Below are 56,387 nucleotides of genomic sequence, written 5' to 3'. Positions count from 1 at the left end.
GCATTTGTTCTTCTGTCAGTTCTGATGCTACCACCCACTGCGCGGGACTGGCCGTCCAGGCAGTTGCGCGCAGTGCGCGCCATTCTTGCTGGAAGCAACAGCATAGTCCTTTTTGTGGCGGGTTGTGCGTGGGATTGCGCTTGCTTGTTAGAATCGGCGGGCTATGAAAATTCGGTTTGGCTGGAAGGCGATTCTTCCTGCGCTGCTGATGTGTGCGGTGGCGCGTGCGCAGAAACAGCCCTGCACTACAGCGGGGACTGACAATGCATTTCTTGGGATACGGACGATTCGGCTATGGGCGGGCGATGCTCCGGAAGCTAAGGGCAAGGCCTGCGAGGATACGCCTACGCTGACGATTCTTTCGCCGCGGCCCGGGACGGAAAATGGCTCGGCGGTGGTGATTCTGCCAGGCGGCTCACACATGGCCCTGGCTGCGGATCTTGAAGGGCGCGAGGTTGCGGATTGGTTCTCCGCGCATGGAATTACGGCGTTCATTCTGCAATACCGGCTGGGGTCGAATGGGTATATCTTCCCGGTTCCGCTTTATGATGCGCGGCGGGCAATTCAACTGGTGCGGGCGCGGGCGGCGGATTATCATGTAGATCCGAAGCGCATTGGGATCATTGGTTTTTCTGCCGGCGGACATCTTGCGGCGCTGGCGGGAACGAAGTTTGTTCCCGGCGATGCGAATGTCGATGATCCGATCGACCGCGTTTCCAGCAGGCCGGATTTTCTGGTGCTGGGGTATCCGTGGATTGAGGCGATTTCGCTGGACTACTCGCACCTGAACTACTGCAAGCTGATGAAGGTGGAATCGCGCTGTGCGGAGCTGGAGAAGCAGTTCAACCCGGTTCACTTTGTAAGCCGCGATACGCCGCCGACCTTCTGGTATCACACCTTCGATGACAATACGGTTCCGGTGGAGCAGGGGCTGCACTTCTACGAGGCGGAAGTTAAGGCCGGCGTGCCTGCCGAGGCGCATATCTTTGCGCATGGGTCGCATGGGTCGGGGCTAGGTAAAGGGATTCCAACGCTTGACCAGTGGCCGGGGCTGCTGGAGAACTGGCTGAGGGCGCAAGGGGTTATCCCGGCGCGATAGGCTAAGCGTTATCTGTGTGAGGGATAGGGAAGCAGGGGCATAGAGCACCCGGCGGCGCCGATTTCTGGCCGGGATAAATTCCTGTGTCTGCGCTGTTACGCCCGAATATTTTCGGCGATGCGTCTTTCATTCGGTCTTCATCGTCCGTATATCATCCATTCATTTCATTTCTCGGCGGGCATCCCCCTCGCCCGCCTCACTTCAGTTGCATTGAGCATTCTTCCATGGAGGCTTTTGAACGATGAAAGCAGTGCGATGGCTTAGTGTGTGCATGTGCGGGGCAGGATTATCCCTCGCTTTTTCCGGCGCGGCGTTTGCGCAACAACCTAACCCGGAGGCCCGGCAGGGGCGTCAACAGGCAGAAGAGGGCGGGGAGCGTCCGGCTCCGATTCCTCCCGAAAAAAGCTCGGTTACCCACCATACGATAACCTTGGGCGGCAGGACGCTGAACTACACGGCTACTGCGGGCACGCTGCTGATTCGTGACCAGGATGACAAGCCCTACGGCAGCATTTTCTACGTTGCCTATACGCTGGATGGCGCGGAAGCGAAGTCGCGTCCGGTGAGTTTTCTTTACAACGGCGGGCCGGGATCGGCATCGCTGTGGCTACACATGGGGTCGTTTGGTCCGATGAGGATTCAAACCGATAGCCCCAAGGCGACAGCGGGGCCTCCGTTCAATCTTGCGGAGAACCAGGACACGCTGCTGAACAAGACCGACCTTGTGTTTATTGACGCGCCGCTGACGGGCTATTCGCGGGCTGTGGGTAAGGGCACGGTAAAGGATTTTGCGGGCGTGGACCAGGATCTGCGCGCCTTTGACCGCTTTATTACGCGCTACATTTCGGTGAACGACCGGTGGAACTCGCCGAAGTTTCTAATTGGCGAATCGTATGGAACCACGCGTTCGGCGGGGTTGTCGGACATGCTGGCGAGTGACGGCATCCAGTTGAATGGCGTGGTGCTGATTTCGTCGATTCTGAACTTTGCTATCAGCAGTCCCGGTTACGACCTGAGCTACATTGGCAACTTCCCGAGCTACGCGGCGGCTGCGTGGTACTACAACAAGGTCCAGAACAAGCCGGCGAAGCTTTCCGACTGGGTGCAGCAGGCGCGGGAGTTTGCGGCGGGGCCGTATGCCGATGCGCTGTTCAAGGGGCACAACCTGCCGGATGCGGAGCTGGACTCGATTGCCAAGCAGGTAAGCCACTTTACCGGCTTGAGCGTGGAGTATGTGAAGGAAGCAAACCTGCGCATCAGCCCGACGCGGTTCCGGAAGGAGATTTTGCGAGACCAGCGGCTGACGCTGGGGCGCTATGACATGCGCTTCGAGGGGGAAGACGCGGACGCAGCGGGTGAAAATCCGGGCTATGACGCTTCTGACACAGGCATCAGCGGGGCATTTATTGCCGCGCTGAATGAATATCTGAAGCGTGACCTGAAGTACGAGACGACGGAGACCTACCATCCCACGATTTATGGTTCCATCGGCGAGTGGGACATGCATCATCGCCCGGCGGGTGGTGGCTTTGGCAGGCCCGGCGGCGGTCCGGCGGTAACGTATGTGGCAGGGGACCTGGCGGATGCGATGCGCAAGAATCCGCATCTGAAGGTGTTTTCCGCCAACGGGTACTTTGACCTGGCAACGCCGTTTTTTGCTACTGAGTACGACCTGAACCACATGCAGTTGCCGCCGGAGCTTCGCGGAAATGTGCAGTTCGGGTATTACCCTTCCGGCCACATGATTTACCTGAATCTGGAGGCGTTGCATAAGCTTCGCGAGGACCTGGAAGGATTTATCGGGAGTGCGGTGAAGTAAAGAGAGTTTTTAGCTGTCAGCTATTAGCTTTTAGCTTGGCGGTGGGAGAACGGGCAGGAGTGCTGTCCCACGTCCCTAAATGCAGGGACGTGGAACACCCTGGTTTTTGGGGACAAATAAGAAGCGGGCAAACGGTAGCGGGAGTGGAAGGTTTCCCGGAATCGTTTGCCCGCTGGACCCTGAACCGGGTCTAGGTGGTGATTTAAGTGTAGGCCGGTTCCGGCTAAAAGCAAGGGAAAAATTCGGTTAATTACACGGCCCTGTGATAAGGTCAAAATTCGAGGTTTGGCGGGCTCGGAAACGGCTTCCGGCGAACCCTTGGAGTGCGTCTCGCCATGTGCTCTTCGTCATTGACCATAAAGGCGCTTGCCTGATACAAAAAGATGTTGTTCCATCCATCCCCGGCTGAACCTTCTGGCCGACCTGATCGAACACCAAATTACCAGTATGGACGCAATCCTTCAACAAGTCGGGACACTTCTGCTCGGAGCCGTGCCTACGGTCATCCTTTTCATCGTTTTAGTCCTGGCGTACCAGTTTCTGATTCAGGGCCCTCTTTCGCGCACTTTGGCAGAGCGCCGGGCGCGCACCACGGGCGCAGTGGAAGATGCGCACAAAGCGATTGCCCGTGCGGAGCAGCGCGCGGCGGAGTATGCCAACAAGCTTCGTCAGGCCCGGGCCGAAATTTTCAAGGCGCGTGAGCAGCGCATCCAGCAGTGGAACGCGGAGAAAGATTCCGCACTCAACGAGGCGCGGCAGTCTGCCGGCGTGAAGGTGGCGCAGGCCAGGACGGCGATTGATGGCGAGACGGCTACGGCGCGTGAGACCATTCAGGCTTCGGCTGGCGAGCTGGCTAATCAGGTTGTGCGCGCGGTTCTTCCCGTTGCCGCCGGAGGGACGCGTTGAAACTCAAGTTGAAATTCCTTGTCACTCCGGTTGTATTTTTTGTAATGCTGCTTGCCGGGACTTCGGTTGTACCGATGCGCGCTTTTCCGCAGGCTGCGGCTGAATCGACCACCCCTCCGGCGGCAGATGCCGGGAAGCCGGTGAAGTACCAGAAGGAAGAGGGCGAGGATGCTTTCCGCCACACCAAGCTGGTGCAGTCGATTGGCAAGGCTCTGAATCTGGACGTGGAAACCACGGCGCGGATTTTTGAGTGGATTAACTTCGGAATTATCTTCCTGGCGATTGTTCTGCCGCTGGTGAAGTTTCTGCCCAAGGCGCTGAAGAAGCGCAATGAGACGCTGAACGCCAGCCTGGCAGAAGCTCGTAAGACGACGGCGGATGCAAATTCGCGGTTGAGCGCGGTGGAAGCCCAGCTCTCAAAGCTGGATGACGAGATTGCGAAGATTCGCGCGCAGGTTGAGGACGAGATTAAACAGGACGAGGCCCGCATCAAGGCTTCGATTGGCGAAGAGACGGCGCGAATTGTAGCCTCTGCAGAGCAGGAGATTGCGGTTGCTGCGGCCCAGGCGCAGCGCGGATTGAAGGCCTTTGCGGCGAACCTGGCGATTGATCAGGCAGTGAAGAACCTGACTCTGACCGCCGAGCATGACAAGGCGCTGATTGAAGAGTTTATGACTGATGCGGTTAAGGGAGGGAAGAACTAATGTCCGTACTTGCTTCCCGCTATGCTCGCGCCTTTGCCGATGTAGTGATTGCGGCGCATCTGGATACGACAGCGATTGACCAACAGTTGAGCGACTTTCTCGGCACATGGGATGGTAGCCCGGAGCTCCGTTCCACCTTTGAGAATCCCTCGATTGCCGCGAAGCAAAAGATTGCGATTCTGGACAAGCTGAACGCGAAGATGGGTTTGCAGAAGGAAACGCGCAACCTCATTGCAGTGCTGATTCATAATGACCGCATTGCTCATGTGAAGGAAGTGGCTGAGGCCTACCGCACAGAGCTGGAAGAGCGGCAGGGAATTCGCCAGGCGGAGATTACGACGGCCCGCGAGCTGGGCGAGGACGAGAAATCCGCTCTGCTGGATGGCGTCGGCAAGCTTGCCGGGGCAAAGATTCATCCCACGTTTAAGCTGGACAAGAGCATTCTGGGCGGAACGGTGGTACGCATCGGTTCCACGGTGTACGATGGCTCGGTCCGCGGACGGCTGGAGAGATTGAAGGAAGTATTAGTCGCGGGCTAACGGCTCGCCAAGGAACTTAAGATGGCTCAAATCAAGGCAGACGAGATTACACAGCTTCTTCGCGAGCAGATCGCGAACTACGATTCGACGGTGCAGGTCGATGAGGTCGGCACGATTACCTCGCTTGGCGACGGCATTGCGCGTATTCACGGACTCGATAAGGTGATGTCCGGCGAGCTGCTCAGCTTTCCGCATGGCATTGCGGGCCTTGCGCTTTCGCTTGAAGAGGACCAGGTGGGCGCCGTCATCATGGGCGACTACACCGAGCTCAGCGAAGGCCAGGAGGTGAGGCGCACGGGTAAGATTCTCTCGGTGCCCGTGGGTGAGGCCATGATTGGCCGCGTGGTGAACTCGCTCGGCCAGCCGATTGACGACAAGGGACCGATTGCTGCGAGCGGCACGCTGCCGGTGGAGCGCCTTGCGCCTGGCATCATTGATCGCCAGTCGGTGAAGGAACCCATGGCGACGGGTCTCAAGGCGATTGACGCCATGATTCCGATTGGCCGCGGCCAGCGCGAACTCATCATTGGCGACCGCCAAACCGGCAAGACCGCCGTACTGCTCGACACCATTATCAACAGCGCGAAGAACGACCTTATCTGCATTTATTGCGCGATTGGTCAGAAGCGCTCGTCGATTGCGCAGGTTGTGCAGACGCTGACGGAAGCCGGCGCCATGGGGCACACGATTATCGTTGCTGCCTCGGCCTCCGAGCCGGCGCCGATGCTTTATCTTGCGCCTTACGCCGCAACGGCTATCGGCGAATACTTCCGCGACAACGGCAAGCACGCGCTCGTCATGTATGACGATCTCTCGAAGCACGCGATGGCGTACCGCGAGATTTCGCTGCTGCTGCGCCGTCCGCCGGGCCGCGAAGCGTATCCCGGCGATGTGTTTTATCTCCACTCGCGTCTGTTGGAGCGTTCGGCCAAGCTGAGCAAGGAGCGCGGTGGTGGTTCGCTGACGGCTCTGCCGGTTATCGAAACGCAGGCGGGTGACGTTTCAGCGTACATTCCAACGAACGTGATTTCGATTACGGATGGACAGGTCTTCCTTGAAACCGACCTCTTCAACTCCGGCATTCGTCCGGCTGTGAACGTAGGCCTTTCGGTCTCGCGTGTAGGCTTCTCGGCTGCGGTGAAAGCCGTCAAGCAGGTTGGTTCCACGCTGAAGCTGGATCTTGCGCAGTACCGCGAGCTTGCGGCCTTTGCGCAGTTCGGTTCGGACCTCGATCCGCTGACGCAGAAGCAGCTCAACCGTGGCCAGCGCCTGACGGAATTGCTGAAGCAGTCGCAGTTCCACCCGCTCACCTGGCAGCAAATGGCGATTGTGCTCTTTGCCGGTACGCAGGGCTATCTGGACGACCTGAAGATTGACGAGATTCGCTCCTTTGAAGACGGCCTGCACAAGTACTTTGAGACAGCGCAGACGGCGCTGGTGGAAGAACTGACACAGAAGCGCGAAATCAGCAATGATATTCGCGAAAAACTGCATGCCGCTCTCAAGGAATACAAGGAAAACTTCAAGGCGGCGCAGACGGAAGCCGTAACGGCGTAAGAACAGCTTTTAGCCGTTAGCTCTTAGCTTTTAGCAGGAGTTGGCGGCATCAGCATCGAGCTAAAAGCTAGGAGCTAACAGCTAAGAAAAATGGCGAACGTACTCGATTTACGGCGGCGCATTCGCAGTGTGAAGAACACACGCCAGATCACCAAGGCCATGAAGATGGTCTCGGCGGCCAAGCTGCGCCGTGCGCAAGAGCGCGCGATGTCGGCGCGTCCTTACGCCAGGATGATCGCCAGTGTTCTGGAATCGCTGACGCGCCGCATTGATATCTTTGACGCGGAGACCGGCAGTCTGGCACATCCGCTCTTTGCTGCCCGCGAAGAAAAGCGCGTCTTACTCGTCGTCATCAGCGGCGACAAAGGCTTCGCAGGCGCGTTCAACTCGAACATCCTCAAGGCTGCTTTTAACTTCATTGAAGAGAATGAAGCGGGCAAGGAGATTGACGTGGAAGCCGTGGGCCGCAAGGCTCGCGATCTTTTCCGCCGTCACTTTCCGGTCGCGGAATACTCGGATGCAACGGAAGAGACTCCGGCTGCGCGTCAGTCGCGCAAGAGCCGTGTTGAGCTGACGGGCGACCATCCCGGCATGCTGCTCAAGCTGGAAGTGCAGCGCGTTTTCGAGCTGGCGAAGAACATCATCGACCGCTACGTGCATGAAGAGATTGACGCGGCCTACATCGTTTACAACGAGTTCAAGTCCGTTATCCAACAGCGTGTGGTGGTGGAAAAGCTGCTTCCGCTGGTGAAGATTGGCGAGCAGGAGCTTACGGTAGCTACGGAGCGGAGCAAGGAAGAGCAGTCGCGTGCAGGACAAGCGGCTGTGACTTCTGGCGTCACACTGGAAGAAGCCGACTCGCAGGAAGCCGACGAGGAAGCAAAGAAGTTCGGTACGGCCAACGTGGATTACATTTACGAGCAGTCGCCGACGGAGCTTTTTGAAGCACTGCTCCCGCGCTATGTTGCGGCCATGCTCTATCACTCCATGACGGAGAGCGTAGCTGCTGAGCATGCGGCCCGTATGACGGCGATGGATTCGGCAACCAACAATGCCTCGGATATGATCGATTCGCTCACGCTGACCATGAACCGCGTGCGCCAGGCAGCAATCACAAAGGAAATTATTGAAATCGTCAGCGGCGCATCCGCTGTCTAGGATTCTCGGAAGGCAGAAACATGGCAGAGAACATTGGCAAAGTAATCCAGATTTCCGGCCCTGCGGTGGACGTGCAGTTTGAAGAAGCAACCATGCCGCCCATCTATCAGGCGCTGCGCGTCACCAGCGAGGGCTTTGACGTGCCCATGAAGATTAACGTCATCCTCGAAGTGCAGCAGCACCTCGGCGAAGGCCGCGTGCGCACCGTCGCCATGGAAGCCACGGACGGAATGGTTCGCGGCATGAAGGCCATCGACCTCGGTGGACCCATCTCCGTGCCCGTAGGCAAGGAGACGCTGGGCCGCGTACTCAACGTCATTGGAGAACCGGTAGACGAGCTTGGCCCCATCGGCGAAAAGCAGCGTGCTCCGATTCATCGCCCCGCGCCCGCGTTTGACGAGCAGTCCACGCGCGAGGAGATGTTCGAGACCGGCATCAAGGTTATCGACCTCATCCAGCCCTTCTTGAAGGGCGGCAAGATCGGCCTCTTCGGTGGCGCCGGCGTCGGCAAGACCGTCGTCATCATGGAACTCATCAACAACGTCGCCAAGAACCACGGCGGCTACTCGGTATTTGCCGGCGTGGGCGAACGTACCCGCGAGGGCAACGACCTGTGGGTCGAAATGACCGAGTCTGGCGTCATTACGCCGGGTGACCCTGAGAAATCGAAAGCCGCACTGGTCTATGGCCAGATGACCGAGCCGCCTGGAGCACGTCTCCGTGTGGCTCTCACCGGCCTCACCGTCGCCGAGCACTTCCGTGACTCCGAAGGTGCAGATACGCTGCTCTTTGTGGACAACATCTTCCGCTTTACGCAGGCCGGTTCGGAAGTTTCCACGCTGCTTGGCCGTATGCCCAGCGCCGTGGGTTATCAGCCGAACCTTGCCACGGAAATGGGTGAACTGCAGGAGCGTATCACTTCGACCAGCAAGGGTTCCGTTACCTCGGTGCAGGCCGTTTACGTGCCTGCTGACGACTTGACTGACCCCGCGCCGGCGACGACCTTTGCTCACCTTGATGCGACTACCGTATTGAGCCGTCCGCTTTCAGAACTCGGCATCTACCCGGCTGTCGATCCGTTGGCCTCCACTTCGCGCATCCTTTCGGCGCGTGTTGTGGGCGACGAGCACTACGATGTGGCGCAGGGCGTGAAGCGCATTCTGCAGCGCTACAAGGACCTGCAGGACATCATTGCGATTCTCGGCATCGACGAGCTTTCGGAAGAGGACAAGCTCACCGTGGCGCGCGCGCGCAAGGTGCAGAAGTTCCTTTCGCAGCCCTTCCACGTGGCGGAGCAGTTCACCGGCATTCCCGGCAAGTATGTGAAGATTGTCGACACGGTGCGCAGCTTCAAGGGCATCATTGAAGGCAAGTACGACGATCTGCCAGAGCAGGCGTTCTACATGCAGGGCTCGATTGAAGACGTGATTGCCAAGGCGGAATCGCTGAAGGCAACGGCGTAAAAGCAGCTTTTAGCTAGGGGCTGGAAGCTAGTAGCGAGAAGCTGGAAAGAACAATGGCAGATTCTTCAAATCAAATTCGCGTTCGTCTTGTAACGCCGGAGCGGGTGCTCTTCGAGTCTACGGCGGCTTCTGTGGAGCTGCCGGGCCGCAGCGGCTCGCTGGAAGTGCTCTACGGCCATGCGCCGCTGCTTACGGAGCTTGGCGCTGGTGACGTGCGTCTGCATGGAACGACTGAGGGCGATGCAATTTATAACGTGAGCTGGGGCTTTGCGGAAGTGCTGCCCGAGCGCGTGACGATTCTGGCTAATGATGCGCTGAAGCCTGGTGAGATTGATGTAGACCGCGCCAGGGAGCAGCTTGACCGCGGTAACAAGCTTTGGAACCAGGCAGGCGACAGCGAAAAGGCCTATGACAAGGCGCTGAGCGTGATTGCCGAAGCTGAGGCCAAACTGGCCACAGCGGTGGAAAAACACTAAGCATCGCAACTTCAACTATTCAAAAGCCCTGCTCCACGAGCAGGGCTTTTGCTTTACGAGATCCTCTGTCTGTGCAGGCGGCCCTCTCAGCGCCTACAATCTACTTGCGATGGCTGGTGCAAAGAACAAGACGCTGGAAGTAGCGTGCCCGGATTGCGGCGCGCTGATGAAGATTGATGCGGCAACGGGTGCCGTAGTGAGCCACACGCCGGCTCCGCGCAAGCGCACCTTTGAGGATTTTGAAACGGCTGCAAAAGCTATGCGCGAGCAGGAGGAGCGGAAGGAATCCATCTTCCAGCAGAGCCTGAATGCAGAGCGCAATAAGGCGGATTTGCTCGAAAAGAAGTTTGCCGAGGCGCTCAAGAAGGCCAAGGATGCGCCGGAAGGCAAGCCGCTGCGTGAATTTGATTTGGATTGAGAGCAACTTTGTGCGCCGGCGTGAGTCTGACTCGAAAAGGTGTTGGTCTGCCGCGGTGTAAAATCGCCGCATAAGGAGAGTTTCCATGAGCGTTATTCCGCTTCCCAGGCAGTCCGAGCAGGTTCCCGCTCAGGACGAAGCTTCGCCCACATTGCGCCTTGCTGCGGGAGGAACGCTGCTTGCTGGTGCGCTTCTGCTGCTGGCGGGCAAGCGTAAGGCTGGCCTTGCCGCTACGGCTGCAGGAACAGCGCTGACGCTGCTGCATGAGAAGGAAACGACGCTGCGCTGGTGGGCAACGCTGCCGATTCTGCTTAGCAACGCGCAGCGTTTTGTTGGTCATGCGCAGAATGTGGTGGATGAAGTGAATGTCCGCAAGCAGAAATTTCAGGGGATTTTTAGAAAACAGGGAGTAGAAAACAGGGAGTAGAAAACAACAGCCCGGCATTTGCCGGGCTGTTGTTTTCTACTCCCTGTTTTTAGATTCCTAGCTGCTTGCGGCCTGCTTCGCTGATGCGGTACGGCGACCATTTCGGCTCCCAGACCAGATTTACATCTACTTTTGAGATATCGGGGAAGGCCAGCAGGCGGTTGTGCACCTGTTCAAAGATGAGTCCGCTGGCGGGGCAGGCCTGTGTGGTTAGCGTCATGGTTATGCGCACGGTCTGGCGCGGCCACTTGGGCGTGGATTTTGGGTCGGGTGCGGTTTCGATGCCGTAGATGAGGCCCAGGTCTACGAGGTTCAGCTTTACTTCCGGGTCGAAGCAATCACGCAATGCCGTTAGGATTTCCGATTCTGACAGCATGGCTAGTTTTTGCGTTCCACGAGGTAGCGGGCTACGGACTTCAGGCCGTCTGCGCGGGTGCCGTAGGGGGCAAGTGCGGCGAAGGCTTCGTCGATAAGTGTGGCGGCATCGTGCTCGCTCTGTTCGAGACCGTAGACGGCGGGCCAGGTAGCCTTCTCAACGGCCAGGTCTTTGCCGGCGGTCTTGCCGAGTTGGGTGGAGTCGACCGTCATGTCGAGCACGTCATCGACAATCTGAAAAGCCAGGCCAGCCTTCCGCCCAAAGATATCCAACGCTGCTACATCAGTCGCAGTTGCTCCGGCATAGACGCCGCCGGCGACTACGCTTACGCGAATCAAAGCTCCGGTCTTGGCGCGGTGAATGGCTTCAACAAGTTCCGGCGTGGGCTTCTTGTGTTCGCTTTCAATGTCGAGAACCTGGCCGCCAATCATGCCGTCCACGGTGCCGATGGCGTTGGAGACGAGGCGGAGGATTTGTACGGTGGCTTCGGAGGGAATAGGCAGATTCGCCAGCACCTCAAAGGCGTAGGTCTGCAGCGCGTCTCCAGCGAGGATCGCAATCGCTTCTCCGTAAACAACGTGAGCCGTAGGCTTGCCGCGACGGAGGGCATCGTTGTCGAGCGCGGGCAGGTCGTCGTGGATGAGTGAGTAAGTGTGAATCATTTCCAGCGCTGCACCTAACTGCTCGATACCGGCAGGAATTTTGCCCGCGATTGTCGCAGCAGCCTGCATGGCCAGCACGGGCCGCAGGCGCTTGCCGCCCGCAAAGGTGGAGTGGCGCATGGCGCTGTGAATGGACGAAGGGATGGTCTCCGCGCTGGGCAAAAGAGCCTCTAGCGCCTTGTCGGTAAGGTCTGCGCCTTCCTGGATTAGCGATTTCACGTCTGCGGGCATCGTATCTATTTTAAATGACGTGTAAATCGAAAACTCGATGCAGAAAACTTATTGCGAATGTTTGCGCTGGTAGAAGAAGAAAATTCCCACAGCCAGCAACGCGGCCAGGGAGATGGCACGGCCAATCCAGATGTCGGTGCTTGTCTTCCAATCGGCGGTTACGGTGATAGCGCCGGCAGGAACGGGAACAACGAAGAGGCCGTCTTCGCGGAAGGGGAAGTTCTGGATGAGCTTGCCGTTAACGTGGACTTCCCAGCCGGGGAAGCGGCGGAGGCGCAGAATCAGCCAGCCTGCATGCGGCGCGGTGGCCTGCACGCGCCGGTGTTCGATTATCTGCACGGAAAAGGGATAGGCGGCATCGCAGCTTTTCTGCTCTTCGGCCCATGCGGGCGGCGGGTTGTCGGGGTTGCCTTCGCCTAGCTCGGTTGTTGGGTCGGTGACGAGGCAGCCGCCGGGAAGGTTGGTTGCGACAAGCGTGTTGTCAGCGCTGGGGGGAGCGTACTCGTCGGTGCCGACAAAGCCGGTATGCGCGTTCCATGTGGCGGCCATGCTGGGGATGGCGTCCTCATCGTCGCAGATTTGATGGAAGCGGGTTCCGGCGAAGGCTGCGACGGACAGAAAGACAACGGCGCTAAGGATGGCTGTTGCTAATTTAGGCCAGCGGGTGCGCGGCCATACTGCGGCGGCCACAAAGATGCCGAGGGGAGCTTCCAGCGCTACGAGCCAGCGCCACGGAAACTGCAGAAAGCGCAGCTTGGGCAGCAGGTCCCACACGGGGAGCGAGATGGGGAATTGCAGGAAGAGAATGACGAGCGGGATGAGCGCGAGCGGAAGCCAGAGCTTGCGTTCTCCAGGCAAACGCTTGCGCATCCAGCAGAGGAAAATTGCCGCTGCTGTGATTGCGAGCATGATGGCCGCAATCATCGAGGTTTTTTGCAGCTCGATGTCGTGGTCACGCAGAAGGGGGCTGGCATGGTGCGCGAAGAGGAAGCTGTTTTCGATTGCGAGGCCGGGGTCGTTGATGGCTTCCTTGATATCAACGAATTTTTGTTCGAGTGCTGCGGGGACCAGATAAACAGCGGCGAGTGCAAGGCCGAGAGCTACTCCGATGGCAGCGCGTGCTGCTGGAAGCCACGAGCGCTGCTGAATGGCAAGCACCAGCACGAAAGCGGCAAGCAGATAACAGGTCATTACGCCGACAGGCGCATTGGAGAGCCAGCTTGCGGCAATGGTGAAAGACAGGGAATAGGGAATAGGGAGTAGGGAGTAGAAAGACGTGCGCTTTGCGTCTGTTGTTGGTTGCGCGGGCGGTTGCTTGATTGCGAAGAGTAGTGCGAGAGGGATGGTGCAGCCGCCTGCCAGTTCTCCGTATGCGGCGCGCTCGTAGACGCAGTAAAGTGCATAGCCGGAGAAGATGGCGAGGCATCCAGCGAGTGCGGATGCGCCTTCCGAAAGAAATTGCTTTGCTAGTGCGCGCGTGGCGAGGCCTGTTGCAGCCAGCAACACGAATGTCAGCGCGAGCGGCGCGGCCTGCCATCCGAAGAGGCCGCCGAAGGCTGCGCCGAGCATCCATGTAATTGGCGGATAGAAGATGAAGCGCGGCTCGCCTGCGCCGTAGTTTGCGTTGGTTGTCCAGAGCGGATAGAAGACGCCGTGCTTCCAGACGTTCAGCGTGTCCATCCATGAGACGAGATGAAAATCGAAATCATGCCCACAGGAAAAGCCTTGCGTGATAAGTGGAGCTGTAGCAACTGCGGCTGCGAGAAGAATCAGAACAATGCTGAAGATAGCGATATTGTTGTTTTTCCCTGATCCCTGATCCCTATTCCCTGAACCCTGCATCACGGTACCAGCCGTAATGTGTGATGTGTGTTGGACTGAACAGCCGCATCGGTAAATGGCAGCGCAAAGGTTCTGCCGCTGTAGTAGTCGCTCCACTGGTCGCGGAAGTAGGTGCTGTATGGATTGCCGCTTTCGCCTAACGAGATGTTTTCCGTGGAGCCATCCACGTTGCTCCAGTCCACAGTCAGACGCTGCGAAGGGCCAAAGGCGCGGCCTACCTGCTTGACTGTTGTGCCGTCGCCGCTGAGTGGCTGCTCGCCCGTGCCGGCGTTGCGCGTGAGCCATGGCAGCAGGCTGTGCAGCGGGTGCTCAATATCTACAACATGCCACGAGCCATATGTCCACTTGCTCAGATCGCCCGGTGCGTGGCCTTCAGAGAGTCCGCGGCGCACGGCTTCGGTCAGCAGGTCGTCCCAGTTTTTGTAATAGGGCGGAAGCCAGTTGGGCTCGGCGTTCATGACGATTTCTTCGAGCGCAAAAGTCTTTTCGCCCCAGCCGTAATCGCGCGCAAGCTTGCCTAGTTTCGGCTCCAGAATCAGGGGCCAGAGCGCTTCCCGTGCCTTGCTGACGATGGATGCAGCTGCGGAGTCGGTGGTCAGCTTGCCATCCCATTTGCGCAGCAGGTCCGCTGCTTGATGCAAACGTGCATCCTTTGGCGCGGAGTGGTCAAGCGCATAGGCAAAGCGATGGCCTAGTTCCTGATCCACTTCGGAGTAGATGTCGGTCTGCGTTGCAAGCATGTCGGCGGGCGTCAGCTTATCGCGGCCTTGCAGAAGCTTGTAGATGCGCTCAGCGCGATATGGGTCAGACCATTCGAGAGTGATGGGCGTTGGGAATTTCTCGCTCGTTACGCGTGCGTTGGCTGTTGCAAGGAAGCCGCTTGGCGGGTCCACGGAATTCGGAAGTTGCTCGAAGGGAATGTAGGTGGACCACTCGTGCTGTGTATCCCCCCGCGCAAATTGGACTGGCTTACCTGCAAGGCCATTGGCGCGCGCGGGGATTTTACCAATTGCGTGATAGGCGATGTGTCCCGCATCGTCGGCGTAGACAAGATTCTGTGTAGGCCAACTCCACTGCTGCAATGCGGAAGAAAACTCTGTCCAGTTGGATGCGGTGTTCATTGCATAGACGGGCAGCGTGTTGAGCGAGTTGTCGTAGAGTGACCACTTCAATGCAATGGGCCGTGATTCCCCATGCAGAATCGGCGTGAGGATGGGGCCGTGCGTGGTGGATTGAACAGGCAGCGTCACATCCGACTTGCCGCGAACGTGAATGATTTCGCTGTCGATGTGCAGCGGCTTCCATGCGCCATCGAGCGCCTGATAATTCCCTTTGCCGTCGAGCTTTTCGACATACAAATCCTGCACGTCGGCATAGAGCGCGGTGAAGCCCCATGCGGTGTGCTCGTTGTGGCCTTCAATGACGAATGGCATGCCGGGCAGTGTGACTCCAGCGGCGTGATAGCCGGGGGCTGCGAGGTCTGCCATGTACCAGATGTTCGGCACGGTGATGCCGAGGTGCATGTCATTCGAGAGTATCGGCTTTCCGCTTGCCGTGTGCGCTCCGGAGACAACCCAGTTGTTTGAGCCCGCAGCGCAGCCGTCGCAATCCGGCAGGCCGAGCGTCTGCTTCAGCGCGTGGATGTCGAGGGATGCTGTTGTGTCGTCATCATCATTGTCTTTGTTTGCGGGGTTGGGCTGCGGCTTGGTCAGGTCGAGAATTTCGCCGGTAGGTGGACGGTCGCGCCATGAGCCGGTGGGATAAAGCTGTGCTTCAAGCTTGGAGTTGTTGAGCTTGGCGCCAATGCGCTCGCGGGCCAGCTTGTTGTACCAGTGCGTGTCTAGCGAGTCCACCATCATCATGCCAATGAGCAGGGAATCCACGCCAGTCCACTGCGCGGGCTTGTAATGCAACAGGCCGAACTCCGCAGGCAACGCGCTGCCATGCTGCGCGAGGAAGAGATTCACCCCACGCGCATAAGCGTCGAGGCGCGCACGGTCATCGGCAGGCATGTTGGCATACACGCGGCTGGCTACGCGGCGGAAGCCAACGATGCGCTGCGCTTTGTCGTGGTCGAGCGCCTGCGGGCCGAAGATTTCCGCGAGGTCACCTGCGGAGTTGCGGCGGTAGAGGTCCATTTGCCACAGGCGATCCTGCGCGGTGATGTAGCCCTGCGCAATCCACAGGTCCGCTTGCGTTGCCGCAGAGATGTGCGGGATGCCATGTGCATCGCGGCGAACGGTCACAGGCGCGCTTACCGCACCTGCAAGCGAGATATCGCCATCCAACTGCGGCAGCGAGGACTTTGCCGCACTGTGCAGCCACAGAACAGCGGCGACGGCGGCAATTACAAGCAGCAGAACCAGCGCGGCCAGTGCAAGCAGAATCAAACGCAGCCAGCGGAAGTTGCGGCGCGCGGCGGGCGCGGTTACGGTCGCGGAGGCGGCAGAATCTGTACGGGCCATAAGCTAAAGACAGGATACCGCGTGGCTCGTTTACGGGCCTTGAAAAGCGTCCCGTAGTTTTGGGCTAAGCTCTCTGGCTAAGCGGTAGGATTTTCCGCAACAGGAGCCGGAAGAAGCTCCGTCCGCTTGCGGCCATAGAGAGCAAGAATCGCAACCAGCAGAAGCAGAATCACGGGAATCACCAGCAGGCTTCCTTCGGGGCCGTCGGTGCCACCGCTCCACAGGACTGAGCCTGTTGGCGTGGTGGTTAGCAGGTGGCCTTTGGATACCATTCCGCTGTCGGCAGTGCCGTAGAAGTAGGTTTCCGCCCAGTCCCATGCGGCGTGGCAGCCAAAGGCCCACCATGCCGATCCAGTGGCCCAGACACTGACGCAGAAGACAAAGCCGATGAGCGCAGCGGCGAAGATGCCGATCCAGTTTTCTCCGTTGTTGCCGGTGTGCACAAAGCCAAAAAAGGTAGAGGTAGCCCATGCCGCCTGCCAGAAACCGCTGCCTGGCGACTTGCGCAGATGCAGCCACAGGCACGGCAGCAGCCCGAGCAACGCAAAGCCATAGACGCCCCACACGGCCTCGCCCTTGAGGCGCAGCAGGGAAGCGCACATAACGGCAATCACCCCAAGCGCCCACCAGAAGTTGATGCCGCGCGTCAGCGTGAACTGCAGATAGCAGCGGCAGATACCCTCTTCTGCAAACCCGACGAGCATGAAGGCGACGGCCCACAGCGCGGCGTAGTAGACGATTTGCCCACCGCTCAGGGCCACAGGACCAAAATGCATCCAGCCGCCGAAGTTCATGCTTTCAATGAGTACGGAGAGCGCAACAAAGCCCGCAACAAGCCCGCTGAGAAAGCGCGAAAGGCGGCGCGGTCCGGTGAGGTTGTAATCCCATATGTGGCGCTTTTCAATCTTCGCCATGATGGAGGCGGCGAGGAAAGCGGAGCCAAGCAGGATGGCTTCTCCCACCATGGCTCGCAGCGGCGTTGAGCCTGCGCCAACTGTTGAGGTTTTGTGCAGGAGTGCATCCGTCACGAGCCCGACGAGAACGCTCATAGTGAACAAGGCGATAGCCAGCAGAACGAAAAAGAGAGCCACGGACCAGCCGGCGCGCAGTCCCTGTGTGCCAACGAAGACCGAGCGCGTGTTGCCGTCTGGTGCTGGAGCAGGAGGCGGTGTACTGGTTGTTTCAATAGCGATGTCTGGCGCTTCTGCCCCTGCGCCCTGAATCTCAGAATCCATTCATGCCCCCCAAAAAAATACAAAACCCCAATTGCGTAACGGAACGTGTCATCGAATCTTCGTCAGAATACGCTTTCCCTGTTGGAGTCGTTCAAGGTGGAAATAAGTTGTATGAGGCTGAACGTATTGTCCGCTGTGCGCATGCACCTTGACAGCCTCATCTCAGCCTTTATCCTTAACAGTTCTGGCAGTTTTTGATTCTTCCCCGCCGGTTGAGGTGTTGGTTTGCAGGTTCGCGTTTTTTATCACGACAAATGCTTTGATGGAGCCTGCTCGGCCTCTCTCTTTACCCGTTTTCATCGCGAGTGTATCGCCAAGGACGCCAGCTATCAGTACCACGGCCTCGTTCACCGCGCCGGCGCGCTTTTTGACGAGGCCCAGTTCACCGGCGACGAGAATGCCATTGTCGATTTCAAATACTCCGCCTCCCCGAAGATTACCTGGTGGTTCGACCATCACCTCTCGGCTTTTCTCACGCCAGAGGACCAGAAGCACTTCCAGGCATGCCAGCAGGATCCGGAGTGCGCGCGGCGCAAGTTCTTTGACCCGGACTACACCTCCTGCACCGGCTTTATGGCTTACATTGCGGAGACGGTCTTCGGCTTCGACACCAAGCCTGTCGCGGACCTCATCTACTGGGCCAATATTGTGGACGGCGCGCTTTATGAAAGCCCCGAATCTGCCGTAGAAATGGCCGCGCCTGCAATGAAGCTCACGCTCATCATCGAGTCTATGCAGGACCCTGAATTTATCCCGAAGCTGATTCCGCTGCTGACGGAAATGCCGCTGAAAGACGTGCTGGCACAGCCGTTCGTAGCAGAGCTGCTGCCGCCGCTGCTGGAGCGCCATGACTTTGCGCTGAACCTCATCCGCAGCCGCAGCGAGGAAAAGGACGGGACGATCTTCTTCGATATCACGGACCATCCGCTCGAAGGCTTCAACAAGTTCATTCCGTACTATCTGCATCCGCAGGCTACCTACTCCATTGGCCTTTCCAAGTCGAGCTTCCGCACCAAGGTAGCCGTTGGCACCAATCCATGGACCAAGGTTCCGACAGCCAATCTCGTCAATCTGGCGGAGATTTGCGAGCGCTACGGCGGCGGCGGCCATGCCCGCGTGGGAGCCATCAGCTTTCCGCCGGACAGGGAAGACGAGGCACGCGCGGCGGCGGCGGAGATTGTGGCCGAACTGCGGGCGAAAAACCCGCAGGCCTGAGTTTGCCTCGCCTGCCGTATCGTTTTGGTGCTACCATTTTTGGCAAAACCTGCTCTGGCTGAAACCTCGCACGGAGCTGGAGCGTCATTACCAACGGTTCGTATGATTTACCGGAAGGAGCGGGTTATGGCTACATTCTCCGCATCCGTCGCGACTACCGGACTTTCTCTTCTGCTGATAGCCGCCGCAGTTCCCGCGCAAACCCCAAGCCCGAGTCCTGCCCAGGACACCGCTCCGACCGCAGTCCAGGAAGAACCAGCTCCGGCACAGACAGCCACTGTCTCCAAAGTACGCATCGTGCGCATCAGCGAGGTGCGTGGTGCCGTTCAGCTTGACCGTTCCAACGGTCACGGCTATGAAGCCGCCATTCCCAACCTGCCCGTGGTGGAGCAGAACCTCCTCAAAACCGGCGTAGGCGTTGCCGAGGTCGAGTTTGAAGACAACAGCACGCTCCGCCTCGGTCCCAACTCCGAGGTTTATTTTGCTGAGCTTGGCCGCTCCAGCACCGGAGCAACAGTCTCTGTTGTGCGCGTGCTGAAGGGCATTGCCTACGTAAGTCTGCTGAAGCAGGAGGGCAAGGCCCCCGCAAATCAGTTTGACCTTGCTTTTGGCGACCGCAAAATCCCGCTACAGCCCGGCACGCATGTACGCCTTGATATGAGCGAGCAGAACGCTCAGCTTTCCGTGCTGGACGGTGCAATTCACGCGGATTCTGCTACCGGCGCGCTCGATGTGCCTCATAAAAAGACGGCCATCTTTGCTCTGAACGACCAGGCGGAGCCCACTGTCGGCAAGCTTGTGCAGGACAGCGAGCTCGATGGCTGGGATAAGCAGTCAATGCAGTACCACCAGCGCGTCGCGTCCTATAGCAACAACTTCGGCAGCTCGCCTTACTCCTACGGGCTGTCCGACATGATGTATTACGGCGCATTCAGCAATTTCGGCGGTTGCGGCAGCATGTGGCGCCCCTACTTTGCCAGCGCGGCCTGGGACCCATATTCGAGCGGCGTCTGGGCATACTACGCCAACTCAGGCTATAGCTGGGTGTCGCCGTATCCGTGGGGCTGGACGCCCTACCATTACGGCTCGTGGTCTTTCTGCCCCGGCACGGGTTGGGGATGGATGCCCGGCGGCATGTGGAACGGCCTCAATAACGTGACGGCCCTCAACCGCCTCAACTCCACCTCTCCAAAGTCTCCAAACAAGCCCAGGCTTGGCGGCGGCCCTAAGCTGCCAACTGCGCCAGCACCGCCAAAGGCGGGCACGCCCTCTCTGGTGGGGCATAACCTCACGGCGTTGGTTCACTCCGGAGCAGTGGTAGGCAGCTCGGATGGAGAAGGCGCATTCGTCTTCCGCAAAGATTCGGCAGGCATGGGGGTACCGCGCAATGAGCTTGGCAACCTGCATGGCTTCTCGCAGCGCGCCGTGCAAAGAGGAACTGCGGCAACCCCTGTCTACGCAAGCATAGGCAGCCATAGCGGCATGGAGGGGCCTGCGCGGGGCGTGGTGCATGGAGGCGCGAGCAGCGGCTATGCTCCCGTTGCCATTCACCGTGGAAGCACAATGTCTTCCTTCAGCGGTCCGTCGTCCGGCGCCACCTCTGTAGGCGGTCACATCAGCGGTGGCAGCTCCGGCAGCAGCTTCAGCAGCGCGCATGTGTCGTCCACAATGAGCGCACCATCTTCTGCGCCGGTTTCCGTATCCTCAGGCGGTGGCGCGCACCACTAGGAATAAGAGCAAGCTCTTCTTTGCTTAACCGAAAAACAAATCGGGCCGGGTTTACGAATCTCGTAAACCCGGCCCGATTCTTTTGTTCAGGAGATGAGGCTAGTCCAGCAGAAGTTAAACCTTCGCGTGCAGGCTCGGCCACTCCGGCCGCCGGTGCTGCAGAAACGCCTCAATGCCTTCGCGGAAGTCCTCTGCGGAGCGATGATTGGCATTCACTTCGATGGCCTCTTCCAGCTCCGCGTCGAGATAGCGCTTGGCATGCAGCGTGAGCAGCCGTTTTACTTCGTGCATGGCCTGCGGGCTGTTCTGTAGCAGCCCTTGCGCGGTGGCGTAGGCAGTCTGCATCAGCTCTTCCGCTGGAACAATCTGCGTTACCAGCCCATATTGCAGAGCTTCCTGCGCCTTGAGCAGCCGCCCGGAGAGCAGCAGGTCGCGCGTACGGCGTTCTCCCACCTGCCGCAGCAGGAAGGAAAGAACAATCGCCGGCACAAAACCTACCTTCACTTCCGTGTAGCCGAACTTCGCCTCCGGCACGGTCAGCGTAAAGTCGCAAAGTGTGGCCAGCGCCATGCCTCCGGCAATGGCCGGGCCGTTGACTGCGGCAATGATGGGCTTGGGAAACTCAAAGATTGTGCGCAGCATGCGGGACATGTTTTCCGCGTCGTGGCAGCCCTCATCATGCGAGTTGGCGGAATGCGGGGTTGCCAGGTGTTCCATGTCCAGTCCCGCGCAAAAGGCGGGGCCGGCTCCCGTCAGAATCACCACGCTGCTGTCGTCCTGCGCAGCCGCGTCCAGCGCCTGCGCAATCTCATTCATCAGCTGTGGGGAAAGAGCATTGCGTTTCTCGGGGCGATTGAGAGTGATGGTGGTAATTCCGTTGTCGGTATCAACAAGCAGATTGCGGTAGCTGGCCATGACGACCCCTTTTCTTGAAGCGAATCCAGCAACAAAAGGAAGAATAACGCGAAACTGTACCCGCAAAAAGGATGCGCGTCACATGCGGCAGGACTCATCCTTTGCGGATAGCAGAATTCTGGAGCAGCAGAATTGTACTCGTTTTTCTTTGGGTTTTCCCGTCGCCTACAACCCCAGCTCCGCCGCCCGCTTCTTCATCGCATCAAGACAGAACGCAATATGCGCATCCAACTCTACGCCCAGCTCTTCCGCGCCCTGAATCACATCCTGCCGATTCACACCCTTCGCAAACGCCTTGTCCTTTAGCTTTTTCTTCACGCCTGCTACTTCCACATCGGCAATTGCCTTCGTCGGCTTCACCAGAGCGCAGGCCGTCAGGAAGCCCGATAGCTCATCGCACGCAAACAGCACTTTGTCCAGATGCGTAACCCGCGGCACGCCGGAATACTGTGCGTGTCCCAGGATCGCCGTCCGCGTTTCCGCAGGCCAGCCAAGCCGCTCCAGCTCCCGAACACCCACAAACGGATGTTCGTCAAGTGAAGGATGTTTTTCATAATCGAAATCATGGAGCAGGGCAGTGGTCGAATACAGCGTTATCAGACGCTCGCGTTCTTCCCCGGCCAGTCCCTGCCGGTCGGCCTCCGCCTCGCCGTAAGCGGCTACACAGGTCTCCACGCCCAGCGCGTGTTTGCGCAGGCTTTCGCCCTGCGTCCACTCGTGGAGCAGATCCAGAGCCTGCTGCCGCCCGAATTGATGCACATCTGTCCCAGTTTCCGCCATATCTCCGCCTGTTTACTAGTTAGTTTCGTTGTTACTCGATTTGGTTCGTGTTTTTCCGGGTTTTTCGGGGTATTATAGGGGCAACTTAGGCTTGACCCTAAGTCTGTACTTGACAATTATGGTTCACTCCCCCCAATCTAGCAACAGTCGTGGTGCAGAGATGCACCGCGGAGACCATGCTCTGGAACTCCGCACACAATCTATGGCCACAGCGACTGTAATTCCGGCGCCCGCAAGCACCACTGGTGCGGTCGTCCAGATGCCACCCCGCGAGGTCATCCGCTGCGAGCATTGCCTGCTGGTGCAGTACCGTACCAGCAACTCAATGTGCCGGCGGTGCCACAAGTCCCTGGACATGCCAGAACCTACGCCCGTGCTCGGCCCTGTGCCGGTTGTGGGCGGCAAGCCTGCGCCTCCCGAGGCTGAGGCTGGACTGCAGGTAGCGACGCAGGTGAAGGAAATTCGCCGCGCACGCCACCTGAGCCAGCGCCAGCTAGCCGGCCGCATGCAGGTTCCACGCACTTACATCTCTAAAATTGAAAACGGCAAGGCAATTCCCACGCTCGGCTCGCTCGAAAGGCTCGCCGACGCGTTGGAAGTCAATGTCTGCCAGCTTGTTCGTGACAGCCGCAGCCGCCGCGAGGAAGAGGTAACGGCTATCTTTGCCGATACGTTCCTGGCGGAGGTGGCGCAACTGCTGCCTAAGCTCGACTCGCTCCAGAAGACACTCTTTCTTGGTGCGGTTCGGGATAAGTCAACAGGCCAGCGCCGCACGGCATAAATTAGTTTTCCGCGTCCCTTTCGCACACTGCGCCGGTAACAGGCGCAGTGTGCGCTCCGTTTGCATTGCAGCACCCGCTTCGGCTGTGCTAGCGTCGATGTATCCCGCCGAGACCGATTCGCGGTGGCATGTGCGGGTTTCCATTCTCCAGCGCGGCGGGAGTGGTTAAAATATATTCACGCGAATTTCCGCGCATCGCTTATCCGGCATCCGTTTTTTCTCACTCAGATGCTTTCACGCAGAGGCACTTCCATTGCAATCAGCAGGCACGTTGCGCATTCATGAGCTCACGCCGGAAGAGCGCGCGGTCTACGACACGCTGAAGCCGGAGAGTCTTCCGGAACACGTCGCCATCATTATGGATGGCAATGGCCGCTGGGCTGGTTCACGCTCTCTGAAGCGCTTCCTGGGCCATCAGCAGGGCGCAAAAAGCGTGCAGCTTGTTACAGAGACCTCTTCGCGCATTGGCCTGCCCTGGCTTACCCTCTACGCCTTCTCGCTGGAAAACAACCTGCGCCGCCCCAAGGTGGAAGTCAACTTCCTCATGCGCCTGCTCAAGAGCTATCTCGAAGGCAACGTACAGCGCATGATGGACAACAATGTGCGCATCCGCTACATTGGCCGCACACATGAGCTGCCCAGTGAAGTGCAGGAGACCATGCAGTGGGCCTCGGAAACCACCGCGCGCAACACCGGCACCACGCTTACGCTTGCGCTCAACTACGGCAGCCGCTCTGAGCTGGTGGACGCCTTCCGCGCGCTCTCCGCCGAGCTCAAGCACAAGCACATCTCCGCGGACCGCATCACGGAAGAGGACATCCACCGCCATCTTTACACCGCGCACATGCCGGACCCCGACCTGCTCATCCGCACCTCCGGCGAGATGCGCATCTCGAATTACCTGCTCTGGCAGATCGCCTACTCGGAGATATTTATCACCGACCGCCTCTGGCCGGACTTCCGCGGCGTCAACCTCCTTGAAGCCATCGCTGCCTTCCAGCGCCGCGAGCGCCGCTTCGGCGGCCTCAGCGAAAACGTCGGCGTCACCGACGAAGAAGCCGAGCGGGTAAAAATCGCGGTCAGCTAAGCACCTTAGAATCTGCTGAAATCCCATTCCACCTGATTTCCTGGGTGTATTCTCAACCCTGGGCAATCAGGACAAAAAATAAATGAAAAGAATTCTCACGGCTGTAGTACTTATCCCCATAGTTCTGCTTCTTGTTTTTTTGCCCGCAACTGCCTGGGCGCAAATCCTCTTCACTTCCGTAACCGCGCTGGTAGCCTGTCTCGCTGCGTGGGAGTTCCTGACCCTCGCCCGTCAGACCGGAGCCAAGCCCCCCCGTATCGCCACGCTCGTCTCCATCGTGGCTCTCTTCGCGGCCAGCTATCAGTGGCCTGACCAGATCGTCACCGCCACCGGCATTCTCGGCATCGCCCTGCTGGTCTACTGCACCTTTTCGAGCCCCGTTTCGCGCATGCTCGCCGACGTAACCTGCTCCGGCTTCTGCCTCGGCTACACCGGTTTCACGCTCATTACGCTGCCCATGCTGCGGGAGCAGTCCAACGGTCCTTCACTCGTCGTATTTCTAATGTGCGCCGTCTGGGCCGGGGACATCTTCGCCCTCTACGCGGGCCGCGCCTTCGGAAAGCACAAGCTCGCTCCCAGCATCAGCCCCGGCAAAACATGGGAAGGTTCCATCGCCTCGATTCTCGGCAGCCTCGCCGTAACCGGCGGCCTTCTGGCGCTCTCGGAGCAGCTCATCACCCACTGGAACATCGCCAAGCTCTCCTACGCAGACGAGCCTGTGTGGTACTGGCTCGTCCTCGCAGCCATCATCAACATCGTCGCGCAGGTAGGCGATCTCGCCGAATCCGCCCTCAAGCGTTCCGCTGGCGTCAAGGACTCGGGGACGCTGCTTCCCGGCCATGGAGGCGTGCTCGACCGCATCGACGCGCTGCTGCTGGCTGCGCCCGTACTGTGGTACGCTCAAATCATCCATCAGAGGTTTTAAGGAGGCCGCAAGCCGGCCTCCGAGGTCTCATAAAGCATTGAAAAGACTGGCAATTCTCGGCTCCACAGGCTCCATCGGCCAAAGCACCCTTTCCATCGTAGAGCAGTTCCCCGAGCGCTACTCCGTAGCCACGCTGGCTGCTGGCCGCAACATAGACGAAGCCTTCGCACAGACCGTCCGCTGGCGTCCCAAGCTCATCTCCCTCGCAACAGAAGAGCTCGCTGCACAGCTACAGACGCGCCTCAAGCAAGAGGGCATCACCGGCACAGAAGTCGTCCACGGCACAGAAGGCACGGTCGCCGCCTCCACGCACCCGGAAGCCGATTTCGTAGTCTCGGCCATCGTAGGCGTCTCCGGACTGGAAGCAACGCACGCAGCTATCCTCGCAGGCAAGCCCATCGGTCTCGCCAACAAGGAAGCGATGGTTGCCGCCGGCGAAATCCTCACAGCCGCCGCCCGCGAGCGCAACGTGCCCATCCTTCCCATCGACAGCGAACACAACGCCGTCCACCAGTGCATGCGCGTTGGCACGCACAACGAAGTCAAATTCATCTGGCTCACGGCCTCGGGCGGACCTTTCCGCACCACACCGCTCGACCAGTTCGCAGGCATCACGCCGGAACAGGCACTCAAGCACCCAACATGGGTGATGGGCCGCCGCATCACCATTGACTCGGCCACCATGCTCAACAAGGGCCTCGAAATTATCGAAGCCTGCCGCCTCTTCGACGTGCCACCCTCGCAGGTGCGCGTGACGATTCACCCGCAGTCCACCGTGCACTCGCTCGTCGAGTACGTAGACGGCTCCATTCTTGCGCAAATCTCCGTCACGGACATGCGCCTGCCTATCCTCTACGCGTTGGCCTATCCCGAGCGCCCAGCCTCGTCGCTCAACTTCGACCTCGCCGCTCTCAAGCATCTCGACTTCGAGCAGCCCGACTTCGCCCGCTTTCCTTGTCTCCGCCTTGCCTATGAAGCGGCAGAGAAGGGAGGCGCGCACTGCATCGCGCTCAACGCTGCCGACGAAGTTGCCGTGGACGCCTTCCTCAACCGCCGCGTCCCATTTACCGGAATCGCAGATACAATAGAGAAAGTGCTTGCCGAGACCCCGGAGTCGCATCCGGCCACCATCTCGGAGGTTCTGGAAGCCGACCGCGAAGCGCGCAGACGGGCAACGGGAAAAGTGGCATAAGACCACAGAAAACGGGCCCTCAAAAAGAATTGCGCTAAAGGAATCTTGTTGTTTCTATGCAAAATCTCTACGACGTAGCCGTCGCAATCGGCGCTTTCATCGTTCTCATCGGCCTCATGGTCACCGTCCACGAGTTCGGCCACTTCATCGTGGCCAAGTGGTTCCGCGTGCGCGTGGAGTCCTTCTCTCTCGGCTTTGGCCCGCGCCTCTTCGGCTTCAAATACGGCGAAACGGATTACAAGGTATGCCTCCTGCCCCTTGGCGGCTATGTCGCCATGACGGGCGAATCCATGCCCGGCGAAAACATGAAGCTCAGCGCCGACGGCAAAGAGGAAATCGAAGCCTATCAGCAGGACCCCGGTGCGCTCACCTCGCACCCGCGCTGGCAGCGCATGCTCATCGGCGTCGCTGGCCCCGTTGCCAACTTCATCCTCGCCTTCGTCCTCATGCTCGTCTACTACAACTTCATCAATGAAGTGCCAAAGGGCGTAGTCAAGGACACGCTGGTCGAGTGGGTTGTTCCCAACTCTGCTGCCGCACAGGCCGGCATCCAGGCGGGCGACAAGATTGTCAGCTTTGACAACGTGCAGAACCCAAGCTGGGCGCAGGTAGACGCGCGCGTCGCCGTCAACCCCAGCTCAACGGTAGCGCTCACGGTATCGCGCAACGGCCAGTCGCAGCAGCTCTCGCTCCATGTGCCGGCCTACACGCGCAAAAACGACACCGACCTGACTGTAGCCGGAATGCTGGCCGAAACCTACTCTGGCCCCATCGGCGTCTTCAAAATCGATCCCAACACGCCAGCCGAGCGCGCCGGGCTTCACAATGGTGACGAAATCCAGACCGTGGACGGCCTCCAGTTCCACTCCGTAGCCACGCTGCTCGCCTACATGCAGGCTAACCCCGGCAAGCAACTCTCGCTCTCGGTCCTGCGCAACGGCCAGCAGATTGCGCTCACGGCGCAGCCCGCGAACTCTGACGGCGGCTACAAGCTCGGCTTCTGGCCCGCCAACCCGTCCTTCGTCACCAAGCCTCTGCCCTTCGCACAGGCCGTCGCACAGTCCGCAGTCTTCTGGAAAGAGAACTCTCTGCTGATTGTCGATGTGCTGGGCCGCCTCTTCACGCACAAGGTCGCCGTCTCGCAGCTCTCGGGACCCGTAGGCATTGCTCGCATGGCAGGCCAGGCCGCGCAGATGGACGGCTGGCTGCCCAAGTTCGGGCTCGCCGCCGCCATCAGCCTCAACCTCGGCATCCTGAACCTGCTACCGTTCCCCATCCTCGACGGCGGCATGATTCTGCTGCTCCTGATTGAAGGCGCGCTCCGCCACGACATCAGCCTTGCGGTCAAGGAAAAAATCTATCAGGCAGCCTTCGTAGTATTGGTAGTCTTCTTCGCCTTCATCATCTTTAACGATGTAACCAAGCTGCCCATCTTCACGCATTTCAAACCGTAAAAACAGGGGACAGGGTATAGAGTACCGGGTTCAGGCGCACAACAACGCTGAGCCGCCAACCGTACCCTGCACCCTGTACCCCGCACCCTGTCTATGCCAGTAACATCAAAAATCCGCGTTCGCTACGCCGAAACCGATCAGATGGGCGTCGTCTACTACGCCAACTACTTTGTCTGGTTTGAAATTGGCCGCGTAGAAGTGCTGCGCTCCGTAGGCCTGTCCTACGACAACATGGAAAAAGAGCACAAGCTCATTCTTCCCGTCGTAGACGCTTCCTGCCGCTACCGCTCGCCCGCAAAGTACGACGACGAAATCCTTATCGAAGCGCGTCCCTCCATGCTTCGCGGCTCCGTGCTCAAGTTCGCATACAGAATCCTGCGTAACGGTAGGGAGGCCACAGAACCCGAGCTATTAGCCGAAGGAGAAACCGTCCACGTAGTCTGCGACGAGCACTTCAACCGCCAGCCCCTGCCCGACGTTTACGCCGAAGCCCTCCGCAACCTGATGGATTAAATCAAAAGGCCGAGGCGTAAGCCCCGGCCTTTTTCTGATTCCTGAAAACCTGATCTCTGCTTTACTTATCCCGCGCTACCACAAAATCCGGCAGCCACAACAGCGCCCGCTTGAACTCCGATTCCGGGAATCCCGCCAGTGCCGCACGAGCCTGTTCCGCATACCGCTCGGCCACTTCCATGGCGTACGCCACCGAGTCATGCCGCTTCAAAATATCGTGGATCTCCTGCCGAGAAACATGCTCAAAGCTGCGGTCGTCCAGAACACGCTGAATCAGCTTGCGCTCGGCGTTCGTCCCGTGGTCCCACGCATGAATGACGGCCAGTGTAGTCTTGCCCTCGCGCAGGTCGCTGGCAACCGGCTTGCCCAGCGTCTCTTCGGTAGCCGTCAAATCCAGTACATCATCCACAATCTGAAAAGCAAGCCCCACCGCGCGCCCATAGGTAGCAACATTGGCTTCTTCCGCCTCCGTCGCACCAGCCAGCACCGCACCCAACTGCATCGAAGTTGAGAACAAGCAGGCAGTCTTGCGGAAGATAAGGTCGTAGTATTCCGACTCGGAAACAGCCTTGCCCAGCTTCTGAATCTGCAGCAATTCGCCTTCCACCATCTGCTGTGTCAGGCCGATGAGCAAATCCAAAATCCGCAGGCTCTTTTCTTCCAGGGCTACGCGAAAGGCCTGCATATACAACCAGTCGCCGGCCAGCACGCACTTCTCATTGCCCCACATGGTGTTGGCGCTGGGCCGCCCGCGGCGCATATCCGCGTCGTCAATAATGTCGTCGTGCACCAGCGTAGCCGTATGCACCATCTCCACCACGGTGCCAAGCTTAATTGCGCCCGGCCCAAAAAAGCCCATCATGTGCGCCGAAAGCAGCAGTACCGAAGGCCGGATGCGTTTCCCGCCGCCCTCGCGCAGATATTCGGCAATCTCCGTAATGGTGCTAACGCTGGAAGCGGCGTCGCGGCCCAGCTCCTGCTCAATGGCCACAAGGTCATCCCGCAGAAGTTCAAAGACCTCTCGTGCCGTCGCTATCGCCAATGTACTCAAATTGTTTTTCCTGTATGGACTGGCAACTTAGCCAGAAAACCTAGTTGGTCCGGTAATTCGTAAACTGCAACTCAACGCCGAGGTCTTTGCCCTTCAGAAGCGCAATCATCGCCTGCAGATCGTCGCGGTCTTTGCCGCTTATTCTCACAGTATCGCCTTGAATGCTCGCCTGCACCTTCTTTTTTGAGTCCTTGACGATCTTGACGATCTCTTTCGCCTTCTCGCCCGGAATCCCCTGCTGCAGCGTAATCTTCTGCCTTACGCTTTGCCCGGCAGCCGGTTCCAGCTTGCCATAGGTTAGATTCTTCAGCGAGACACCGCGTTTCACCAGCTTTTGCCCAAGAATCTCCTTCACAGCCTCAAGCTTGTACTCGCCGGCAGACGCAAGCTGAATCTCCTTGTCGCCCTGCAGCAGCTCAATCTCCGAGTGCGAATCCTTCAGGTCAAAGCGCTGCTTCACTTCCTTGACCGCCTGGTCAATCGCGTTGCGGACTTCCTGGATGTCTACCTTGCTTACCACGTCAAACGAATTATCCTGCGCCATAAAATCCCCAACTTCCGGCAATGGTTCACCTGAATTCTGCTTTGTAACAGGGCACGACTTCAGTCGTGCCGCAAAACCAGCCTCAGGCGTTCCGGGCTTTAGCCCCTGAGGTACTCTTATCAGTTTCCCACGAATGGCTGCAGCTTAAACAGCCTCTCGAAGTTTTTTGTCGTTGCAACACCTAATCCATCCACAGTCACGCCTAACAGTCCGGCCAGCGTTTCGGCGGTATGCAGCATATACGCCGACTCATTCCGCTGCCCGCGATACGGTGCCGGAGCCAGCCATGGAGCATCCGTCTCCACCAGCACCCCGTCCAGCGGCAGCTTCGCGGCAACATCCCGCAGCTCCTGCGCTTTGGGATAAGTCAACTGCCCGGCAAACGAGCAAAGAAAGCCCATATCCAGCGACCGCTTCGCCTGCTCCTCGGTCCCCGCAAAGCAGTGCATCACGCCGCCCAGCCCGGTCTTCGCCCAGTGCTCATCCAGCACCACGAACAAATCATCCCAGGCCGCCGTAGTGCCTTCCTTCGGCCTGCAGTGAATCAAAATAGGCCGTTTCCGCGCCGCCGCAATCTCAAGCTGGCGAATCAGCCCCGCATGCTGCACCTCACGCGAAGCGCCCTCGTGGTAGTAGTCCAGCCCAATCTCGCCGCAGGCAATCACCTCAGGCTCAGCGAGAAGGGAATCAAGCTTCTGGTAAGCCGCCTCATCCGCATCCGCCGTCGAGTGCGGATAAATCCCCGCGCTCGCAAACAGCTTCGGCACGCCCGGCTTCCCGTTGTACTCCCGGCAAACCGCCAGCGCCTGGTCCATCTCCAGCGGATTCTCGCCAATGCCAATCGCCAGCATCGCGCCAACGCCCGCATCAAACGCGCGCTTCAGCACCTCGGCGCGGTCCTCCGCATAGCGCGGATTATCGATATGCACATGCGAATCAATCAGCATTACTTCAGCCGTGCTCCCAGCGGCACATCTTCCAGAAATCCAGCCAAAACCGGCGTGCTGTTTGGATCATCCGGCAACGAAGCCGCCAGCAGCATCCCATTCGACTCCAGCCCGCGCATCTTGCGCGGAGCCAGATTCGCGACGATAACAATCTTCCGCCCAACCAGCTTTTCCGGCTCATAGTACGCGGCAATACCGGCGAGAATCTGCCGCTTCTCGTAGCCCAAATCAACTTCAAGCCGCAGCAACTTGTCCGCCTTGGGAATGCGCTCTGCAACCAGCACCTGCGCCACGCGCAAATCCACCTTCACAAAGTCGTCAATCGAGATGTACTGCTTTTCTTCCGCAACAGGAGCGGCCTCAACCGGAGCGGTGCTCAGCCGCGCACTTGCAACCTCTGTCGCAGTCGTATCCACCTTGGCCGTAGCCACCGGCTTGCCCTCGCTCGACGCCACTGTCGTCTGCGTCAGCGCGTCATTTGCCCGAGCCGTGGCAATATCCGTGGCTGTAGTCGGTGCAACCGAAGGCGAAGCCGGAGCCTGCACCGGGTCTACCGTCTTGCCTGCCGCCGCATCCACCACACTCGCATTATTCTGCTTCTCAAGATTTTCCATACGTTCCACCACGTCCTTTTCTGCGCGGGGGAAGAGCGGCGCAGGCTCACCAAACTTCGTGCCGGCCTTCAACCCACCCCACTGCAAATCCATTAAAAACTTTTGCTTCGAAGCATCCTGAATCTCGCCCAGCCCCAACTGCTGCCAAACCTTCGCAGCCGATGCGGGCAGAATCGGATACACCAGAGCAGTTGTGATGCGAATAGCTTCCGCCGCTGTTGCCAGCACTCGCGCCTGCAATGCCGCATGCTCTTCGTCGCTGCGTTCCGCGGGCTTCTTCCACGGCGCATTCGCCGTCAGGTAGCCATCCGTATCCGCAACCAGTGTCCAGATACTCTTCAACGCATCGGAAAATTCAAACGCATCAAAGCCCGGCCCAAACTCCGCAATCGCCCGCTCTGCAGAAGCCTTCAAAGCAATCTCAGCGTCAGTCGAAGCACCAGCCTCCGGCACCACTCCGCCAAAGAACTTGTGCATCATGTTCACCACGCGGCTTACAAGATTGCCATAGCCGTTGGCGAGATCGCCGTTATACCGCCGCACCAGCGCATCAAAGGTAAAGCTGCCATCGGAGCCAAACGGAATCTCTCGGAGCAGGAAGTAGCGCAGCGCGTCCGCTCCAAGCACCTCATCAATCGTCTCCGCGCGCACAATGTTGCCCAGTGACTTCGACATCTTCGTATCGTCAAAGAGCAGCCAGCCATTCGCACGCACCGAACGCGGCACCGGAATCCCCGTCGCCATCAAAAACGCAGGCCAGTACACGCAATGAAAGCGGCTGATTTCTTTTCCTATAAGGTGCAAATCCGCCGGCCAGAATTTCTTGAACTTTTCCTGTTCTTTCGGGTCATCTGAGCCGTAGCCAACTGCCGTCATGTAGTTGGCCAGCGCATCCAGCCACACATACACAACATGCTTCTCATCGCCCGGTACCGGAATGCCCCACGAAAAACTCGTGCGGCTCACTGACAAATCTTTGAGCCCGCCGCGCACAAAGGAAAGCACCTCTTTGCGCGTAGATTCCGGCTGCATAAACTCCGGATTCGCCTCGTAAAACTCCAGCAGCTTCTTCTCAAAAGCCGACAGTTTGAAGAAATAATTCTCCTCGCTCACCATCTCCGTCAGCCGCCCGCAAGTAGGGCAGGGAGCCCCGACCGGAACATCCACCCACGCCTCATCGGAGACGCAATACTGCCCCGTGTACGTGCTCTTGTAGATGAACCCCTTATCGCGCAGCACCGCAAACAGCTTCTGCACGCCGCGCTTGTGCCGCGCTTCCGTCGTGCGGATAAAGTCGTCGTAGCTCAGCCCCAGCCGGTCCCACAGCGCGCGAAACTCGCCGGAGATGGCATCCGCAAACTCCTGCGGGGTCTTGCCCGCCAGTTTTGCCGAACGCTCAATCTTCTGTCCGTGCTCGTCGGTGCCGGTCAGAAACCACGTATCCACGCCAAGCGCGCGCTTCCGCCGCGCAATCGCGTCACAAACAATCGTCGAGTAGGCATGCCCCAGGTGAGGCCGCGCATTCACGTAGTAAATCGGCGTCGTGAGATAAAAATGCTCTGGAACTGGTTTGCTCATGAAGGCTCATGGCCATGAACCGCAAAATTAAGGAACAATAGGCCTTCTACTATCGTAAAGTATCTGCGAGCCTTCTGTGGCTCAGCACAGGAGACATTGCTGATGAACACCCTGCCTGCGGTTCTTCAACTGGACCTGTCGATCCTCTTTACAGCATTGGCCTGGGGCCTTGGGATTTTCCTCGCCACGCGCCGTATCTACGTCTTTCCAACCCTCGCCATCGGTTGTATTGTTTGCCTCTCCGGCTATACGCTCGCGAGCTTGCACGCCCCACTCTGGCTTGTCGTTCCCGCGCTCATTCCGCTCGACATTCTGCTAGCGTGGTATGTCCTCCGCAAGCCACGCAAAATTGCCGCAGCTTACGCATCAAGCTGGGTCTTTTATGTGGCGTTTCACGCAGCACTCAGCTTCTGGTTTCACTGTGACTGGCTAATCCCTGCATGGAGACTCCACGCCTGAGTACGCAACGCTTTAGGCGGCAGCCGTCGGCATGTCCATGAAAAGATAATCCATCGTCCACTCATGCTTCACGCCATGCTGCCGTACCAGCGTAGCCAGTTGCGCATAGTGCCGAATCGAATGCGTCAGCAGTTGCACAAGCGCCGTGCGCCGCGAAAACCGCACCGTACCCAGGCTGCGAGTCTTGTATTCCATCTCCGTTTCCCACCACTCCTGGTCTCGCTCCAGCAGCGGACGAATCAGATCCATCGCGCGGTCATGCGTGGCATAAATTGCTTCTGTCGTGCCGTAGGGAATCGCCGAATAATCCGACTGCGGCAACTCGTTCAGCCCCTCCGCATAACGCAGCTCTACTGCTACAACATGCTGCAATACCTGCGCTACAGTCTTCGATTCGCGAATATCGCAGGGAAACGCCAGAATCTCCGGCCGCTTGGTCAGCAGTTCTTTCCACTGCCCGGATGTGTGCTCCACCCACGCCTGCAACTCAGCACCACTCAACGCAATCATCTTCGCAGTCCTCTCTCGTCATCGAGCATACGCCGAACACCAAACGTCCGTTGCTACTGCGCCTTCGGCTCATCCACCGGATCACCCGTCTTATGCTCCGCAATCTGGTAGCGAAGAAAATCATGAATCGCTGCGACTGCCACTGGGTCGTCCGATTCGATGTGCACAGCCCCGCCCGCATCCACCTGAACAAACTCGTAGTGAATCTTGTCTTTCAGCAGCTTCATCGTCGTCGTGCCCGGCGGAATCGCATCATGCACCAGCATCGGCGCTTGAAAGTTGCCACTCGCAAACATCTGCGCAATATGCCCCAGGTGCATGTGGATCATGTTGATATCCTGCGTATCCTTCGGATCATTCGCCGTTACCTGGATGACGCCGCCTTGCGCCTGAATCAGAAAATGATGCGTAGTCTTGTCATGCGGAAACCCCATCACGTGGTCTCCGCGCATTTCCATCGCCATGTGGTGTTGGTCGGCGGAGTTTGCGACGGGTTGTTGTGCTGCTTGTGCGCCGTCCATTGCGTATAGTGCTGCGTTAATCGAAAGTATGCAAACCGCAGTCTTCATTCGCACCTCTCCCTGTCCGTTGGATGAAGCCAGTATGCTCTTCCAATCGCCGGTGCGCAAGCGCCTGTCTGCTAAAATAACCCTTGTAAATCAAGGATTTCTGAGGCCTTCCCGCGTGTATCTCGAACTACAAAAACAGCTCGCCGCGCACCTCCGCTCGGTGCTCAAAGCGAAGTATTCGCTCGACATGGAAAACATCCCCGTCGAGATTCCGCCCGACCTTAAATTCGGCGAACTGGCCACGCCTATCGCGCTGCAACTCGCGCGCTCCCTGCGTAAAGCGCCCAAGGTTATCGCGCAGGAAATCGTGGAAGCCATTGGAACCCTTCCCGGCTTTTCCAGTTTTGATGTCGCCGGTGCTGGCTACATCAATGCAAAGCTCGACCGCGCAGTTGGTGTGCAATCCGTCGTGCGCGGAGACAGCCCCGCGATTTCGTCTGACCATGTTCTCGTAGAGCACACCAGCATCAACCCCAACAAGGCCGCACACATCGGCCATCTGCGCAACGCCATTCTCGGTGATACTTTCGTACGCTTACTCCGCGCCGCCGGAGCAAAGGTCGATGTGCAGAACTACATCGACAACACCGGCGTGCAAGTCGCCGATGTAGTCGTAGGCTTCCTTCACCTCGAAGGCAAGTCATTAGCAGAAGTCCGCGCATTGCTCGATGATCTCAAGCAGAAAAACGAGCGCGTCGATTACTACTGCTGGGACCTCTACGCAAAAACCTCGCAGTGGTACGAGCAGGGAAGCGAAACCGAAAACGCCGAGCGTAAGAAGTTGCGCTACGCCACGCTGCACGCTATTGAAGAAGGCAACAACGAAACCGCTGAAGTAGCCGAGCTGATTTCAACGGCTGTTTTGTATCGCCATCTCGAAACCATGCTCCGCCTCGATATCGAGTACGACTTCCTCCCGCGTGAAAGCGAAATTCTTCACCTCAAGTTCTGGGATGTAGCCTTCGAGCAGTTGAAGCAAACCGGCGTTCTTTATTACGAAACCGAAGGCAAGAACAAAGGTTGCTGGGTCATGCGCCGCCCTGGTGCGGAAATCGCCGAAGGCGAACTCGATGAAGACGCCAAAGTCATCGTCCGCTCCAACGGCACCGTAACGTACGTAGGCAAAGACATTGCCTATCACCTTTGGAAGTTCGGCCTCCTGCCTGGCCGTGACTTCGGCTACAAAAAGTTCTTCACCTATCCCAATCACGAGTGCTGGATATCCGCTGAAAGCGGCGAAGCCGACCACCCTCACTTCGGCGGCGCAACGGCCATCTACAACGTTATTGACTCGCGCCAGTCCGACCCGCAGGCCAACGTGATTCAAGCTCTGCGCGGCATGGGCCACACCGCGCAGGCCGACCGCTACACGCACTTCAGCTATGAGATGGTCGCGCTCACCCCGCGCTGCGCCGTAGACCTCGGCTACACCGTTGCCGAAGAAGATCTGTCGCGGCCCTACATCGAAGTCAGTGGCCGCAAAGGCTTTGGCGTCAAAGCCGACGACCTCATCGATAAGCTCATCGCCGCCACCAGCGCCGAAGTAGAAAAACGCCAGACCAGCCGCGAGGAATCCGAACGCCAGAAGATTGCCGAGCAAATCGCTATCGGTGCGTTGCGTTACTTCATGCTCAAGTACACGCGCAATTCGGTGATCGCCTTCGACTTCAAAGACGCTCTCAGCTTTGAAGGCGAAACCGGCCCCTACGCGCAATACGCAGCCGTCCGCATCCGCAACATCTTCCGCAAAGGCGAAACCACACTGGAAGCAGTCCTCGCCGACTTCGCCAAAATCGCACCGGAAACATTAGCGCAGTTCCTCGGCAGCGAAGACGCAGAAGATATCTGGGCGCTATGGCTCCGCGCTGGCCGCCGCTCGCTGGTGCTCGATCAAGCCATCACCGCATCCGAGCCCGCCTACTTGGCCAAGCACGCCTTCCAGCTAGCGCAGGAGTTCAACAACTTCTACCATCACCACCACATCCTTACGGAAGAAGTACCGGCAAAGAAGACATTCCTTCTAGCCACAGCAGCCATCGCCCTGCGCGAACTGGTGCAGGTCCTAAGCTGGCTAGGCATCGAAACCCCAGAAGCGATGTAAGAACAGCTATTAGCCATTAGCTTCTAGCTCTTAGCCAAACAACAAAGGCAACGGCATAGCCGTTGCCTTTGTTACATCTCTATATCGAATCAACAATTCGCACCTTCACAATCAAGCTAACAGCTAAAAGCTGCCTTTAGTACTTCTTCACCCACTCGACAATCGACCGCACTGCCACACCGCTAGGCCCCTTGGCAATATGCGGCCCACCTTCATCAATCCACGCGAGCCCAGCAATGTCGAGGTGAATCCAAGGCGTATCCTCCGCAAACACCTTCAGGAACTCCGCCGCAGTAATCGCCCCGCCATACCGTCCGCCGGTGTTCTTGATATCGGCAATATCGCTCTTAATCAAATCCGCGTACTCATCGCCCAACGGCAGCCGCCAGAACTTCTCGCCGCTCTCCGCAAGGCCCGCGTTGAACTTCTCATACGTCGCATCATCATTCGAGAACGAGCCAGCGTTAATCTTGCCCAGCGCCACGCCCACAGCGCCCGTCAATGTAGCCGCATCAATCAAGTGCGTCGCGCCCAACTGCTTCGCATAAGCCAAACCATCCGCAAGCACCAGCCGCCCCTCGGCGTCGGTATTGATAATTTCGATTGTCTTTCCCGACATCGCCGTCTGCACATCGCCAGGCTTCTGCGCCTTGCCATCCGGCATATTTTCGGTCGAGCAGACCACGCAGATCACGCGCACCTTCGGCTTCAGCAGCGCAATCGCGCGCATCGCACCCAGCATTGCAGCTCCACCCGCCATGTCGTACTTCATCTTCTCCATGTTGTCGGCAGGCTTAATCGAGATACCGCCCGTATCAAACGTAATCCCCTTGCCAACAAGCCCAATCACCGGGCCATCAGTCACGCCCTCAGGCTCATAGCGCAGCACGATCAGCGCCGGAGGCTCCACGCTGCCCTGCGCCACGCTCAAAAACGCGCCCATCTTCAGTTCGCGCATCTTCTCGGTCGAAGAAATCTCAGCCTTCAGCCCAACCTCGGCAGCCATCGCCGCCGCGCGCTTGCCAAACTCCGTCGGAGTCAGCACATTCCCCGGCTCATTCACCTGCACGCGCGCAAAGTTCTGGCTCTCGCCAAGAATCACGCCTTCAGCAAATCCCGCCTCAACAGCAGCCTTGACCGCGCTCTCCGGAGCCACAGCCACAAAGCTCTGCACGCTCACATCCTTGCGCTCGCTGCGATACGTATCGGAGTCAAAATCCCCAACAACCGCACCCTCAGCAGCAACCCGAGCCGCAGTGGCAATCTCCACGCTCTCCAACTCCGGCAATGCAAACACCAGTTCGCGAATCCCGCGTGGCTTCGTGTAGCGAACCGCAGTCCCGGCAGCCGTCCTCATGCCATGTGCCGTAGCCTTCGCAGCCTTGCCCAATCCAACAACCAGCAGCCGCTTCGCCTTCAGCCCAGCCGGAGCATGAATCAGCACCGTCTCATTCGCACCGGCCTTAAACTCGCCAGAGCCAAGCACGCCAGCAGCCGCAGCCTTCACCGCCGCGTCAGCGGTCAGCAACTCCGGCACAGCTTTAACATCAGAGCCTTTTTCCGTCTGCGTGTCGGCCGCCAGCACCGCCAGCAACTCCGTCTCAATTGTCGAAAGGGAAGCAAAAGAAAGTTCAGTCCGCATACGGACATTATTCCACTGCAAACTGGCCCAAACTGTTAACGCTGGTTCCGGTGCTTACTCGCATTCACCGCCGCCCGAGCCTCGCGGTCCGCCTCGCGCCGCTTCTCCGTCTCGCGCTTATCCCAATCCTGCTTGCCTTTGGCTACCGCCAGCTCGCATTTCACCCGGCCATTCTTGAAATAAAGCCGCGTCGGAATGAGCGTATGCCCCTTAATCTGCGTCTTGGAGAGTAGCTTACGAACCTCTTCGCGATGCATCAGCAGCTTCCGCGTCCGGGTTTCGTCATGATTCGCAATATTCCCATGCGAATAAGGCCCAATATGCACGTTCAGCAGAAACGCTTCGCCATCTTTAATCAACCCGTAGGCGTCCTTCAGGTTCGCCTTGCCCTCGCGAATCGACTTCACCTCGGTTCCGCGCAGGGACAGTCCGGCCTCAAACTTCTCCAAAAGAAAGTAGTTATGCCACGCCGCCCGATTCTGCGCCGCGTCCCGCTCGCCGCTCGCCACCGGGTCCCGCGGCTTCGGCTTCTTGGTCGCCTTATTCTCCTCGTGCTGCGCGACAGCGTAGCTGTTCTGACGTGCCATTTCCAAAATCCTCGAACATATATCCTAGCACCGGCCCGAATTTCATCTCCTCCTGCGCCGGCCCGTCCCCTGGGCCGTCTAAACGCAGGTCTTTGCTAAAATGAGGCATCACTGGATGGGTAATTTCTCGCAGAACCAGAGCCGCCCCCGCGGAGTAGAAAGCACACTTATGAGCCGCACCACCCGCGCCGAAGGCGCCACCCGCCATCCGCGCAGGACCGCAGCAGGCGCCGCCCTGCCGCTTGCCCTGGCCTTTTCCCTCATGCTCACCGCAGTCCCCACCCTTGGCGCTGAGTCCGCAGGCAAGGACTACAAGCGTGGCCAGACCGCCGAAGCAGCCGAAAACTACGACCTCGCCTTTGAAAACTACCAGAAGGCCTACCAGAAGAACCCCAAGGACCTCCGCTATAAAACGGCTTTCTATCGTCTCCGCGGCTCTGCCTCCGCCCAGCACTTTGCCAAGGGCAAGCAGTTGGAAGCCCAGAGCGACGATGCCGCAGCCATCGTAGAGTTCATGCGCGCCGCGGAAATCGACCCCAGCGACGAAGCGGTCACGCAGGAAATCGCCGCTACACGTCTCCGCCAGCAAAAGGCCGCTGAGCAGCAGCGTTCCCAGCAGCCTCCGCCGCAGGCCTCCATCCGCCAGCAGGAAATCGATAGCATGGGCGCTCCCATCCAGCTCAAGCCCATCAACAGCGAGCCGCTGACGCTCCACATGGCCGAGGACTCCAAAACCGTCTATCAGGCGGTAGGCCGCGCCGCCGGCGTCAATGTCCTCTTCGATACCGACTACACCGGCAAGCGCATCCAGGTTGACCTCACCAACGTCACCCTCCTCGATGCCCTCCGCATCGTCGGCATCCAGTCCAACACTTTCTGGCGTCCCGTCACGGCCAACACCATCTTCGTCGCGCAAAACTCGCCCAACAAGCGCCGCGACCTCGACGAGCAGGCCATCCAGACCTTCTATCTCACCAACGCCACGCAACAAAACGACCTTACGGACGCCACCACCGCTCTGCGCAATGTCCTCGGCGTCAACATCAAGGCGTTTTCCATCGCCAGCCAGAACGCCATCGTCGTCAAGGGCACCCCCGACGAGCTGCTCCTCGCGCAAAAAATCATCAACGACATCGACAAGGCCATGCCCGAAGTCGTCGTAGATATCGCCATCATGGAAGTCAGCAAAACCTGGGAGCGCACCCTCGGCATCCAGTGGCCCGGCAGCATCGGCGTGCAGCTTCAGCCGCCCACCAGCAGCACCTCCACCACCACAACAACAGACAGCAGCGGAACCACCACCAGCAACCTTACTCTCTACAACCTGGCCAATCTCAACTCCAACGACTTTGCCATAACCCTCGGAGCAGCCACGGCCAACCTGCTGCTCAGCGACTCCAACACCAAGGTTCTGCAGAACCCGCGCCTCCGCGCCACCAACCTGCAAAAGGCCACGCTCAAAATCGGTTCGCGTATCCCCATCGCCACGGGTTCTTACCAGACCGGCACAACCGCCTCCGTAGTCTCCGGCCTCGTCAACACGCAGTTCCAGTACATCGATATCGGTGTCAACATTGAAATGACGCCCACCATCCATGCCGACGGCGACGTAACCCTCAAGCTCAAAGTTGAGGACATGTCGGAAGGAAACCAGGTCAACATCAGTGGCGTAAACGAGCCCATCATCATCCAGAAAAACAGCGAGCAGACCATCCGCCTTCGCGAAGGCGAAGTCAGCGTCCTCGGCGGCATCCTCGAAAAGAGTGATTCGACCAGTTGGAGCGGCATCCCGGGCCTCAGCTCGATTCCCATCCTCCGTTACCTCTTCGGCTCCAAGGACCATCAGCTCAACACCGATGAGCTCGTCTTCATGCTCGTGCCGCACGTCGTTCGCGGAGCGTCCGTCTCCGAGGCCAACCTGCGCCCCGTCGATACTGGTACCGGCCAGGGGGTGCAGCTTCGCCGCATTGCTGTAGAAGGCGCTGGAGCCAACTCCGCTCCATCCGTGCAAACCGGCGTAGCCACCACATCCATCAGCTCCACCAAGCCGCCCTCGGCCGCTGCCGCCGCTCCCGCTGCGCTCGCGGAGATGAACAGCTCTGCCGACGGCGCGCTTAATCAAGCGCCCGCGCTAGGCGGGCCAAAATCTCCCGCAACCGTTCCTGCCGCAGCCATTCCGCAGCCCTCGGCTGCGCCCGCTGCCGCTCCCGGAGTACCCGGCAGCGCCCTGCGCCTCATGCTCAACGGCCCCAGCTCCGTCAACAGCGGAACCAGCTTCCAGGTCCCCATCGTCATCAGCGGAGCCAATGACATCGCCTCGGTCCCGCTCCAGTTGCAGTACGACGCAACCAGGCTCTCGCTCGTCAACGTGTCGTCAGGAGACTTCCTCAGCCGCGATGGTCAATCGGTCAATCCCGTGCATCGCGACGACGGTCCCGGCAACCTGACCATCAACGCCACGCGCCCCGCAGGCGCACCAGGTGTCAGCGGAGCAGGCGTCGTCTACGTGCTCACCTTCCAGGCCAAGGCGGCTGGCTCCACTAGCATCGCCATCACCCGTCCCGGAGCCCTGACCACCGGCCAGCAACCTGTCCCTGCACAGGCCAACGCCCTCACGGTCAGCGTCAAGTGAAATGCAGCGCGTCTCTCCAATCCGGAAATCGCGGTGGTCCCGCATCACTCCCGCGCCCCATCCTTCGAGCGTTTCTTGCTCGAAGGGTGGGATACCTCAGTCGAGAGTTCTCCCGGCCCATGAACGCGGCCTGACCCTGGTAGAACTAATCGTCACCGTAGCGATCCTGGCCATCCTCGCCTCCGCAGCCATCCCAGTAGCGCGTTTCCACATCAAGCGCCAAAAGGAGCGCGAGCTGCGTTACGACCTCTGGATGATGCGCGATGCCATCGACAAGTACAAGGACGCTGCGGACAAAGGCGGCTTCCAGACCAAGGTAGACAGCCAGAACTACCCCCCCGATCTCGACACGCTCGTCAAAGGCGTCGATATCCAGGGCAAAAAAGTAAGGTTCCTGCGCAAAATCCCCATTGACCCCATGACCAACAAGGCCGAGTGGGGCATGCGCTCCATGCAGGACGACCCAACCTCTGATTCCTTCGGCGGCCAAAGCGTCTTCGACGTGTACTCAAAATCGCTAGGCACAGCCTTGGACGGCACAAAGTATTCCGACTGGTAACAAACAGGTAGGCTGGGGATTTATCCCCGGCAAAAGAATTCGGCAGTCTGATTGGTTTTAGGTAGGGCAGGGCTGTAGCCCCGCCACAAACACGCAATCAAAGTTTTGTATCAGGGCACAACTTCAGTCGTGCCGAAAGAGCGGGAAATAAAAATCGGGCTTTAGCCCCCGAAGCTTTTCGCGAAGGCGGGAATGATTAAAAAGAAACAACACGAATCCGGCTTCACGCTCCTCGAGCTGATGATCGTCATGACCATCATCCTCATCCTCACGGCCATCGCCATCCCGGCCTACAAGGCGTCCGTCATCGCCGCTCGCGAGGCTGTGCTCCGGGAAGATCTGCAAACCATCCGTGGTGCCATCGACTCCTACACCGCCGACAAGCAAAAAGGCCCGCAGTCCCTCGACGACCTCGTACAGGAAGGCTACCTCCGCGAAATCCCGCAGGACCCCATGACCCACAGCAAAGAAACCTGGGTAACCGACATGGGCGACTCGTTGCACTCCATCGACCAGACCGACCCTGGCATCGACGACGTCCACTCCGGCTCCCAGGACACCGGCACCGACGGCCAGCCCTACTCCAGTTGGTAGGCACAAAGCTTGGGCGCCCCATCCTTGGCACGTCTTTGTTTTTGTGCCAAGGGTGGGATACCTCAACAGTGAGTTCTCCCTATCCAAGCTCTCCCACAAAATAAAGCCGTGTCATCCTCACCGGCGAACTAACTCCCCAGCCCCTCAAACCTCTGCCAAAGCGCCCCAATCCCCATCCCCGTCTTAGCGGAAACGGGAAGAATCTCGTCAATCTCCAGCCCTTTGCGCAGCGCATTCAGGTTGCGTGTCCGCTCATTGCCGCTGAGGCGGTCTACTTTGGTGGCGACAACCACAAACTCGCGTCCTACGTGCCGCAGCCATTCAATGAGCTGCTTATCGCGCTCCTGCGACGGAATGTTGGAGTCAACGAGGCAGACGCAAAGGCCCAGCGTCTCGCGCTCAGCCAGGTAAGGCTCAATAAACTTAGGCCACTCAGCAGAGATGGACTTGGAAATCTTCGCGTATCCATATCCCGGCAAATCGGCAAAGACCAGCTTGCGCCTCTGCGACTGGTCCAGCAGAGCAAAAAAGTTGATGGCCCGCGTACGTCCCGGCGTGGAGGAAACTTTTGCGGCTTTCTCGCCCGCGAGCGAATTCAGCAGGCTTGACTTGCCCACGTTGGAGCGGCCGAGGAAAGCAATCTCCGGCGCCTGCGAGGCAGGGAACTGATCGGCGCTCATCGCCGAAAGCAAAAACTGTGTCGTATATTTCATCCGTATCTCAGGATACCGTTACCGGCTCGGTAAATCGCCTCTCAATTCGCGGAAGCCTCATCGCCAGCAAAATGCCGCGCGCGCCCATCCAGACGCAAAACGCGCACCAGAGGCCCGCATTTCCATACCACTGCTCCAGCCCCAGGGCCAGCGCCAGGAAGACGGCCAATGAAATCACCATGGCATCGCGCAACTCCCGCCCGCGCGTGGCGCCGATAAATACTCCGTCCATCTGATATCCAAGGACAGAGACAAACGGCAACGCCACTGCCCACGGTAAGTAGTGCAAAGCCAGCCCGCGCACTGTCTCCACGTTGGTGTACATCCCTACTACCCACTTTCCGGCAAGGAGATATACCAGCGAAGCCATGGCAGCTACCAGAAACGCCCATACGGTGGAAGCGCGCAGCACCGCGCGGTAATCCTCGATGCGGCGCGCCCCGATGGATTCGCCTACCAGCGCTTCGGTGGCATTCGCAAAGCCATCCAGCCCGTACGCGGCGATGTAATGCAGGTTCATCAGCACGGCATTGGCCGCAAGCACCGCGTCGCCCTCGCGTGCTCCGGCTCGCGTAAACCACGCATACGCGGCGACGAGGCAGATCGTCCGTATCAGGATGTCAAAGTTCAATGCGAACAATTCTTTCAGCTTTGGGCCGGCGACCAGTTCCTGCCAGCGAACACGGAACCACTCCCGCTGCCAGACCAGCGCCAGGCCCAGCAGACACCCGGTCCACTCCGCAATGGCCGTTCCTGTAGCGATTCCCGCCACGCCCCAGTGCAGCCGTAACACCAGCGTCATTGCCACGCAAACATTCACCACGTTGATGACCGCTTGCAGCACCAGCGCCAGCCGTGCCCGTTGCCGCCCCAGCAAATAGCCGAGGATCGCATAGTTCATCAGCGCGGCCGGGGCTGACCATATCCGTACATGGCAATAGACCTGCGCATTCGCTGCTGACTCCGCGCTAGCCCCCAGCAATCGCACCGCCAGCGCAATCAGCGGGCCTTTCAGCGCCAGTATCCCTACACCAATTGCCGCCGCCATTCCGAGAGCTCGCAGAAAGTGCATTCGCAGAGCATCTTTCTCGCCTGCTCCATGCGCCTGCGCCACAAGGCCCGTGGTGCTCATGCGCAAAAATCCAAAGCTCCAGTAAATCGTGTCAAAGAAGATTCCGCCCAGCGCCACGCCGCCCAGCGCGGCAGCGCCGGGCAGGTGTCCGCTGAGAACCGCATCCACCGTCGAAAGCAGCGGCTGCGTTAAGTTGGAAAGAATCAGCGGCAGCGCCAACAGAAAGACACGCCGATACCAGTGAGCCATTCCCTCGATTCTACTTGGGCTATTGCATTACGATGCAGACATGTTCACGCCTTGCCCCATCGGTTTCGTCGTCAGCCCGCACAAAGACACCGCATCCATCCCCAAAGGCCTCGGAGCCAAACATAAGGCCGAAGGTGCGCTTGAAATCCTTCGCGAATACGAACCCGGTCTTACCGATATTGAGGGCTTTTCGCATCTTTTTATTCTTTGGGAGTTTGACCGTGCCGACGGCATGAGCCTCTACGGCCGCGTTCCCGTCGACAACCGCGAGCACGGCGTCTTCGCTACGCGCAGTCCACGCCGTCCCAACCCTATCGGCCTTACAGTGGTGGAGTTGCTGAGCCGCAATGGCAACATCCTCCGCGTCCGTGGGCTTGATATGCTCGACGGCACGCCCATCCTCGACATCAAGCCTTATATGTCCAGCATTCCTGTGGAGCAGTTACGCCGGGGATGGCTGGCTGAAGCGGAATCCGCTGCAAAGAAACAGGGTGCTTCTTAAGAAGCACCCTGTTTCTTTCGAACTTGTTTTGTGTTATTGCCGAGCTACCGCTCCGCCCGTAATCTCCGGTTGAGCCACTGCCGCCAGCGTCTCCGCCGCAGCCGGAAGCGGCTCCGGCAACGGTTCCGCCAGCGCCAGCTTCAACACCTCATCCATCGAATCCACAAAGTGCAGCTTCATCGAGTTCTTAATGTTGTCCGGCAAATCGGAAAGGTCTTTCTCATTGCCACGCGGCAGAATCGCTTCAAAGATTCCCGCCCGCAGCGCCGCCAGCAGCTTCTCCTTCAAGCCACCAATCGGCAACACCTTCCCACGCAGCGTAATCTCACCCGTCATCGCAATATCGCGCCGCACCGGAATTTTTGTCAGAGCGGAAGCCAGCGCCGTAGCCATCGTGATGCCAGCCGAAGGACCATCCTTCGGAATTGCACCCTCCGGCACATGCAGATGCAGATCAAGGTTGCGGTAGAACTCCCGCGTTAGCCCAAGCTGCTGCGCCTTGCCGCGAATATAGCTCAGCGCCGCCTGTGCAGACTCCTGCATCACATCGCCAAGCTGGCCGGTGATGGTGAGCTTGCCCTTGCCATCCAGCACCTGCACCTCGGTGTTGAGAATGCTGCCCCCAACCTCCGTCCATGCAAGCCCGGTAACAACGCCAACCTCGTTCTTCTCCTGCATCTCGGAGTCATGGAAGCGAGCCACGCCAAGGAACTCCACCACATTGTCTTTCGTGATGGTTTCCTTGTGCTTCGCGCCATTCTTCACCACACGCCGTGCCACCTTGCGGCAGATATTCCCAAGCTCGCGCTCCAGATTACGCACGCCAGCCTCACGCGTGTAGCTGCGGATGACCTCAAGAATAGCGCTGTCTTCAATGACAATCTGCTTCTCCGTCAATCCCGTCTGTCCGCGCTGCTTCTTCACGAGATACTGCTTCGCAATCTCCAGCTTCTCCTGCTCGGTGTATCCCTGCAGCCGCAGAATCTCCATGCGGTCCTGCAGCGGAGCAGGAATTGTATGCAGCACATTCGCCGTCGCCACAAACAACACCTGCGATAAGTCGTAATCCACGTCGAGATAGTGATCCTGGAACGTAGAGTTCTGCTCCGGGTCCAGCACTTCCAACAAAGCCGAAGCCGGATCGCCCCGGAAATCCGAAGCCATCTTATCCACTTCATCCAGCAGGAAGACCGGGTTCTTCGTTCCTGCCTTCTTCATGTGCTGAATAATCTGCCCCGGCAGCGCGCCGATATACGTGCGCCGATGTCCGCGAATCTCCGCCTCGTCCCGCACGCCACCCAGCGCCAGCCGAACAAACTTGCGTCCGGTGGCCTTCGCAATCGACATGCCCAGCGAAGTTTTGCCCACGCCCGGAGGCCCGACAAAGCAGAGGATGGAGCCCTTCGGATTTTTAACGAGCTGACGCACGGCAAGAAACTCAAGAATGCGGTCCTTGATCTTTTCGAGGCCGTAATGGTCTTCATTCAAGATCTTCTCGGCAAAATCAATCGACCGCGTTTCCTTCGAGCGCTTCTTCCACGGCACCGCCAGCAGCCAGTCAATGTAGTTGCGGCTCACCGTGCTCTCAGCACTCATCGGCGGCATCGCTTCCAGCTTCTTTAGCTCAGTGATGGCTTTGTCCAGCACATCCTTCGGCATGCCCGCCGCTTCAATCTTCTTGCGCAGCTCGTCAAACTCGCTCTTCTCGCCGCGCCCCAGCTCTTTCTGTATCGCCTTAATCTTCTCGTTAAGGTAATACTCTTTCTGCGCTCGCTCCATCTGCCGTTTCACGCGGCTCTGGATGTTGCGGTCCAGGTCAAGCTTCTCAATCTCAATGTCGAGCACATCCGCAATACGCGCCAACCGCGTCGCCGGATCAAAGATGCTCAGCAACTCTTGCTTCTCTTCAATGCCCAACTGCAAATTCGCGGCAATCACATCCGAAAGCTTGGAAGCCTCGTCCATGCGAACCGTGGCAATGATGGTCTCGTAGTTCAGCGACTGCTGCAGCTTCACATACTGCTCAAAGAGCGAAGTGACGCGCTGCATCAACTGCTCCACCGGGGGCGTCATCTCAAACGCATTCTTCCCCGTGCGAACCGTCGCCACAAAGAACCCATCGCGGTCGTTCACATCGGTTGACTTCGCGCGCTCCACGCCTTCTACGAGAACCTTGATGTTCCCGTCCGGCATTTTCACGTTCTGCACAATTTTGCAGACACAGCCAACCTGGTAAATCTCTTTTGCGTGCGGTTCATCCATGCTCGCATCATGCTGCGTAGCCAGAAAAATAAGCCGGTCGCCGGTCAGCGCTTCTTCAAGCGCCCTCACGCTGGACTCGCGCCCCACCACAAAGGGCGTCATCATGTGTGGAAAAATCACCATGTCCCGAATGGGCATCATGGGGAGCTTGCGCGGCTCCGATTTGTCGCGGGAAGAGGTCATAAGAAAGTGTAACTCCGCACATTTGACGCGGCCAAACCCCACAAAGATGCAGAGCAGGGAAGCCCCACGCCAAAAGCTTAGATTGGATTGTACAGAGATTCTTCAGCGCCGCACGCCGATTCGTAAACAAGCCTGTGGATTCTTTTCCCGCAACACCGCAACCAGAAATCCATCTTGACATTCACACACCTGCCCCATAATCTCCCATCACCAGCATCTTCAGGCTGATAACAAAGTCTCAAAGATTGTCTTGGGCGGGCCCTGCCGTCTTTGCCTTTCCGTTCTTACGGAACGTGCTGCCTCCTTCTCCCCGGAACTGTTCCGCTTGTTTCTCCTGCGTACTTCTGGATTCGCTGTCGAATCAAATTCAACCTTACAGTGCAGTTTCCACAACCTTTGGAGGAACCAGTCCTATGTTCGACATCCTTTGTCGGCGCCACGCAGCGTCCGGCCCTCTTGCTGCCACGGCAAAATCAGTGCTTAGCTCCGCAGCGCTCACATCCCTCTTCCTTGGCTCTCTCTCTGCATCGGCCCAGGGCTTCCACCGCCGCCAGTCCACGGTCATCATTCCCCACGCCAGCCAGTCCAGTCCAGAAGATAAAGGCATCCGCGCCCACGCCAACGTGCGCATCCTCATGACTCCCACAGCCGGAGCCAATCCCCAGACACCGCCCTTCGCTGGCTATGGCTATGAAACTCCCGCCACCCTCGCCTGCATCTACGGCCTCGCGCACCCCACTAAGGGCTGCAATCCCAATGAGGTAAACGCCAACAGCACCGGCGGCAGCGGCGCCATCGCCATCGTGGACGCATACGACTATCCCACCGCACAGTTTGACCTCTCCTACTTCTCGCAGCAGTTCGGACTGCCCGCAGCCGATCTCACCGTCGTCTACGCGCAAGGCACCGAGCCGCCTGCGGACCCCACCGGAGGCTGGGAGTTTGAAGAAGCTCTCGACATCGAGTACGCCCACGCCATGGCTCCCAACGCCAAGATTTATCTTGTCGAAGCCAACTCCAACTACAACTCCGACCTCTACCCCGCCATCACCGTAGCCACCAACCTAGTCCGCTGCGGCAAAACCACAACCTGCCCCTCCACCAGCACCGGCAAGGGAGAAGTCTCCATGAGCTGGGGCGGCTCCGAGTTCACCGGCGAAACGCAGCTTGACTCCTACTTCAGCGCTCCCGGCGTCACTTTCGTAGCCGCTGCCGGAGACGAAGCCGGCGTCATCTATCCTTGCGCCTCGCCCAACGTCGTCTGCGCCGGAGGCACCAGCACCGCCCGCTCTGACACCACCGGCAACCTCATCGGAGAAATCGCGTGGTCCGATGCCGGCGGCGGCGTCAGCGAAGTCGAACCCATCCCGTCCTATCAGGCTCACGCACCGCTGGTCGCCTTCCAGACCGGCAAATTCCGCGGCGTTCCTGACATCTCCGCCGTCGCCAACCCCAACACCGGCGTATGGGTCATCGACACCACCCCATACGAAGGCTCCATCGGCTGGTGGACCGTCGGCGGCACAAGCCTCGCCACCCCAGTTCTCTCCGGCGTCCTCAACGCCACCAAGACATTCGGCTCCAGCGCCGAGGTTCTGGCGGACGTGTACGACATCCGCAACAAGGGTGCCTTCAACGACATCCTCTACGGCGCATGCGGCTACTACTCTGGTTCGTTCTCCGGCCTCGGCTGGGACCTCTGCACCGGTCAGGGCAGTCCGGCCAACTTCACCAAGCTCACCAGTTCGTCCAAATCCAACAGCACTCCACCGTGGTTCTGGTAATCCAGCAGGCAAAACTCCAGCCAACAAAAAAACCGCCGCTGCCATCAGGCAGCGGCGGTTCAACTTTCCAGCGGAAACTACTTTATCCCGCCTTCTCCAGCAAGCTAAGCGACAAATCCCGCCGCTCCACCATATCGCGAGTAATCTCAAGGTCGCGAACCTTCTTGTTGCTGGGCAGGTTGTACATCAGGTCAAGCATCAGCTCTTCCAGGATCATCCTCAACCCTCGCGCGCCAACCTTGCGTGTAATCGCCTCGCGCGCAACCGCCCCAATCGCATCCTGCGAGAAGTGCAGCCGCACATTCTCATACTCAAACATGCGCTGGTACTGCTTCAGAATTGCATTACGCGGCTTGGTCAGAATCTCAACCAGCGCAGCCTCATCCAGTTCATCCAGCACGCCCATCACAGGCAGTCGCCCAACAAACTCAGGAATCAAACCGTACTTGATAAGGTCCTGCGGCTCCGTCTTGCGCAGCATCTCCGTATCGCGAGTGTTGCGGTCCTGCGCCTTGTCGGCCTCGGAGTCAATCGTCTTGAACCCAAGCGCCTTCTTGCCAATGCGCCGGCCCACCACGCGCTCCAACCCAACGAAAGCACCACCGCAAATGAACAGGATGTTCGTCGTATCGACAGCCGTAAATTCCTGGTGCGGATGCTTGCGTCCACCCTGCGGCGGAACATTCGCAACCGTGCCCTCAAGAATCTTCAGCAACGCCTGCTGCACACCTTCGCCGCTCACATCGCGAGTAATCGAAGGGTTCTCATCCTTGCGGCCAATCTTGTCGATTTCGTCAATGTAGATGATGCCTTGCTGCGCGCGCGTCACATCGCCATCGGCTGCCTGCAGCAGCTTCAGAATGATGTTCTCAACGTCCTCGCCAACATAACCAGCCTCAGTCAGCGTCGTAGCATCCACAATCGCAAACGGCACGTCGAGCATCTTTGCCAGCGTATGCGCCAGCAAAGTCTTGCCCGAGCCCGTAGGCCCAATCAGCAGGATGTTCGACTTCGCCAGCTCCACATCATTACCGCGCATGCGGTTCATCTGGATGCGCTTGTAATGGTTGTAGACCGCCACGGCGAGCTTCTTCTTCGTCGTATCCTGGCCAATCACATAATCGTCCAGAAACGCCTTCACTTCATGTGGCTTCGGCAGGTGTCCCGCGCTGGTCGCAGGATGCGCCTCACCGCGGTCATCTTCCAAAATGGAGTTGCAAACACCCACACACTCATCGCAGATATACGCTCTGGGATAATCGCTGGGCGACGAGATCAATTTGGCGACTGCGTCTTGCGACTTATGGCAAAACGAGCAGCGCAATGCTTCTTCAGGTCCCGTTCGCGGTTTCATAGTTCTAACTGCTCCTCCACAGTCTGCTTCCAAAAATCCAACAAGGAATCCAAACCAGGCTCAGGGAAGGGAACAAGGTTTTCTATACCCTATCCCCTATACCCCATACCCTGCCTTACGATCCCTTCGGCCTATCGATGATTTCATCGATAATGCCATATTCCTTCGCCTGCTGCGCATTCATAATGAAGTCGCGCTCCACATCCCGCTCAATCCGTTCCAGCGGCTGATTCGTATGCTTCGCCATCAGCGAGTTGGTAATCTCGCGGATGCGCAGAATCTCACGTGCATGAATGTCAATATCGGTGGCCTGTCCGCTCAGCCCGCCCATCGACGGCTGGTGAATCAGGATGCGCGAGTTCGGCAGCGCAAACCGCTTGCCCGGCTTACCGGCGAGCAGCAGAAATGCGCCCATCGAAGCCGCCTGGCCAATGCAGAACGTCGTCACATCGTTCTTGATGTACTGCATCGTGTCGTAAATCGCCAGTCCGGCCGTAATCGAGCCGCCCGGCGAGTTGATGTAAAGCTGAATATCCTTCTCCGGGTCCTCGCCGGAGAGAAACAGCATCTGAGCCACAATCAAATTGGCAACCTGATCGTCGATCGGAGTGCCCAGGAAAATGATGTTATCGCGCAGCAGACGCGAGTAAATGTCGTAGGCGCGCTCGCCCCGGCTCGTCTGCTCAACCACCATGGGAACCAATGCCATGCTGTGCTCTTCTCGCTCTCCGTTTATGCGGAAGCCCTCTTCCGCGTTCTTGTTTCCGCGCCGGTTCACTAACAAAAGAGAACCGGCGCGGCCATGATTAAAGCCGGTCGTACAACAGTTGGGAGGTTTTTTCTCTCTTCAGTTGTTCCCGGATTCTAGCCAGCCCGCCGTCCTGCGTCAAACGCGCAGTCAGGGCTTCCACATTCTCACCCGTCTGAATCGCGCCAATCTGAATCTCGCGCTGCACGTCCTCATCGGATACTTCGATGTTCTCCGCCTGCGCAATCTTGGCGATAATCAGACCCGCCTTCACTTCCTTCACGGCCTGGTCGCGCTGTGCCTCGCGCAGCCGTCCAAAGTCCAGCCCGCGCATCTGCTCAGAGCTCATGCCCTGTGCCGCAAGCGCGCGCAATCCGCGCTCCAGCCGTGCATCAATCTGCTCCTGCACCAGGCTCTCAGGAACCGCAAACGGGAACTTCGCAATCAGAGCCTCGAAGAGCTTGTCCTTCGTCTCGCCCTCAATGTTGCGCTGCTTCCGGTTCGCAAGGTGATCGCGGACAGCCTTCTCCAGCCCGGCCAGATCCTCGTAGTCACCCAGCTCCTTCGCAAACTCATCGTTCAGCTCGGGAACCGTGCGCTTCTTAATAGCCTTCACGTCAATGTCGTAATCCACAGTCTTGCCCTGCAGCGTTTCCTGCGGATAGTTATCCGGATAGCTGGCCGAAACATGGAGCGTCTGCCCCACCTTCGCACCGCGAATCGCATCCGTAAACGCAGCAACCGTGTCCTTGCCGCCAATCTCAACCAGGGCCTCTTCGCCCTTAATCGGAGCAGCATCTTCCGGCGCGCCTTCCATCTTGCCTTCGTACGAAATCAGCGCCCAGTCGCCATCCACAATCGCGCGCTCTTCGTCTTCAACAGGCTCAACCGTAGCGCGGCTTTCAAGCAACTGCTCAATCTCTGCCTTGTACTCGTCCTCGGTCACTTCAACAGAAGGCTTCTCCACCTTCACGTCGTTGTAGCCGTCCACGCTGAAGTCAGGCAGCGTCTCAAACACGGCCTTCACATGCAGCGGCTGGTCTTCTTCCAGCGTCAGCTCCGTCACCTGCGGCTGCCCCACAGGCTGCACGCCAAGGTCGTTCACGGCCTTCTGAAACTTCTCAGGAAGCAGCGCATCCAGCACGTCCTTGCGAATCTCATTCGCAAAGCGCTTCTTGATAAACGATTCCGGAGCCTTGCCTGGACGGAATCCCGGCAGCTTCGCATGCTTCTGATAAGCCTTCGTAACGCCCTTGAAGACCTTCGTTACTTCATCTGCCGGAACATCCAGCGCCACTTCGCGAGTCACTTCAGGATTCAGCGTAGGCGCATGCGAATGATCGTGGTCATGGTGGGAGTGATCGTGTCCCGCGTGGTCATGGTCGTGGTCATGCGAGTGACCTTCCGCCACCGGCTTCTCTTCATTTTCGAGGGTATCGACAGAACTCAACTTTGTTGCCTTCCAGGCGCATCCCGCGCCGCATCCAAACTTCCCGCGCGTGGCTGCGCTCTGCACGGCCTCCGCAATTCAGGAAAATGCTCTATTTATCGTAAGAGGGAAGCAATCAAAGGGTCAAACTGCCAGCACGTTATCCACAGCCACCCGTAACATATTTGGGAACGTTACCATCCACCCGGCCCGTCCGCTTACAATCATTCCGCAACCAAATCCAAGGAGACAGCAATGCCCAAATTTTGCCGCGCCTTTCTCCTCGCCGCCACCTTTTTAGCGGCATTCAGCCTCACGGCTCAAACCCCGAGCCAGTCCGCCCCCCTCCGCGTAGCCATCGTCGGCCTTGAGCACGGCCACGTCAGCGGATTCCTTCACGCTCTCCAGGCATACAACAACGTCCAGCTCGTCGGCGTAGAAGATCCAGACTCCGAACTCCTCGCCAAGTATCAGAAACAATACAGTTGGCCCACCTCCATGCTCTTCAAATCCGAAGACGAGCTAATCGAAAAGACCCACCCGCAGGCTGTCCTCGTCTACACCTCGGTCGGAGGCCACCGCGCCGCCATTGAAATCGCGGCCAAGCACAATACCTCCGTCATGGTCGAAAAGCCTCTGACCATCTCGCTAGCCGACGCCCGCGCCATCCGCGCCACCGCCCAGGCCCACCACATTCACGTCCTCGTCAACTTCGAGACCACCTGGTACGCCTCCAACCGCGCCGCCTATGAGGACTCCGAACACGGTGCCCTCGGCCCCCTCCGCCGCGTCGTCGTCCACGACGGCCATGAAGGCCCCGCCGAAATCCACGTCCAGCCCGAATTCCTCAAGTGGCTCACCGACCCCGAAACCAACGGCGCCGGCGCCCTCTACGACTTCGGCTGCTACGGTGCCGACCTCGTCACCTGGCTCATGCACGGCGAGCGCCCGCTCACCGTCACCGCCGTTGCCAACCACGACAAGCCCTCCGTCTACCCCAGGGTGGACGACGACGCCACCATCATCATCCAGTACCCCCACACGCAAGCCGTCCTGCAGGCCTCATGGAACTGGCCCTTCGCCCGCAAAGATATGGAAGTCTACGGCGCAACCGGCTACGACATCACCATTGACGCCACCCGCATGCGCAACCGCCACCACGGCGAATCCGCCGAGCGCGCCGTAACCGCCCCGGTCCTCCCCGAAGCGGAAAGCAGCTCCCTCAACTACCTGGCAGCCGTACTCAACGGCAAAATCACCCCCAAGGGCGACCTAACCAGCCTCGACACCAACATGATTGTCATGCAAATTCTGGACGCAGCAAGAGAATCTGTCCGCACCGGCAAAACCATCCACCTGACAGAAGCGCCATAGCCCTTAGCACAGATCTTCCACAAATCTCCGTGCCCCATCCTTGCGGCTTTTTTCTGCCGCAAGGGTGGGATACCTATATAGCCAGCTCTCCCACAAAACCAGGCGGTGTCATTTCCCCGGCGGCACATAATGAAACCGAACTAAATAAATCCTCTCGCCCCGCCCATGCTTGGCTACTTTTAACAGGTTCAGCACGCCAGGAAACCCGCTCTCGCGCGCCAGCTCCGGCGTAATATCCGGCAGCCCAATCGGCTCAATCGATTCAATCTCAATCTCGCCTTCGTCCATGCGGTAGCGTGCGCCCACCTTCACTCGCGGACTCATCCAGATCCGCACGCTGCAGGTAATCTTCCCGCTGCGAACCCCATCCCGAAGCCGTTTGGCAAAAAGCACGAAGCCAGTCTACTCCGCTACCATCTCCGCCTCATCCGGCTTTCTCACATAGGGCAAAAACCGCGGATGGGAAGCCCCACACTCCAGAAAGTACACCCGGGCCTGCGCCAGGCTAAGCGTCCCATTCACTGTCAACCGAACATCCCCCGCATCCGCATCTTCCTGCCCGTCATCCTCCCACCAGCAAACCGGACAAAGCTCCATCGAATCCGGCGCGCTCAGCGTCCGGCATCCGCAACACGGACAACGAAAACGAATCCCCATACCCGCAAAGACGGGAAAAGGATGTAAGGAGTTTATGGGGAAGGACAGGGGACAGGCATGGGATGCAGTTCCACAAACTTCGGGTGCCCCCGGTCCCTAGCATTGGGGGACCGGGGATGCCAATATCGTCAGCTCTCTGTCTGAGTTCAACCACAAAAAACAGCGTTGTCATCCTGAGTGAAGCGCATTGGGGCCCCACGAAGTGGGGAAGGCGGAGCGAAGGATCTGCGGTTGCAGTTTATAGCCTTTGTTCTTTACAGTTTTTCTGCCTTTTATGGCTCTATAGCTCCAGCCGTTTATCTAAAGCCCTGTACCCCACAACCCTGTACCCTGCCTTTAAAACCGAAACACCAACCCCGTACTAAACCGAGCCTTAGTCCCTTCCGCCGGCGAGTGCGTCGAGCTAACCCGATCCCCTGCAAACCGCCACGCAAAAAACGGCAGCACAGGAATATCCACACCCGCGCCCAGCGCATACCCAAACCCGGTATTGGAAACCGACCCAAACTTCCCATTCGAGTCCGAATTCGCCGTATGCGCAATGCCCACCAGAACATGCCCATACACGCTGAACCTCAGCGCCTTCGCCGTAACCCGCGGCCCAAACAGCACAGTCGTGGTCCCCGGCGTATTCCCGCCGCCCACGCCATATTGAGCAATATCGGCCTCGCCGCCCAGAAACGGAGCCATATGAACATGCAGCGCGCCATTCCAGCCGTTCTGCCCACCCGTTCCCCGGTAAAACGTATCCGACCCCGTCCGCGTATAGCCGAGGTACACATCCGAGCCCTTAAGACTAGGACTTTGTGCCGCCACGGAGCCCACTGTGCCTGTAATCAATAGAAAAGAAAAAAGAAAACGTCGCATAACTATCTACTCTCAATTAAGAAATTTCGTTCTATATTCATCTTCGACTCCCTCCACCCCCAAACCGCTTCCCAAAATCCGCCCCCGCGCCTAATCCGTTACCCCGCACATATCGTTTGTTCTGTCCATCTCCGCCCTCACAAAAATAGCGTTATCATCCTGGACGAAGCGCATTGGGGTAGGCAGAGTGAAGGATCTGCGGTTGCCTTTTTCACTGCCACACCCCCATCTCGACCCCGACCACCGGGAGGGCCACAAAATCCCCGTGGCGCGCAAAGCGCGCAGCCGCTGCATGCAATGCAAATAAATCCCAAATCTGTGGATAACTCTTGCGCTCAATTAACCCCTTTTGTGCCACACTCTTTCTTAAGCAGAAAAAAACCGCCATCCCGTCCTCGGGCTGGCGGTTTTTCTTTTGCCCAAATGTGCCCTAAAAAGGAGAAGCGCCAATGTCCACCCCCATCCCGGAAGAACAGGAACCAGGCAACGAATCCACCGCGCACCCAGCCGTTCAGGCCTGCACAAACGCCTGGTACGACGAATACATGATGTGCAAAGAGCAGGGTATGTCCGACTACAACGCCCGTGAGCAAGCCAAAATCGCCTACAAGGGAGCCATGCCGGACCTTGGAAGTGAAGAGAAAATCCTTGGCTTCATCGCCTGCGTCGGTCGAGGAATGCTGCTCAACGTCTTCGGCTACAGCGAGTCCGCCAAGCTTCTCTACGCAGCACAGGTCGCCAGCCAGTACATGAGGGCTATGCAAAAGCACCACAAGCCACAGTTTGCGGAGCCAAAAGCCCCCACCAAAGCCGCGGCCTAGCACCTACCCCCATCCCCC

The 56,387-nt window shown here is 58.6% G+C and carries 53 protein-coding genes (1 of these 53 running past the window's edge); 28 read left to right on the top strand and 25 right to left on the bottom strand.

Features of this window, described 5'->3' with window-relative positions:
- A protein-coding gene (locus AC5S3R_RS17155) for a ribonuclease J (RefSeq protein WP_494268382.1) crosses the window boundary here: on the bottom strand, positions 1-4 show its 5' end (the start). The gene continues 1,652 nt to the left of window position 1, outside the view; 4 of the gene's 1,656 nt are visible here — the first part of the coding sequence; the start codon lies at positions 2-4; the stop codon falls past the left edge of the window.
- Between the two features lie 159 nt (positions 5-163).
- Between AC5S3R_RS17155 and AC5S3R_RS17150 the strand changes: the two genes are divergently transcribed.
- From AC5S3R_RS17150 to AC5S3R_RS17100, 11 genes are all read left to right on the top strand, one after another.
- Positions 164-1,099: an alpha/beta hydrolase gene (locus tag AC5S3R_RS17150; protein ID WP_494268381.1), complete on the top strand. Its 936-nt coding sequence runs from the start codon at positions 164-166 to the stop codon at positions 1,097-1,099.
- A gap of 241 nt (positions 1,100-1,340) precedes the next feature.
- Positions 1,341-2,918, top strand: a complete 1,578-nt coding sequence (locus tag AC5S3R_RS17145) for a S10 family peptidase (RefSeq protein WP_494268380.1) — start codon at positions 1,341-1,343, stop codon at positions 2,916-2,918.
- 447 nt (positions 2,919-3,365) lie between these two features.
- Positions 3,366-3,824: a F0F1 ATP synthase subunit B gene (locus AC5S3R_RS17140; RefSeq protein WP_494268379.1), complete on the top strand. Its 459-nt coding sequence runs from the start codon at positions 3,366-3,368 to the stop codon at positions 3,822-3,824.
- Entirely contained in the window at positions 3,821-4,528 is a 708-nt protein-coding gene (locus AC5S3R_RS17135) for a F0F1 ATP synthase subunit B (protein ID WP_494268378.1), read from the top strand. Before AC5S3R_RS17140 ends, AC5S3R_RS17135 begins: the two co-directional genes overlap by 4 nt.
- The gene (gene atpH / locus AC5S3R_RS17130) at positions 4,528-5,067 is read left to right on the top strand and encodes an ATP synthase F1 subunit delta (protein ID WP_494268377.1); all 540 of its coding nucleotides are present in this window, start codon (positions 4,528-4,530) and stop codon (positions 5,065-5,067) included. Before AC5S3R_RS17135 ends, atpH begins: the two co-directional genes overlap by 1 nt.
- Positions 5,068-5,088: 21 nt before the next feature.
- Positions 5,089-6,624 carry a F0F1 ATP synthase subunit alpha gene (gene atpA, locus AC5S3R_RS17125; RefSeq protein ID WP_494268376.1) on the top strand — a complete coding sequence of 512 codons (1,536 nt, stop codon included), beginning with the start codon at positions 5,089-5,091 and terminating at the stop codon, positions 6,622-6,624.
- A gap of 90 nt (positions 6,625-6,714) precedes the next feature.
- On the top strand, positions 6,715-7,782 hold the full coding sequence (locus AC5S3R_RS17120) for a F0F1 ATP synthase subunit gamma (protein ID WP_494268375.1): 1,068 nt from the start codon (positions 6,715-6,717) through the stop codon (positions 7,780-7,782).
- A gap of 20 nt (positions 7,783-7,802) precedes the next feature.
- A complete protein-coding gene (gene atpD / locus AC5S3R_RS17115; protein ID WP_494268374.1) occupies positions 7,803-9,245 on the top strand; it encodes a F0F1 ATP synthase subunit beta in 1,443 nt (480 codons plus the stop codon).
- Positions 9,246-9,298: 53 nt separating this feature from the next.
- Positions 9,299-9,721: an ATP synthase F1 subunit epsilon gene (gene atpC, locus AC5S3R_RS17110; protein WP_494268373.1), complete on the top strand. Its 423-nt coding sequence runs from the start codon at positions 9,299-9,301 to the stop codon at positions 9,719-9,721.
- 109 nt (positions 9,722-9,830) lie between these two features.
- Complete coding sequence (locus AC5S3R_RS17105; RefSeq protein ID WP_494268372.1) at positions 9,831-10,139, top strand: hypothetical protein; 309 nt, start codon at positions 9,831-9,833, stop codon at positions 10,137-10,139.
- A gap of 85 nt (positions 10,140-10,224) precedes the next feature.
- Positions 10,225-10,566: a hypothetical protein gene (locus AC5S3R_RS17100; RefSeq protein WP_494268371.1), complete on the top strand. Its 342-nt coding sequence runs from the start codon at positions 10,225-10,227 to the stop codon at positions 10,564-10,566.
- Between the two features lie 49 nt (positions 10,567-10,615).
- On the opposite strand, the gene AC5S3R_RS17095 is transcribed toward AC5S3R_RS17100, so the two are convergent.
- From AC5S3R_RS17095 to AC5S3R_RS17075, 5 genes are all read right to left on the bottom strand, one after another.
- Positions 10,616-10,942, bottom strand: coding sequence for a metal-sulfur cluster assembly factor (locus AC5S3R_RS17095; RefSeq protein ID WP_494268370.1), 327 nt, complete (start codon positions 10,940-10,942; stop codon positions 10,616-10,618).
- A gap of 2 nt (positions 10,943-10,944) precedes the next feature.
- Positions 10,945-11,835: a polyprenyl synthetase family protein gene (locus AC5S3R_RS17090; protein ID WP_494268369.1), complete on the bottom strand. Its 891-nt coding sequence runs from the start codon at positions 11,833-11,835 to the stop codon at positions 10,945-10,947.
- A 48-nt stretch (positions 11,836-11,883) separates the two neighbouring features.
- Positions 11,884-13,677 (bottom strand): putative glycosyltransferase family protein, encoded by a 1,794-nt coding sequence (locus AC5S3R_RS17085; RefSeq protein ID WP_494268368.1) that lies wholly within the window; start codon positions 13,675-13,677, stop codon positions 11,884-11,886.
- Positions 13,677-16,142 (bottom strand): penicillin acylase family protein, encoded by a 2,466-nt coding sequence (locus AC5S3R_RS17080; RefSeq protein WP_494268367.1) that lies wholly within the window; start codon positions 16,140-16,142, stop codon positions 13,677-13,679. The genes AC5S3R_RS17085 and AC5S3R_RS17080 overlap by 1 nt, the downstream gene beginning before the upstream one ends.
- A 77-nt stretch (positions 16,143-16,219) precedes the next feature.
- Complete coding sequence (locus AC5S3R_RS17075; RefSeq protein WP_494268366.1) at positions 16,220-17,377, bottom strand: CPBP family intramembrane glutamic endopeptidase; 1,158 nt, start codon at positions 17,375-17,377, stop codon at positions 16,220-16,222.
- Between the two features lie 225 nt (positions 17,378-17,602).
- On the opposite strand from AC5S3R_RS17075, the gene AC5S3R_RS17070 reads away from it, so the two are divergent.
- Together AC5S3R_RS17070 and AC5S3R_RS17065 are read left to right on the top strand one after the other, a co-directional pair.
- The gene (locus AC5S3R_RS17070) at positions 17,603-18,592 is read left to right on the top strand and encodes a phosphoesterase (RefSeq protein WP_494268365.1); all 990 of its coding nucleotides are present in this window, start codon (positions 17,603-17,605) and stop codon (positions 18,590-18,592) included.
- Between the two features lie 126 nt (positions 18,593-18,718).
- Positions 18,719-20,320 (top strand): DUF6600 domain-containing protein, encoded by a 1,602-nt coding sequence (locus tag AC5S3R_RS17065; protein ID WP_494268364.1) that lies wholly within the window; start codon positions 18,719-18,721, stop codon positions 20,318-20,320.
- 114 nt (positions 20,321-20,434) lie between these two features.
- Here AC5S3R_RS17065 and AC5S3R_RS17060 read toward each other — a convergent pair whose 3' ends face one another.
- Together AC5S3R_RS17060 and AC5S3R_RS17055 are read right to left on the bottom strand one after the other, a co-directional pair.
- Complete coding sequence (locus tag AC5S3R_RS17060) at positions 20,435-21,235, bottom strand: enoyl-CoA hydratase/isomerase family protein (protein WP_494268363.1); 801 nt, start codon at positions 21,233-21,235, stop codon at positions 20,435-20,437.
- A gap of 165 nt (positions 21,236-21,400) precedes the next feature.
- Positions 21,401-22,015, bottom strand: a complete 615-nt coding sequence (locus AC5S3R_RS17055; RefSeq protein ID WP_494268362.1) for an HAD family hydrolase — start codon at positions 22,013-22,015, stop codon at positions 21,401-21,403.
- A gap of 202 nt (positions 22,016-22,217) precedes the next feature.
- On the opposite strand from AC5S3R_RS17055, the gene AC5S3R_RS17050 reads away from it, so the two are divergent.
- The 6 genes from AC5S3R_RS17050 to AC5S3R_RS17025 all read left to right on the top strand — a co-directional run bounded on the left by AC5S3R_RS17050 (position 22,218) and on the right by AC5S3R_RS17025 (position 27,967).
- Positions 22,218-22,796, top strand: coding sequence for a helix-turn-helix domain-containing protein (locus AC5S3R_RS17050; RefSeq protein ID WP_494268361.1), 579 nt, complete (start codon positions 22,218-22,220; stop codon positions 22,794-22,796).
- Positions 22,797-23,067: 271 nt separating this feature from the next.
- Positions 23,068-23,883, top strand: coding sequence for an undecaprenyl pyrophosphate synthase (gene uppS, locus AC5S3R_RS17045; RefSeq protein WP_494268360.1), 816 nt, complete (start codon positions 23,068-23,070; stop codon positions 23,881-23,883).
- Between the two features lie 82 nt (positions 23,884-23,965).
- Positions 23,966-24,808: a phosphatidate cytidylyltransferase gene (locus AC5S3R_RS17040; RefSeq protein WP_494268359.1), complete on the top strand. Its 843-nt coding sequence runs from the start codon at positions 23,966-23,968 to the stop codon at positions 24,806-24,808.
- A gap of 37 nt (positions 24,809-24,845) precedes the next feature.
- Complete coding sequence (locus AC5S3R_RS17035) at positions 24,846-26,000, top strand: 1-deoxy-D-xylulose-5-phosphate reductoisomerase (RefSeq protein WP_494268358.1); 1,155 nt, start codon at positions 24,846-24,848, stop codon at positions 25,998-26,000.
- 56 nt (positions 26,001-26,056) lie between these two features.
- A complete protein-coding gene (gene rseP / locus AC5S3R_RS17030; RefSeq protein ID WP_494268357.1) occupies positions 26,057-27,454 on the top strand; it encodes an RIP metalloprotease RseP in 1,398 nt (465 codons plus the stop codon).
- A gap of 93 nt (positions 27,455-27,547) precedes the next feature.
- Positions 27,548-27,967, top strand: a complete 420-nt coding sequence (locus AC5S3R_RS17025) for an acyl-CoA thioesterase (RefSeq protein WP_494268356.1) — start codon at positions 27,548-27,550, stop codon at positions 27,965-27,967.
- A 61-nt stretch (positions 27,968-28,028) separates the two neighbouring features.
- On the opposite strand, the gene AC5S3R_RS17020 is transcribed toward AC5S3R_RS17025, so the two are convergent.
- The 4 genes from AC5S3R_RS17020 to metG form a co-directional block, all read right to left on the bottom strand.
- Entirely contained in the window at positions 28,029-29,018 is a 990-nt protein-coding gene (locus AC5S3R_RS17020) for a polyprenyl synthetase family protein (RefSeq protein ID WP_494268355.1), read from the bottom strand.
- A gap of 40 nt (positions 29,019-29,058) precedes the next feature.
- Positions 29,059-29,562: a YajQ family cyclic di-GMP-binding protein gene (locus AC5S3R_RS17015; protein WP_494268354.1), complete on the bottom strand. Its 504-nt coding sequence runs from the start codon at positions 29,560-29,562 to the stop codon at positions 29,059-29,061.
- Between the two features lie 119 nt (positions 29,563-29,681).
- Positions 29,682-30,509: a TatD family hydrolase gene (locus tag AC5S3R_RS17010; protein ID WP_494268353.1), complete on the bottom strand. Its 828-nt coding sequence runs from the start codon at positions 30,507-30,509 to the stop codon at positions 29,682-29,684.
- Positions 30,509-32,701: a methionine--tRNA ligase gene (gene metG / locus AC5S3R_RS17005; RefSeq protein WP_494268352.1), complete on the bottom strand. Its 2,193-nt coding sequence runs from the start codon at positions 32,699-32,701 to the stop codon at positions 30,509-30,511. The genes AC5S3R_RS17010 and metG overlap by 1 nt, the downstream gene beginning before the upstream one ends.
- Positions 32,702-32,803: 102 nt before the next feature.
- Here metG and AC5S3R_RS17000 point away from each other — a divergent pair, with 102 nt between their 5' ends.
- Positions 32,804-33,160, top strand: coding sequence for a hypothetical protein (locus AC5S3R_RS17000; RefSeq protein WP_494268351.1), 357 nt, complete (start codon positions 32,804-32,806; stop codon positions 33,158-33,160).
- A gap of 12 nt (positions 33,161-33,172) precedes the next feature.
- On the opposite strand, the gene AC5S3R_RS16995 is transcribed toward AC5S3R_RS17000, so the two are convergent.
- On the bottom strand, positions 33,173-33,670 hold the full coding sequence (locus AC5S3R_RS16995) for a DinB family protein (RefSeq protein ID WP_494268350.1): 498 nt from the start codon (positions 33,668-33,670) through the stop codon (positions 33,173-33,175).
- A gap of 53 nt (positions 33,671-33,723) precedes the next feature.
- Positions 33,724-34,239, bottom strand: coding sequence for a hypothetical protein (locus tag AC5S3R_RS16990; protein ID WP_494268349.1), 516 nt, complete (start codon positions 34,237-34,239; stop codon positions 33,724-33,726).
- Positions 34,240-34,354: 115 nt separating this feature from the next.
- Here AC5S3R_RS16990 and AC5S3R_RS16985 point away from each other — a divergent pair, with 115 nt between their 5' ends.
- Positions 34,355-36,340, top strand: coding sequence for an arginine--tRNA ligase (locus tag AC5S3R_RS16985; protein ID WP_494268348.1), 1,986 nt, complete (start codon positions 34,355-34,357; stop codon positions 36,338-36,340).
- Between the two features lie 136 nt (positions 36,341-36,476).
- Here the strand turns inward: AC5S3R_RS16985 and AC5S3R_RS16980 are convergent, their stop codons facing one another.
- The gene (locus AC5S3R_RS16980; RefSeq protein ID WP_494268347.1) at positions 36,477-37,982 is read right to left on the bottom strand and encodes a leucyl aminopeptidase; all 1,506 of its coding nucleotides are present in this window, start codon (positions 37,980-37,982) and stop codon (positions 36,477-36,479) included.
- A gap of 35 nt (positions 37,983-38,017) precedes the next feature.
- Positions 38,018-38,569: an SsrA-binding protein SmpB gene (gene smpB, locus AC5S3R_RS16975; RefSeq protein WP_494268346.1), complete on the bottom strand. Its 552-nt coding sequence runs from the start codon at positions 38,567-38,569 to the stop codon at positions 38,018-38,020.
- Positions 38,570-38,684: 115 nt separating this feature from the next.
- Between smpB and AC5S3R_RS16970 the strand changes: the two genes are divergently transcribed.
- The 3 genes from AC5S3R_RS16970 to AC5S3R_RS16960 all read left to right on the top strand — a co-directional run bounded on the left by AC5S3R_RS16970 (position 38,685) and on the right by AC5S3R_RS16960 (position 42,354).
- Positions 38,685-41,201: a secretin GspD/PilQ domain-containing protein gene (locus AC5S3R_RS16970; RefSeq protein ID WP_494268345.1), complete on the top strand. Its 2,517-nt coding sequence runs from the start codon at positions 38,685-38,687 to the stop codon at positions 41,199-41,201.
- 1 nt (position 41,202) lies between these two features.
- Positions 41,203-41,760: a type II secretion system protein gene (locus AC5S3R_RS16965; protein ID WP_494268344.1), complete on the top strand. Its 558-nt coding sequence runs from the start codon at positions 41,203-41,205 to the stop codon at positions 41,758-41,760.
- Between the two features lie 192 nt (positions 41,761-41,952).
- Positions 41,953-42,354, top strand: coding sequence for a type II secretion system protein (locus AC5S3R_RS16960; protein WP_494268343.1), 402 nt, complete (start codon positions 41,953-41,955; stop codon positions 42,352-42,354).
- A gap of 128 nt (positions 42,355-42,482) precedes the next feature.
- On the opposite strand, the gene yihA is transcribed toward AC5S3R_RS16960, so the two are convergent.
- On the bottom strand, positions 42,483-43,067 hold the full coding sequence (gene yihA / locus AC5S3R_RS16955) for a ribosome biogenesis GTP-binding protein YihA/YsxC (protein WP_494268342.1): 585 nt from the start codon (positions 43,065-43,067) through the stop codon (positions 42,483-42,485).
- A gap of 7 nt (positions 43,068-43,074) precedes the next feature.
- Positions 43,075-44,388 carry an MATE family efflux transporter gene (locus AC5S3R_RS16950; protein WP_494268341.1) on the bottom strand — a complete coding sequence of 438 codons (1,314 nt, stop codon included), beginning with the start codon at positions 44,386-44,388 and terminating at the stop codon, positions 43,075-43,077.
- A gap of 40 nt (positions 44,389-44,428) precedes the next feature.
- Between AC5S3R_RS16950 and tsaA the strand changes: the two genes are divergently transcribed.
- Positions 44,429-44,890, top strand: coding sequence for a tRNA (N6-threonylcarbamoyladenosine(37)-N6)-methyltransferase TrmO (tsaA, locus tag AC5S3R_RS16945; RefSeq protein WP_494268340.1), 462 nt, complete (start codon positions 44,429-44,431; stop codon positions 44,888-44,890).
- Between the two features lie 33 nt (positions 44,891-44,923).
- On the opposite strand, the gene lon is transcribed toward tsaA, so the two are convergent.
- On the bottom strand, positions 44,924-47,335 hold the full coding sequence (lon, locus tag AC5S3R_RS16940; protein ID WP_494268339.1) for an endopeptidase La: 2,412 nt from the start codon (positions 47,333-47,335) through the stop codon (positions 44,924-44,926).
- Between the two features lie 413 nt (positions 47,336-47,748).
- Between lon and AC5S3R_RS16935 the strand changes: the two genes are divergently transcribed.
- A complete protein-coding gene (locus AC5S3R_RS16935) occupies positions 47,749-49,119 on the top strand; it encodes a S53 family peptidase (RefSeq protein WP_494268338.1) in 1,371 nt (456 codons plus the stop codon).
- An 82-nt stretch (positions 49,120-49,201) separates the two neighbouring features.
- Here AC5S3R_RS16935 and clpX read toward each other — a convergent pair whose 3' ends face one another.
- The 3 genes from clpX to tig form a co-directional block, all read right to left on the bottom strand.
- The gene (gene clpX, locus AC5S3R_RS16930) at positions 49,202-50,473 is read right to left on the bottom strand and encodes an ATP-dependent Clp protease ATP-binding subunit ClpX (protein ID WP_494268337.1); all 1,272 of its coding nucleotides are present in this window, start codon (positions 50,471-50,473) and stop codon (positions 49,202-49,204) included.
- Positions 50,474-50,588: 115 nt separating this feature from the next.
- Positions 50,589-51,209 (bottom strand): ATP-dependent Clp endopeptidase proteolytic subunit ClpP, encoded by a 621-nt coding sequence (clpP, locus tag AC5S3R_RS16925; protein WP_494268400.1) that lies wholly within the window; start codon positions 51,207-51,209, stop codon positions 50,589-50,591.
- A gap of 70 nt (positions 51,210-51,279) precedes the next feature.
- Entirely contained in the window at positions 51,280-52,671 is a 1,392-nt protein-coding gene (tig, locus tag AC5S3R_RS16920) for a trigger factor (protein ID WP_494268336.1), read from the bottom strand.
- 234 nt (positions 52,672-52,905) lie between these two features.
- Here tig and AC5S3R_RS16915 point away from each other — a divergent pair, with 234 nt between their 5' ends.
- The gene (locus AC5S3R_RS16915; RefSeq protein WP_494268335.1) at positions 52,906-54,024 is read left to right on the top strand and encodes a Gfo/Idh/MocA family protein; all 1,119 of its coding nucleotides are present in this window, start codon (positions 52,906-52,908) and stop codon (positions 54,022-54,024) included.
- Positions 54,025-54,132: 108 nt separating this feature from the next.
- On the opposite strand, the gene AC5S3R_RS16910 is transcribed toward AC5S3R_RS16915, so the two are convergent.
- The 3 genes from AC5S3R_RS16910 to AC5S3R_RS16900 all read right to left on the bottom strand — a co-directional run bounded on the left by AC5S3R_RS16910 (position 54,133) and on the right by AC5S3R_RS16900 (position 55,548).
- Positions 54,133-54,348, bottom strand: a complete 216-nt coding sequence (locus AC5S3R_RS16910; RefSeq protein WP_494268334.1) for an ASCH domain-containing protein — start codon at positions 54,346-54,348, stop codon at positions 54,133-54,135.
- 78 nt (positions 54,349-54,426) lie between these two features.
- Positions 54,427-54,681, bottom strand: coding sequence for a CPCC family cysteine-rich protein (locus AC5S3R_RS16905; protein ID WP_494268333.1), 255 nt, complete (start codon positions 54,679-54,681; stop codon positions 54,427-54,429).
- Between the two features lie 336 nt (positions 54,682-55,017).
- On the bottom strand, positions 55,018-55,548 hold the full coding sequence (locus AC5S3R_RS16900; RefSeq protein WP_494268332.1) for a hypothetical protein: 531 nt from the start codon (positions 55,546-55,548) through the stop codon (positions 55,018-55,020).
- Between the two features lie 449 nt (positions 55,549-55,997).
- Here AC5S3R_RS16900 and AC5S3R_RS16895 point away from each other — a divergent pair, with 449 nt between their 5' ends.
- On the top strand, positions 55,998-56,369 hold the full coding sequence (locus AC5S3R_RS16895) for a hypothetical protein (RefSeq protein WP_494268331.1): 372 nt from the start codon (positions 55,998-56,000) through the stop codon (positions 56,367-56,369).
- Positions 56,370-56,387 lie beyond the last annotated feature (18 nt).

It is taken from the genome of Occallatibacter sp. FHG110214_02, from assembly GCF_059115385.1.
Note: the sequence above shows the minus strand (reverse complement) of the source record. Positions and strands in the feature narration are given on the sequence as shown.

What these genes read in the sequence shown, in the direction of transcription:
- AC5S3R_RS17150 (WP_494268381.1), top strand. Translation starts at nt 164, where the DNA reads ATGAAAATTCGGTTTGGCTGGAAGGCGATTCTTCCTGCGCTGCTGATG.
- AC5S3R_RS17145 (WP_494268380.1), top strand. Translation starts at nt 1,341, where the DNA reads ATGAAAGCAGTGCGATGGCTTAGTGTGTGCATGTGCGGGGCAGGATTA.
- AC5S3R_RS17140 (WP_494268379.1), top strand. Translation starts at nt 3,366, where the DNA reads ATGGACGCAATCCTTCAACAAGTCGGGACACTTCTGCTCGGAGCCGTG.
- atpH (WP_494268377.1), top strand. Translation starts at nt 4,528, where the DNA reads ATGTCCGTACTTGCTTCCCGCTATGCTCGCGCCTTTGCCGATGTAGTG.
- atpA (WP_494268376.1), top strand. Translation starts at nt 5,089, where the DNA reads ATGGCTCAAATCAAGGCAGACGAGATTACACAGCTTCTTCGCGAGCAG.
- AC5S3R_RS17120 (WP_494268375.1), top strand. Translation starts at nt 6,715, where the DNA reads ATGGCGAACGTACTCGATTTACGGCGGCGCATTCGCAGTGTGAAGAAC.
- atpD (WP_494268374.1), top strand. Translation starts at nt 7,803, where the DNA reads ATGGCAGAGAACATTGGCAAAGTAATCCAGATTTCCGGCCCTGCGGTG.
- atpC (WP_494268373.1), top strand. Translation starts at nt 9,299, where the DNA reads ATGGCAGATTCTTCAAATCAAATTCGCGTTCGTCTTGTAACGCCGGAG.
- AC5S3R_RS17105 (WP_494268372.1), top strand. Translation starts at nt 9,831, where the DNA reads ATGGCTGGTGCAAAGAACAAGACGCTGGAAGTAGCGTGCCCGGATTGC.
- AC5S3R_RS17100 (WP_494268371.1), top strand. Translation starts at nt 10,225, where the DNA reads ATGAGCGTTATTCCGCTTCCCAGGCAGTCCGAGCAGGTTCCCGCTCAG.
- AC5S3R_RS17095 (WP_494268370.1), bottom strand. Translation starts at nt 10,942, where the DNA reads ATGCTGTCAGAATCGGAAATCCTAACGGCATTGCGTGATTGCTTCGAC.
- AC5S3R_RS17090 (WP_494268369.1), bottom strand. Translation starts at nt 11,835, where the DNA reads ATGCCCGCAGACGTGAAATCGCTAATCCAGGAAGGCGCAGACCTTACC.
- AC5S3R_RS17085 (WP_494268368.1), bottom strand. Translation starts at nt 13,677, where the DNA reads ATGCAGGGTTCAGGGAATAGGGATCAGGGATCAGGGAAAAACAACAAT.
- AC5S3R_RS17080 (WP_494268367.1), bottom strand. Translation starts at nt 16,142, where the DNA reads ATGGCCCGTACAGATTCTGCCGCCTCCGCGACCGTAACCGCGCCCGCC.
- AC5S3R_RS17075 (WP_494268366.1), bottom strand. Translation starts at nt 17,377, where the DNA reads ATGGATTCTGAGATTCAGGGCGCAGGGGCAGAAGCGCCAGACATCGCT.
- AC5S3R_RS17065 (WP_494268364.1), top strand. Translation starts at nt 18,719, where the DNA reads ATGGCTACATTCTCCGCATCCGTCGCGACTACCGGACTTTCTCTTCTG.
- AC5S3R_RS17060 (WP_494268363.1), bottom strand. Translation starts at nt 21,235, where the DNA reads ATGGCCAGCTACCGCAATCTGCTTGTTGATACCGACAACGGAATTACC.
- AC5S3R_RS17055 (WP_494268362.1), bottom strand. Translation starts at nt 22,015, where the DNA reads ATGGCGGAAACTGGGACAGATGTGCATCAATTCGGGCGGCAGCAGGCT.
- AC5S3R_RS17050 (WP_494268361.1), top strand. Translation starts at nt 22,218, where the DNA reads ATGGCCACAGCGACTGTAATTCCGGCGCCCGCAAGCACCACTGGTGCG.
- AC5S3R_RS17040 (WP_494268359.1), top strand. Translation starts at nt 23,966, where the DNA reads ATGAAAAGAATTCTCACGGCTGTAGTACTTATCCCCATAGTTCTGCTT.
- rseP (WP_494268357.1), top strand. Translation starts at nt 26,057, where the DNA reads ATGCAAAATCTCTACGACGTAGCCGTCGCAATCGGCGCTTTCATCGTT.
- AC5S3R_RS17025 (WP_494268356.1), top strand. Translation starts at nt 27,548, where the DNA reads ATGCCAGTAACATCAAAAATCCGCGTTCGCTACGCCGAAACCGATCAG.
- AC5S3R_RS17015 (WP_494268354.1), bottom strand. Translation starts at nt 29,562, where the DNA reads ATGGCGCAGGATAATTCGTTTGACGTGGTAAGCAAGGTAGACATCCAG.
- AC5S3R_RS17010 (WP_494268353.1), bottom strand. Translation starts at nt 30,509, where the DNA reads ATGCTGATTGATTCGCATGTGCATATCGATAATCCGCGCTATGCGGAG.
- metG (WP_494268352.1), bottom strand. Translation starts at nt 32,701, where the DNA reads ATGAGCAAACCAGTTCCAGAGCATTTTTATCTCACGACGCCGATTTAC.
- AC5S3R_RS17000 (WP_494268351.1), top strand. Translation starts at nt 32,804, where the DNA reads ATGAACACCCTGCCTGCGGTTCTTCAACTGGACCTGTCGATCCTCTTT.
- AC5S3R_RS16995 (WP_494268350.1), bottom strand. Translation starts at nt 33,670, where the DNA reads ATGATTGCGTTGAGTGGTGCTGAGTTGCAGGCGTGGGTGGAGCACACA.
- AC5S3R_RS16990 (WP_494268349.1), bottom strand. Translation starts at nt 34,239, where the DNA reads ATGAAGACTGCGGTTTGCATACTTTCGATTAACGCAGCACTATACGCA.
- AC5S3R_RS16980 (WP_494268347.1), bottom strand. Translation starts at nt 37,982, where the DNA reads ATGCGGACTGAACTTTCTTTTGCTTCCCTTTCGACAATTGAGACGGAG.
- smpB (WP_494268346.1), bottom strand. Translation starts at nt 38,569, where the DNA reads ATGGCACGTCAGAACAGCTACGCTGTCGCGCAGCACGAGGAGAATAAG.
- AC5S3R_RS16970 (WP_494268345.1), top strand. Translation starts at nt 38,685, where the DNA reads ATGGGTAATTTCTCGCAGAACCAGAGCCGCCCCCGCGGAGTAGAAAGC.
- AC5S3R_RS16965 (WP_494268344.1), top strand. Translation starts at nt 41,203, where the DNA reads ATGCAGCGCGTCTCTCCAATCCGGAAATCGCGGTGGTCCCGCATCACT.
- AC5S3R_RS16960 (WP_494268343.1), top strand. Translation starts at nt 41,953, where the DNA reads ATGATTAAAAAGAAACAACACGAATCCGGCTTCACGCTCCTCGAGCTG.
- yihA (WP_494268342.1), bottom strand. Translation starts at nt 43,067, where the DNA reads ATGAAATATACGACACAGTTTTTGCTTTCGGCGATGAGCGCCGATCAG.
- AC5S3R_RS16950 (WP_494268341.1), bottom strand. Translation starts at nt 44,388, where the DNA reads ATGGCTCACTGGTATCGGCGTGTCTTTCTGTTGGCGCTGCCGCTGATT.
- tsaA (WP_494268340.1), top strand. Translation starts at nt 44,429, where the DNA reads ATGTTCACGCCTTGCCCCATCGGTTTCGTCGTCAGCCCGCACAAAGAC.
- lon (WP_494268339.1), bottom strand. Translation starts at nt 47,335, where the DNA reads ATGACCTCTTCCCGCGACAAATCGGAGCCGCGCAAGCTCCCCATGATG.
- AC5S3R_RS16935 (WP_494268338.1), top strand. Translation starts at nt 47,749, where the DNA reads ATGTTCGACATCCTTTGTCGGCGCCACGCAGCGTCCGGCCCTCTTGCT.
- clpX (WP_494268337.1), bottom strand. Translation starts at nt 50,473, where the DNA reads ATGAAACCGCGAACGGGACCTGAAGAAGCATTGCGCTGCTCGTTTTGC.
- AC5S3R_RS16915 (WP_494268335.1), top strand. Translation starts at nt 52,906, where the DNA reads ATGCCCAAATTTTGCCGCGCCTTTCTCCTCGCCGCCACCTTTTTAGCG.
- AC5S3R_RS16910 (WP_494268334.1), bottom strand. Translation starts at nt 54,348, where the DNA reads ATGAGTCCGCGAGTGAAGGTGGGCGCACGCTACCGCATGGACGAAGGC.
- AC5S3R_RS16905 (WP_494268333.1), bottom strand. Translation starts at nt 54,681, where the DNA reads ATGGGGATTCGTTTTCGTTGTCCGTGTTGCGGATGCCGGACGCTGAGC.
- AC5S3R_RS16900 (WP_494268332.1), bottom strand. Translation starts at nt 55,548, where the DNA reads ATGCGACGTTTTCTTTTTTCTTTTCTATTGATTACAGGCACAGTGGGC.
- AC5S3R_RS16895 (WP_494268331.1), top strand. Translation starts at nt 55,998, where the DNA reads ATGTCCACCCCCATCCCGGAAGAACAGGAACCAGGCAACGAATCCACC.